Here is a 55,962-nt window from a genome sequence, read left to right as displayed (position 1 = left end):
GAGCGCACCCACCGTGCCGCTCGCACCGCGCGCAACCCGCAGACCGGCGACCCCATCCAGATCCCGGCCGGCTACAGCGTGAAGGTCTCCGCGGGCTCCAAGCTCAAGGAAGCCGCCAAGGGCAAGTAGTACCGCCCTTGTGCCGAGGGCCGCACAGGCCCTCGGGACGGCAGTGGTACGTAGAACGGCCGAGGGCGGCCACCCCCGATGGGGGTGGCCGCCCTCAGGCCTTTCCCGGGCCTTCCAGGCCCTCCCAGGGGCCTTGTGGGCCCCGGGAGGGGGAAGTCCCGGACGGCTGTGCTCCGGATCGCCGGGACGACGACCGTCAGACCAGGTCGCCGTTGGGCAGTTCGACCTTCGCGCCGAGCTCCTGGAGCTTCTCCATGAAGTTCTCGTAGCCGCGGTTGATCAGGTCGATGCCGTGGACGCGCGAGGTGCCCTCGGCCGCCAGCGCCGCGATCAGGTACGAGAACCCGCCGCGCAGGTCGGGGATGACCAGGTCGGCACCCTGCAGCTTGGTCGGGCCGGAGACGACCGCCGAGTGCAGGAAGTTGCGCTGGCCGAAGCGGCAGGCGCTGCCGCCCAGGCACTCGCGGTACAGCTGGATGTGGGCACCCATCTGGTTGAGCGCCGAGGTGAAGCCCAGGCGGGACTCGTAGACCGTCTCGTGGACGATCGACAGGCCCGAGGCCTGCGTCAGGGCCACGACCAGCGGCTGCTGCCAGTCGGTCTGGAAGCCGGGGTGGACGTCCGTCTCCAGCGCGATGGCCTTGAGCGGGCCGCCCGGGTGCCAGAAGCGGATGCCCTCGTCGTCGATCTCGAAGGCGCCGCCGACCTTCCGGAAGGTGTTCAGGAAGGTCATCATCGAGCGCTGCTGCGCCCCGCGGACGTAGATGTTGCCGCCGGTCGCCAGGGCCGCGGAGGCCCAGGACGCCGCCTCCAGGCGGTCCGGGAGCGCCTTGTGGTTGTAGCCGCTCAGGCGGTCGACACCGGTGATCCGGATGGTCCGGTCGGTGTCCATGGAGATGATCGCGCCCATCTTCTGCAGCACGCAGATGAGGTCCTCGATCTCCGGCTCGACGGCGGCGTTGCTGAGCTCGGTCACGCCCTCGGCCAGGACGGCCGTCAGCAGGACCTGCTCGGTCGAGCCGACCGACGGGTAGGGCAGGCGGATCTTGCAGCCGCGCAGGCGCTGGGGGGCCTCCAGGTACTGGCCGCCCTCGCGCTTCTCGATGGTCGCGCCGAACTGGCGGAGCACGTCGAAGTGGAAGTCGATCGGACGGCCGCCGATGTCGCAGCCGCCCAGACCCGGGATGAAGGCGTGGCCCAGGCGGTGCAGCAGCGGGCCGCAGAAGAGGATCGGGATGCGGGAGGAGCCCGCGTGCGCGTCGATGTCGGCGACGTTCGCGCTCTCGACGTACGTGGGGTCGAGGACCAGCTCGCCCGGCTCCTCGCCGGGACGCACGGTCACGCCGTGCAGCTGGAGCAGACCGCGCACGACCCGCACGTCACGGATGTCGGGAACATTGCGCAGCCGGCTGGGCTCGCTGCCGAGCAGGGCGGCCACCATGGCCTTCGGCACGAGGTTCTTCGCACCGCGGACACGGATCTCGCCCTCGAGCGGGGTTCCGCCGTGGACAAGCAGGACATCGTTGCCGGTCATGGATCTCGCGTTCCGGAGTGGATGGGCAGGGGACCAGACGTAAGGGTAAGGGCCACAACCCCCATGTTCGTATGGGTGACGGGGCCGTAGGACTGTCATGAATTCGGCACACCACGTACGGTGTCCGCCAAGTAGCGGAGTGTTGTGTTCCGGCGTGTGGGGCGGCGCGCGCTCCCGTCTGCAGCCGTGCGCCCTGAGCTGCGCGTGATCGGATCCCGCCGCCCGCTCCCCCCGGAGGGCGAATGTGCGAGATCATGTGCCCATGACCGAGGTGTCCTCCCTCACAGGGCGGCTGCTCGTGGCCACCCCCGCCCTCGCGGATCCGAACTTCGACCGCGCGGTGGTGCTGCTGCTCGACCACGACGAGCAGGGCTCCCTGGGCGTGGTCCTCAACCGGCCCACCCCCGTGGACGTCCGCGACATCCTGCTGCCGTGGGCCCCGCTGGCCGGTGACCCGGGCGTGGTGTTCCAGGGCGGCCCCGTCGCCCTCGACTCGGCCCTGGGGGTCGCGGTGATACCGGGCGAGGAGGGCCCCCTCGGCTGGCGCCGGGTGCACGGGGCCATCGGCCTCGTCGACCTGGAGGCCCCGCCGGAACTGCTCGCCGCCGCCCTCGGGGGCCTGCGCATCTTCGCCGGGTACTCCGGCTGGGGGCCCGGCCAGCTGGAGGACGAGCTGGGCGACGGCGCCTGGTACGTGGTGGACTCCGAACCCGGTGACGTGTCCTTCCCCGACCCCGAACGGCTGTGGCGGGCGGTGCTGCGCCGCCAGCGCAGCGAGCTCGCGATGGTCGCCACCTATCTGGACGACCCGTCGCTCAACTGACCCGGGCGGGGTTCAGTACCCTGGATTTCATGAGCACTCTCGAGCCCGATCGCGGGACTGGTACGGGGACCCTCGTAGAGCCGACGCCCGTGGTGTCCCACGGCGACGGCGACCACGAGCGCTTCGCCCACTACGTCCAGAAGGACAAGATCATGGCGAGCGCCCTCGACGGGACCCCCGTCGTCGCGCTCTGCGGCAAGGTCTGGGTGCCGGGCCGCGACCCGAAGAAGTACCCCGTCTGCCCCATGTGCAAGGAGATCTACGACTCCATGGGCGCCGGCGGCGACAAGGACAAGGGCGGCAAGGACAAGTAAGGACCGCTGACGGGTCCGGGCTTCCGCCGACGAGGCCCCCGGGGCGTGCGCCCGCGCGCACCCCGGGGGCCTTTCGCGTACCCGGAGGGCCTTTCGCGCACCCGGAGCCATTTGTCCGGACCTTTCGTCCCGGAGGCCTGTGCCGGGGGCGGGTGCGCGGCTAGGGTCGGCGCGAGGAGCGCTCTGTCGTCGTGAGGGGCTGACGCATGGACCTGATTCCCGTACCCCGGGTGGCCGTTCCCGACGAGGAGGGGCGCCGCTACGCGTTCGGCCCCGAGCCCGTGCTCGACGCCGGGCCCGGCTGCGAGGGCGTCGCGCGCTGGCTGCGCCGGGAGGTCGGCGGCGCCACCGGATGGGCCCTGCCGGCGGGGACGCCGGGCGAGCTGCGGCTGCGGCTGGACCCCGGCGGGCCGGAGTCCGGCGGGCTGGGGCCCGAGGGGTACCGGCTGGAGGTCGGCGCCGACGGCGTCGAGCTGACCGGTGCCGACGCGGCCGGGCTGTTCTGGGGCGCCCAGACGCTGCGTCAGCTGCTCGGCCCCGACGCCTTCCGGCGGGCCCCGCTGCGGCCCGGGCGGAGCTGGGACCTGCCGTACGCGCGGATCGCCGACCGTCCCCGCTTCGGCTGGCGCGGGCTGATGCTGGACGTGGCCCGGCACTTCATGCCCAAGGACGGGGTGCTGCGCTACATCGACCTGCTGGCCGCGCACAAGCTCAACGTGCTGCACCTGCACCTGACGGACGACCAGGGCTGGCGCATCGAGATCCTGCGCCACCCCCGGCTCACGGAGACCGGCTCCTGGCGGCCGCGCACCCGCTGGGGGCACCGGGCGTCCCCGCTGTGGAACGAGACCCCGCACGGCGGCTTCTACACCCACGACGACATCCGCGAGATCGTCGCCTACGCGGCCGAGCGGCACGTACGGATCGTCCCCGAGATCGACATCCCCGGGCACTCCCAGGCCGCGATCGCCGCCTACCCCTGGCTGGGCAACGCCGACGTCGTGGACACCGCCGCGCTCGGGGTGTGGGACGACTGGGGCGTCAACCAGAACGTGCTCGCGCCGACCGAGGAGGTCCTGCGCTTCTACGAGGGCGTCTTCGAGGAGGTGCTGGAGCTGTTCCCGCCCGAGGTCTCGCCGTTCGTGCACGTGGGCGGCGACGAGTGCCCCAAGGACCAGTGGCGGGCCTCGGCGACGGCGCAGGCGCGCATCGGGGAGCTGGGCGTGGACGGGGAGGACGGCCTCCAGGCCTGGTTCATCCGGCACTTCGACCGCTGGCTCGCCGACCGGGGCCGCCGGCTCATCGGCTGGGACGAGATCCTGGAGGGCGGCCTCGCGGACGGCGCGGCCGTCTCCTCCTGGCGCGGCTACGCGGGCGGGATCGCCGCCGCCGAGGCCGGGCACGACGTGGTGATGTGCCCCGAGCAGCAGGTGTACCTGGACCACCGTCAGGCGGACGGCCCCGACGAGCCGATGCCCATCGGGTACGTGCGTTCGCTGGAGGACGTCTACCGGTTCGAGCCCGTGCCGCCGAAGCTGTCGCCGGAGGCCGCCGCGCACGTGCTGGGCGCGCAGGCGAACGTGTGGACCGAGGTGATGGAGCACCAGGGGCGGGTCGACTACCAGGTGTTCCCGCGGCTGGCCGCCTTCGCGGAGGTGGTGTGGTCGTGGATGCCGGAACCGGAATCCCGCGACTGGGTCGGCTTCGAGGGGCGCGTGGCGGCGCATCTGGCCCGGCTGGACGCCCTCGGGGTCGCTTACCGGCCACCGGGCGGGCCGCTGCCGTGGCAGCGGCGGCCGGGGGTGCTGGGGCGCCCGCGGGAGGGCGCGCCCCCGATCGTGTGACCCGGGCGCACGGGCGGCCGTGCGGACCGGGCCGGCGCCCTCCGCGACCGAAGCGGAACTCTTCGGAAACCTTTGGAACTGTCGCTCGAACAAGGCTTATCCGGGGGAAAACGGACGTTCGGGTCGGTGTCGTACGAAGGCGGTACGGGCGGGGCGGGCGGCGTCCCGAGGCGGTCCGGCCGCGGGGCGCCGCCGGGGCCCGGACGGCGTGAAAAGTGCGTGGCGGGCGGGTGTGCGGAAGGTGTCCCGGCCCCCCGCCGCCCCGCCCCGGACGGCCGGGGCGGTTGGTACCCGGGAGACCCTCGCGCCGGGCGGTCCCGAAGATGTGCCAGAGTTGCCACGTCCCGGCGGTGAGCACGTACCGTACGGCGGACAGGCGTGAGCGCCAGGACCGGGACATCGGGAAGGGGCAGCTGGGTTGACCACGCACGCACCGCGCACACCGCATTCGGCTCAGGGGCCGCACACCCCGCACGGGTCGCCGGGGCAGGCGGCGCAGTCCGTGATGCTGCCGGCCTCGCTCGACGAGGCCGTCGCGGCGCTCGCCGCCATGCCCGCGGCCGTCCCGGTGGCCGGCGGTACCGACCTCATGGCAGCCGTCAACGCCGGACTGCTGCGGCCGGCCGCGCTGGTGGGCCTCGGGCGGATCAGCGAGATCCGCGGCTGGCAGTACCAGGACGGGCACGCACTGCTCGGCGCCGGCCTGACGCACGCCCGGATGGGGCGGCCGGATTTCGCCGCTCTGATCCCGGCGCTGGCCGCGGCCGCGCGGGCGGCCGGCCCGCCGCAGATCCGCAACGCCGGCACCCTGGGCGGCAACATCGCGACGGCCGCCCCGACCGGTGACGCGCTGCCCGTGCTGGCCGCGCTGGAGGCGGTGCTGGTCATCGTCGGCCCCGGCGGCTCGCAGCGCGAGATCCCCGTCTCCCACCTGCTCGCCGGACGGGAGATGCTGCGCCCGGGCGAACTGATCGGTTTCGTGCGGGTGCCGCTGCTGCACGCCCCGCAGGTGTTCCTGAAGGCCACGGGGCGGACGGGACCGGGGCGTGCGGTGGCCTCCGTGGGGCTCGTGCTGGATCCCGCGCGCCGGGGCGTGCGGTGCGCGATCGGCGCGGTGGCCCCGATGCCGCTGCGGCCGCTGGAGGCCGAGCAGTGGGTGGCCTCGCTGATCGACTGGGACGGGGACCGCAGTCTGGCCCCGGAGGCCCTGGAGGCCTTCGGCGAGTACGTCGCGGCGGCGTGCGTGCCCGACCAGGGGCAGCAGGTCTCCGCCGGAGTACTGCATCTGCGGCGCACCGTCGCCGTGCTGGCGCGCAGGGCCCTGGGGAGGGCGCTGACCTCATGAGTGAGAACGAGAACGTGAGCGGAACGACCGGGGACACGGGGAACACTGGCCACGCGGGGAACACGGGCCACACGGGGAACGGCGGCGTCGCGGACGCGGGCGGGGGCGCCGGCTGGGGCTGGGAGCCGGTGCCGCACGGGAGCGACTACGACTCCGACGCCACCGCCTTCGTGCAGCTGCCGCAGGACATGCTGGACGCGCTCGACACCGGCGAGCCCCTCGCGGCGCCCGGGCACGGCTTCGTGCCGCCCCCGATGATCATGCCGCTGGGCTCGTCCGGCAGTACGGACCCCAGCGCCACCGGCACCTGGACGATGTCGGCCCAGTGGCCCGACGCGGGCGGCTCGGCCGGACAGGCCCCGGCCGCCGACGCGGCGGCCCCGGCCCGGGCGCCGATCCCGGCGTCGATCCCGCTCCCGGCGTCGGTGGCGGCCGCCTTCGCGGCGGCCGAGCCGGAGGCGCACGCGGAGTTCCACGGCGGCGCGCGGCCGGACACCGCGCACGCGGGGACGCAGCCGGGCTCCCGCCTGGCCTCCCACGCGGGGGCCCACGGGACGGCGCAGCACGCGGAGTCCGGCGGGGATCTGGGGCACGCGGGGCATGTGGGGCACGCGGAGTTCGTGGGGCATGGGGGTCACGCGGGGCAGGTAGGACACGCGGGGCAGGTGGGTCACGCGGGGCACGGGGAGTCCGTGCGGTTCGCGGAGCCGGGGGAGTTCGCGGGGCAGGCGGAGTTCGAGGGGCACGCGGAGTTCGTCGAGCGCGCCGAGTTCGTGGAGCGCGCGGAACCCGTGGGGTTCGCTGAGCAGCGGCACGTGCAGCACTACCCCGACCCGCACGCCGGGGCCGATTCCGGGGCGACGGCCGAGTGGCAGTTCCCCGAGGCGCTGCACCGGGACGAGGAGTCCTCGGCCACCGGGCACTGGACGCTGCCGGCCGACCTCCGGGGCGGCGGCGCGGGTACCGACGCCGGTGGTGCGGGTTCGGGCGCCGGTGCGGGTGTGGATGCCCGTGGTGTGGATGTGGATGCCGGTGCGGGTGTGGGCCCGGACGGAGCTGGGGTCGGGTTCGGCCAGGGTGCCGGGAGTGGTGCCGGTGCCGGGCACGGTGGTGCCGGGCACGGTGGTGCCGGGCATGGCGGTGCCGGGCATGGCGGTGAGGTGTCCGGCGGGACCGGGGAGTTCCGGGTCGGCGGGGCGGACGGTGGCTGGGGCCAGGCCCCGGCGGCGCTGCCGGGCGGGGCCCAGGCCCCCTGGGCGGCGCCCGGGCTGCCGGGCGGGCCGGATGCGGAGGGCGTGGCGGCCGCGGCCGGGACGCCGATGAGCGCCGGGGTGCTGCCGGGCGGCGGTGCCCCGGGGCCGCAGGGTGCCGGAGCCCCGGTGCCGGGGCGCGGGCCGAGGGTGCTGGGCGGTCCCGGGGTCGGGACCCCGCTCCCCGAGGGCTACCCCCAGGCCGGGCCGGAGCCCGAGTCCGTGCTGGACGCCGCCCCGGACATCGAGGCCTCGCACGGCCACGGCCCGGCGCAGCCCCCGGCCGGGGACGAGCGGCCGCGGCCGGCGGAGGCCGAGGGCGCCGACGCCGCGCCGGGGGAGGGGTCCGCCCCCGCCCCGGTACCGGGCGGGACGGACGGGCACGGCTTCGCGGTGGGGGCCGGTGCCCCCGCCGGAGCGGAGGCCGCGCCCGCGCCGGGTGAGGACACCGCCGACAGCGCCCCGCCGGCCCCGGCCGGGCACGACACCGGGGAGTTCCCGCTCGGGGAGGCGTCGTACGAGGAGGAACGGCAGCCCGCCGTCGCCCATCACGAGCACCCCTCCGCTTCGTACGTCCTGCGCGTCAACGGCGCCGACCGGCCCGTCACCGGCGCCTGGATCGGCGAGTCCCTGCTCTACGTGCTGCGCGAGCGGCTCGGCCTGGCCGGCGCCAAGGACGGCTGCTCCCAGGGCGAGTGCGGGGCCTGCGCCGTGCAGGTCGACGGGCGGCTCGTCGCCTCCTGCCTGGTCCCGGCGGCGACCGCGGCCGGGTCCGAGGTGCGCACGGTCGAGGGTCTCGCGCAGGGCGGGGAACTCTCGGACGTGCAGCAGGCGTTGTGCAGGTCGGGCGGGGTGCAGTGCGGGTTCTGCGTGCCCGGCATGGCCATGACCATCCATGACCTGCTGGAGGGCAACCACGCTCCCAGCGAGCTGGAGACCCGCCAGGCGCTGTGCGGCAACCTCTGCCGCTGCTCCGGCTACAAGGGCGTCATCGAGGCGGTCCGCGAGGTCATCGCCGAGCGCGAGACCACCGCGGCACAGGCCTCGGAAGCCGCGGCCCAGGCCCCCGCGGAGGGGTTCATCCCGCACCAGGCGCAGCCCGGCGAGGGCGGCGTGCACGGCTTCGACGCCCCGGCCCCGGGCCCCGGCGGGACCTTCGGGGGCAACGGCTTCGACCCCTCGGGCGCGTTCGACGCGCCGGCCGCCTTCGACGCGGGCGTTCCCGGCCCGAACGGAACCCTCGGCGGCAACGGCTTCGACGCCTCGGGCGCGTTCGCGGCGGCCCCGGGCCCGGGCCCGGACGGCACGTTCGGCGGCAACGGGTTCGACACCTCCGCCATGACCGCGCACGCCGGAGGCTTCGACGCGTTCGACGCCCTCGACACGACGGGCGCCCTCGGCATCCCGGGCACCCCCGGCGCGACCGGCGGCCCGGCCCCCGCGCCGCACGGGTTCGACGGGGCCCCCGGAGCTCACGACCCCCACGGCAGCAACGGCACCAACGGCACCAACGGCAGCGGATTCGACGGGATCCACCACAACGGAGGCATGGCGTGAGCGGGCAGGACGCGGCCACGGCGACGACCACGACCATGACCACGGCGACGCTCAACGTCGGCGCCGGGACCGACGGCGACGGTGACGGCGGCGGCAACGGCGACCCGCAGCGCCCCGCGCGCGGCATCGGAGCCTCCGTCCCCTCGGCGGACACCCGTGCCAAGACCGAGGGCACCTTCCCCTACGCCGCCGACCTGTGGGCCGAGGGCCTGCTGTGGGCCGCCGTGCTGCGCTCCCCGCACGCCCACGCCCGCATCCGCTCCATCGACACCTCGGCCGCCGCCGAGATGCCGGGCGTGCGGGCCGTCATCACCCACGCCGACGTCCCCGGCGCCACCACCCACGGCCGCCGCATCGCCGACCGGCCGGTCTTCGCCCACGACGTCGTGCGCCACCACGGCGAGCCCATCGCCGCCGTGGCCGCCGACCACCCCGACACGGCCCGCCTCGCCGCCGCCGCCATCGCCGTCGAGTACGAGCTCCTCGACGCCGTCACCGACCCCGAGCAGTCCTTCGGCGCCGCCCCGCTCCACCCGGACGGCAACCTGATCCGGCACATCCCGCTGCGCTACGGCGACCCGGACGTGACGGGCGAGGTGGTCGTCGAGGGCCTCTACCGCATCGGCCGCCAGGACCCGGCCCCCATCGGCGCCGAGGCCGGCCTCGCCGTGCCCCGCCCCGACGGCGGCGTCGAGCTCTACACCGCCTCCACCGACCCGCACACCGACCGCGACCTCGCCGCCGCCTGCTTCGGCCTCGCCCCGGACCGCGTGCGCGTCGTCGTCACCGGCGTCCCCGGCGCCACCGCCGACCGCGAGGACCCCGCCTTCCAGCTCCCGCTGGGCCTCCTCGCCCTGCGCACCGGCTGCCCGGTCAAGCTGGCCGCCACCCGCGAGGAGTCGTTCCTCGGCCACGCCCACCGCCACCCGACCCTGCTGCGCTACCGCCACCACGCGGACGCCGGGGGCCGGCTGCTCAAGGTCGAGGCGCAGATCCTGATGGACGCCGGCGCCTACGCCGACGCCTCGGCCGAGTCCCTGGCGGCGGCGGTGGCCTTCGCGTGCGGCCCGTACGTCGTCCCGCACGCCTTCGTGGAGGGCTGGGCGGTCCGCACGAACAACCCGCCCTCCGGCCACGTGCGCGGCGAGGGCGCCATGCAGGTCTGCGCGGCCTACGAGGGCCAGATGGACAAACTCGCGGCCGCCCTCGGCATCGACGGCGCGGAGCTGCGCCTGCGCAACGTCCTGGCCACCGGCGACCTCCTGCCCACCGGCCAGACGGTGACCTGCCCGGCCCCGGTCGCCGAACTCCTGCGCTCCGTCCGCGACTTCCCCCTCCCCTCCCTCCCCAAGGACACCCCGGAGGAGGACTGGCTGCTGCCCGGCGGCCCCGAGGGCGCGGGCGAGCCCGGCGCGGTGCGGCGCGGGGTCGGCTACGGCGTGGGCATGGTCCACATGCTCGGCGCGGAGGGCGCCGACGAGGTGTCGACCGCGACCGTGAAGGTGGCCGACGGCACCGCCACCGTCATCTGCGCGGCCGTCGACACCGGCCAGGGCTTCGCGACCCTCGCCCGCCAGATCGTCCAGGAGGTGCTGGGCATCGACGAGGTGACCTGCGCCCCCGTCGACACCGACCAGCCGCCGGCGGGCCCCTCCGCCCACGGCCGCCACACCTGGGTCTCGGGCGGCGCCGTCGAGCGGGCCGCGAAGATGGTCCGTACGCAGCTCCTCCAGCCGATGGCCCACCAGCTCGGCATGTCCACCGAACTCCTCCAGATCCAGGACGGCCGGATCACGTCGTACGACGGCGCCTTCTCCCTCCCGGTGGCGGAGGCCATAGAGGGCAAGGAGCTCTGGGCCACGGCCCAGTGCCGCCCGCACCCCACGGAGCCGCTGGACGACCACGGCCAGGGCGACGCTTTCGTGGGCCTGGCCTTCTGCGCGATCCGCGCGGTGGTCGACGTGGACATCGAACTCGGCACGGTCCGGGTGGTGGAGCTGGCCGTCGCGCAGGACGTGGGCCGCGTCCTCAACCCCCGCCAGCTGGAGGCCCGCATCGAAGCGGGCGTCACCCAGGGCGTCGGCGCGGCCCTGACGGAGAACCTCCGCTCGGTCGCCGGCCTGGTCCGCCACCCCGACCTGACGGGCTACCCCCTGCCCACGTCCCTGGACGCCCCGGCGGTGCGGATCGTCCGCCTGGTGGAGGAACGGGACGTCGTCGCCCCCTTCGGGGCGAAGGCCGCGAGCGCGGTCCCGGTGGTGACGACCCCGGCGGCGGTGGCGTCGGCGGTGCGCGCGGCGACGGGGCGGCCGGTGAACAGGATCCCGATCCGGCCATCGGCGGCGGTGGCGGCGCCCAACTCGTAGCGGCCTGCCCCACCTTGCCGTCGGTGCCCTTCGTTAGAGTGGGATGACACGGGGGACGCGCGCGTGCGAACGGGTGCGGACGGGGACGGGAAGTGGGGGAGGCCATCGTGGCAACGGAGAACGCCCTGGGGCTGCTGGGCGGCGGCGACATCGCCGGGGGCGTGGCGGACGCGGTGATGCGCCAGGCGAAGGCGCTCGAGGTCGAGTACGAATCGCTGACGGGCGCCAAGAACCGGGTCGACGCCCTGCTGAAGACCCTGGACGGCTCGGCGGCGGACGCGGGCAGGCTCGCCCACAGCACCCTCCCGGCCGGCACCCTCGGCAAGGGCTTCGCCGAGGCGGAAGCCCTGTTCAAGGCGTACGACACGGTCCACAACGAGCTCCAGAAGCTGTCGAAGGGCCTGGCCGGACAGATCGAGGCCCTCGGCATCGCCATCCAGACGGCGGGCAAGGGCTACGCGGGTGTGGACGAGGACACGCAGGCGAGGATGCGGGCGCTGATCAGGCGCTCGAAGGAGGAGTACGTGGAGGACCGCGACCCCCTGGTCCAGCAGCGGAAGGAAGCCGAGAAGCGGCAGCAGGGCTCCTCCGCCCCGTCCACCCCGGCTCCGAGCACGTCGAAGGGCACGATCTGATGGCGACGACGAACTTCGAGGGCTACTCGCACGAGCAGTTGCTCGCGATGATCGACTCCCTGGACCCGGAGACGGTCAAGGCGCGCGCGACGCAGCTGGCGGACGCGGCGAAGGCGCTCAACGAGATTGGTGACAGCCTCAAGAACCACCAGGTCAAGGGCTGGGAGGGCGAGGCGGCGCACGCCTATCAGGACTGGGTGAGCCGCGCGGGCAGCGCGACGCTGACGCTGGGCAAGTACAGCGACGTAGGCAGCCAGTGGATGCAACATGCCGCCCAGACGATGGTGGAAGTCAAGGCCAACACCCCGAAGTACGACCAGGGCGCGGCCGACAACCTGGAGGCGTCGCGCAAGTACCACAACGATCCGGACGCCCAGCAGATCGGCCAGAAGGCCAACGCCAAACTGACGGCCGACCACGAACAGGCAGTCCAACAACTGACAAAACTGGCCCAGTCCTACGACTGGTCAGCAACCCAACTAACCACCGCCCAGCCGCCGACGTTCCCGGCTCCGCCGCCGGACTTTGACCCGCCAGCAAGGGCGGTGGGGCAGGATTCCGATATTGCACGAGGCGGAGATGCTTCTGCAGGCGCTGGGGTGGGTTCTTCGTACCGGGGCGCAGGGGCCTCGTTCAGTCCCACCTCGAACGGGCTCAGCCAGGGTTCCGTCCAGCCTCCTCTTCCGGACCACGCCCTGCCTACCGTGCCGGGGCCGCTCCTGTCGCCGGGGCTTTCTGTCGGTGGCGTGGACGTAGACCTTGACCATGTCACAACCCTTCCGGACAAGACGCTTCCTCCGACCCCCAGTCCGCCTATTGGACCCGGGCTGGGTATTCCTGGCGGGAACCCACCCAGCGGTCCCGTACCGCCTCTGGTGATGCCGCCAGTCGGTGGAATGCCATCGTTGGGTGGCGGCTCGCTGCCCATAACGCGGACTCCTGCTGGTGGTAAGGCTGGTGGCATCTCGGTTTCCACACCGCGCGATACCGGCATCATGGGTGGGAGGCAGATCACCACTGGTGGACCCGGTGCGGGAATTCCGCGAGGCACGGTCATCGGATCCGAGGGCCTGCACGCGGGTAGTGGCCGGGGGATGCCAGGCGTGATGGGTGGCGGCTTCGGTGGTGCGCACGGCGCTTCAGGCAGTCCGGCGACTGGCCGCAGGCTAGCCGTGGAGCCGGGAGGCGTAGTTGGAGGCCGTCAAGCAGCAGCTGGTGGGCAGCCGTTTACCCAGGGCGGATCGGGTCTTGTTCGCAATGGGTCGGGCGGCGGGGCGGTGGGCCATGGAGCTTCTTCCCAGGGTCCGAGCAGACGGCGTGGAGGTCAGAGCGATGCCCGTCCTGATTACCTGGCCGAGGATGAAGAGACCTGGCAGGACAGCCGTCGCGTTGTTCCACCGGTGATCGACTGAGCAGAACGGACATTGCACGGGATGCGCATGCGGAAGGCGATCGCGGCCCTGGTGGGTCTGCTGTTGGGTGGGGTCGCCGTGACCCCAGCCCACGCGGAGACGGTCCGATCCAAGCAGTGGCACCTCGATGCCATGAAAGCCGACGACATCTGGAAAATCAGCATAGGCAAGGGTGTCGCTGTTGCAGTGATCGACACTGGCGTCGCTCGCATCCCCGAACTTGACGGGCAGGTGCTGCCCGGCAAGGATTTTGCGCCGGACACGATCGAGGGTGACGAGCGAACGGACTACAAGGGCCACGGCACGACTATGGCGGCAATTATCGCGGGCACAGGGAAGGGGCCTGGCGGGGTGGAGAGCGCCTTCGGGCTGGCTCCTGGTGCGAAGATTATTCCGTTGCGTGTCGATCTCAACGGAAATGGAATTTCGCGGAACGCGACGCTGAAGGACGCCATTCGATACGCAGCTGACTCGGATGCCCGAATCCTCAATATCTCCATGATTGGTTGGCCTGATTCGGAAGAGTTGTCCGGCGCAGTTAAGTATGCACTGGAAAAGGGGAAGTTGATCTTCGCTGGCGTCGGTAATGATGCCGCGCGTGAGATCTACTTTCCGGCCGGGACGCCTGGAGTGGTGGGCGTTGCAGCCGTCGACGCGGATGGTGCGGCAACCAAGGAGTCGGAGCACAATGCCTCGGTCGACATGGCTGCCCCCGGGGCGGGCATCGTCACTGCATGCAGTGGTAGCACGGGGCTCTGCAACAGCCACGGCACCAGCGACGCCACAGCCCTGGCCTCCGCCTCCGCCGCCCTCCTCTGGTCCGCCCACCCCACCTGGACCAACAACCAGGTCCTCCGGGTCCTCCTCAACACCGCCGGCAAGCCCGTCGACGGTGTCGAGCGCAACGACTACATCGGCTACGGCGTCGTCCGCCCCCGCGTCGCCCTCCCCACCCCGGGCGACCCCGGTCCGCCGGACGTCTACCCCCTCCCCGATCTCGCGGCCGCCGGAGCGGCCGGTTCTCCCCATTCCGGAGCGAAGATCACGCCATCACCTGCGCCGAAGCCCCAGGCTGCGGTAAGCAAGGGCGACGGTGGCGGTCTGCCGTGGCTGGCCCTCGGACTCGGGGCCTGCGTCCTCATCGGTGGAGCCGTCACCGCGGTCGTCGTGCGCCGGGCCAAGGGCGGAGCGCACGGGACGTCCCAGCCCTGACGGCGGGCAAGGGCTACGCGGGAGTGGACGAGGACACGCAGGCGAGGATGTGGGCGCTGATCAGGCGCTCGAAGGAGGAGTACGTGGAGGACCGCGACCCCCTGGTCCAGCAGCGGAAGGAAGCCGAGAAGCGGCGGCAGGGTTCCTCCGCCCCGTCCACCCCGGCTCCGAGTACGTCGAAGGGCACGATCTGATGGCGACGACGAACTTCGAGGGTTACTCGCACGAGCAGTTGCTCGCGATGATCGACTCCCTCGACCCGGAGACGGTCAAGGCGCGGGCGACGCAGTTGGCGGACGCGGCGAAGGCGCTGAACGAGATTGGTGACAGCCTCAAGAACCACCAGGTCAAGGGCTGGGAGGGCGAGGCGGCGCACGCCTATCAGGACTGGGTGAGCCGCGCTGGCAGCGCGACGCTGACGCTGGGCAAGTACAGCGACGTGGGCAGCCAGTGGCTGACGCACGCGGCCCAGACGATGGTCGAGGTGAAGGCCAACACCCCGAAGTACGACCAGGGGGCGGCCGACAACCTGGAGGCGTCCCGCAAGTACCACAACGACCCGGACGCCCAGCAGATCGGCCAGAAGGCCAACGCCAAACTGACGGCCGACCACGAACGGGCGGTTCAGCAACTGACGAAGCTAGCCCAGTCGTACGAATGGTCGGCAACACAGCTGAGCAGCGCGCAGCCCCCGACGTTCCCTCCGCCGTCGCCGGAGTTCGATCCTGGCGAGGGGCGGCACGGCGCTTCCGACACGGCTCGCCCGGGCGAAGGTTCCTCCATCCCTCAGGACTACTCAGGCAGTCCTACGTATGCGGCGTCGGGATCTGGCGCGGGAGTATCGCACCAACTGGACGGAGTCGCTAGTGGTCCTTCCCGGAACAACAACTCTCTGTCCCCGACCATCGGGACAGCACCCATGAATCCCCCGGTCATCCCGGACCTGGGTGTGGGCGTAGACCTTGACCAAGTTGCCACCCTTCCGGGCAAGAGTTTGCCGCCGACCGCTGGCCTGCCCGTTGGGCAAGGACATAACCCCCCTGGTGCTGGGTGGAACCCTCCCGGTGTGCCGGTCCCGCCTCTAACGCTTCCGCCGACCAGTGGGTCACTGCCGGTCACACGACCTCCTGTTGGTATCGGGGGCAAGGTGGGCGGCATTCCGGTGCCGCCCCCGCGCGAGACTGGGATCGTAGGCGGTCGGCCGGTTGCCACCGGCGGACCCAGTGCGGGTATCCCGCGCGGCACGGTCATCGGTGCGGAAGGACCGCACGCGGGTGGCGGCCGTGGGATGCCCGGCATGATGGGTGGTGGCTTCGGCAGTCCGCATGGCGCGCCCGGCACTCCGGCTGCTGGCCGTCGACTGGCCATGGAGCCGGGTGGCGTTGTCGGTGGCCGTCAGGTCGCCGCTGGCGGCCAGTCGTTTACCCAGGGTGGTTCGGGCCTCGTGCGCAGTGGGGCGGGTGCTGGCACGGTGGGTCATGGCGGCGCCGCTCCCCAGGGTTCGAGCAGGCAGCGTGGAGGCCAGAGGGGCGATCGCCCCGACTATCTGGCTGAGGATGAAGAGACCTGGCAGGGCAACCGTCGCGTTGTGCCGCCGGTGATCGACTGAGCGGGACGGATATTGCACGGATGCGTATGCGCAAGGCGACCTCGCCCTTGGTGGGCCTGCTGCTCGCTGGGGTCGCCGCGACTCCAGCACACGCGCAGACCATTCGAGAGAAGCAATGGCACCTCGATGCCATGAAAGCCGACGACATCTGGAAGATCAGCACCGGCAGGGGCGTCACTGTCGCCGTGATCGATTCGGGTGTTGCACGGATCCCTGAGCTCGAGGGGCAGGTTCTACCTGGCAAGGACTTCGCGGCCGGCAGCGAGGGATACGAGGGGGACGAGCGGAACGACTACGGCAACCACGGCACTGGGATTGCTGCAATCATTGCTGGATCTGGCAAGCATCCGAGCGGTGACGGCGCATACGGACTGGCCCCCGGTGCCAAGATCCTCCCGATTCGGGTGCCGCGAGAGATGAGCAGGTCTACACCGTCATGGAGTCCTGCCATCCGGTATGCCGCAGATTCGGAGGCCAAGATCATCAATATCTCTTTGGGGAAAGCCGGATCGGCTGAGGATGATCGGGAGCGTTCCGAGGCCGTCAGGTATGCCCTTTCCAAAGGGAAGCTGATCTTCGCGGCCGTGGGTAATGATGGCGATACGGTCAACCAGATTGAGTACCCCGGCGCCACACCTGGGGTTGTGGGTGTGGGAGCCATCGGCTCCGACGGCGGCGCGACCAAGGAGTCGCAGCATGGGCCGCAAGTTGACATGTCTGCCCCTGGCGTCGACATTGTCGCGGCCTGCTCAGGCAAGACGGGTCTCTGCACGAGCCACGGCACCAGCGACGCCACAGCTCTGACTTCCGCCTCCGCCGCCCTCCTCTGGTCCGCCCACCCCACCTGGACCAACAACCAGGTCCTCCGCGTCCTCCTCAACACCGCCGGTAAGCCCGTCGACGGTGTCGAGCGCAACGACTACATCGGCTACGGCGTCGTCCGCCCCCGCGTCGCCCTGCCCACTCCCGGCGACCCCGGGCCGCCGGACGTCTACCCCCTGCCCGATCTCGCGGCGGCGGCAGCCAAGGACACGCCCGTTCCCTCGACCGGAGGAAAGATCACCCCGTCGCAGGCGCCGCAGGCCGCCCCTGCGGTAGACAAGAGCGACGGCCGCAGCTGGACCTGGATCGCCCTCGGGCTCGGGGCCTGCGTGCTCATCGGTGGTGCCGTGACGGCGGTCGTCGTACGCAGGGCGGCCCGCCGCTGACCTGAACCCGCACGGGAGTGGAGCGCACGGGATGTCCTTCGACGAGGAATGGGCCGCCGCGCGCGCCACGGCCACTGCCAACGCCTCCATGCGGCTCAACCAGGCCCCCGCCGCCTCCGGTGCCGACCTCGCGCTCAACCAGGACCACATCGGAGCCATCGGCAGCGAGGCGTACAAGCTCCACTCCCGCCTCCAGACCGCCGGTAAGCACGCCGCCACCGCCTCCGCCGAGGCGGCAGGCGCGCTCTCGAGGGAGGGCTTCGCCAGCGGGGCGGCCCTCGCCAAGGCGAACTCGCGCTGGGAGAGCCAGGTCAAGACCCTCGTCGCCGCCTGCGCCCAGATCTCCAACGGGCTCAACTACTCGCTCTCCTCCCACGCCAAGGAGGAGCAGCAGCTCTACGCCGAGTTCACTTCGTCCAAGATCGACGAGTACCTCAAGTAGGGGAGGGCGCGCGGTAGTGCTGACGTACGAGAATGTCCTGAACGCCCCGATCGACAAGCTCGCCACCGCCCTGCGCGACTGGCAGGCGATGGTGGCCAAGCTGGAGGAGCTGGCCGAGGCCGCCCGTAGCGGGATGAAGGTCAAGTCCGACCGGGCCGAATGGAGCGGGGTCACCGCAGGGGTGGCGCGGCCGTTCGTCGACAAGACGGCCAAGGAGTTCCAGGATGCGGCCAAAGAGGCCAAGGGCGTCCAGCAAGCGCTCAGCCAGAGCCACGACGCCTTCAAGTCCTCCCGCGACCAGCTGAAGAAGATCGCTGAGGAGGAGGCCCCCGCCGCCGGCTTCCGCGTCGACGCCAAGGGGAAGGTCACGCCGGTACCCCTCGACTCCGCTGCGGACCGCAACACGGCTCGGCACGACCTCGACTACCAGCAGTCCCTCCGAGCCAACCAGGGGCTGTGGCAGGCGAAGGTCGACGCCCTCGTCGACGCCTGCGACGACGTCGACCAGTCCCTTGCCCGCCTCCTCAACGCCAATGTCGCCGAGGACCACAACTTCAGCGGCCCGAAGTACTCCAGCCTCGCCGCCGAACAGGCCGGCCGTGCGACCGACCTCGCGAGGAAGGGGCGCGACCTCTCGCACGCCGAGCTGACGGAGCTCAACGAGCTGCTGGCCGACAACGCCAAGGTCCCGGAGTTCTCGACCGCCTTCTACGGGAACCTCGGCCCCAAGGGCGCGCTCCAGTTCTTCGGCACGATGGCGACCGACACCTACGAGTACGGCAAGCTCGACGAGCAGCGGCTCAAGGACGTCCAGGAGCTCCAGAAGAACCTGGGCTTCAACCTGGCCACCGCCACCCGATCGACCACCGAACCGCACCTTCCCGACAGCTACGCGGCGGAGCTCCGCAAGCTGGGGCCCCAGCAGATCCCCCTCGCCCGCTACGACCAGAACCCGCCGTACGGGTACCAGCTGCTCGGCGGGATCATGCGCTACGGGAACTACGACCCGAAGTTCCTCGTCCCGATCGCGGAGCACGCGACGCAGATCCACGCCAGGACCCCGGACTTCTTCACCGGAACCCGCCAGCTCAACGGCTACGGCAAGAACATGCTGAACCCATCCGGGATCAACGGAGCCGGCTACGACCCGGTGGTCAGCTTCCTGGAGGCGTTGGGCCACAGCCCGGAGGCATCGGCGCAGTTCTTCGACCCGAAACGAGCACACCTGCTCTCGTACAACGACGACGGGACGGTGCGCGCGGGCGACCCCAACCTGGGCAAGGACGCCACGGGAAAGCGAGTCGAGAGCTACCTCGACTTCTTCGCCGACAAGAAGTACCACTCCGCCATCGACATGGAGGGCATGAACCCCGACGACCTGAAAAAGGTCGCCAACTACATGCCCGACGCCCTGGGACATGCCCTTGAAGCGGCCACTCTCGGCCATGCGTGGGACGACCCCCATCCCCAGCTCCGCCGGACCGAGGCGGGGGCGCACGTCATGCAAGCCGTAGCGCTGAAGTACGGCGGCGATGCCGAGCTGCTCAAGAACCACGAGGTCCTCGTGGACAGCCTGGGGAACATGACCGCCGGCTACATCGACGACGTCAACTGGGGTCTGAACAAGAACGACGGACACAGCGTTTTCGCCCCGCAAGACGGTGGCGAGCAGGGACACGCGAAGTTCGGGCGCGACGGTGCCCGTGACCTGTTGGCCGCGCTCGGCCAGCACCCGGATGCCTACGCCACCGTGTCCACCGCCGAACGCGTCTACTCCGCAAGCGTCCTGGAGAGCCAGGGCGTGCACGACGGCGTGATCGACGAGGGCCGGGCCCGGGCGACGATCCGTACCAGCGCCGCGGTGCAGGGCATCCTCGACCAATCACGGGCGGACCAGGTCAAGGGAGAGGCCGACAAGAGGCAGGAGGCGTACGAGAAGGCACACGAGCAGAGCTCCTCCTGGATCGAGTTCGGCACCACGGCCGGCATCGCGGCCGGTGTCGCCCTGCTGCCCGCCACAGCGGCCGCGGCAGGTGTGGCGGCGGTCGTCGTCCCCCTGGCCATGGACACCGGCACCGGTCTTGTGGAGCAGGCCGCCGGCCAGGTCATCGGAGAGTGGTCGGACGAGGCCAAGGAGGAACACAAGGACCACGTCGACGGCCAGACGCACGAGGCGAACAAGGCGATGTTCAAGACCGGTGAGCACAGCGCCGAGGCGCCCATGTGGGGCTTCATGGACCGCCATGACATCGATCAGACGAGCGACTTCGGCAATGACCTCATGGAGTCGATGCGCGTCGGCTATACGACCGGCAACTCCACTGCCAGCCAGCAGGGCCACGAGGCTCAGACCAAGGGTGTCGGGTGAGTTGCGGTCGGATACTGCGCATACTCGGAGGGCTGGTCCTGTTCGCCTCGGCGGCGCTGGGCTGTTCCGAGGGAACGCCGGAGCAACCGGCTGCGGTGCGGACCGTGACGAAGGTACCGGCTGATCAGGCCTGTGCCGGCCTGTTCGCCGGAGACGGCGGGGAGGCGTTGGGGCGGGTCCTCGAATCCACGGAATTCCAGCTTCGGAACGAGAAGTGGAATCCAGACGCCCGCGCCGTCGCGCAGGTGATGGAGGACGCGTACAGGTCTGGCGAGAGGATCAACGAGATGCCTCAGGCGGTCTGCGAGGTCTCGGGGTCCGACAAGGGGCAATACGTGCCGACGTTGTCGGTGCAGTTCACCGCGTACAGCCGGTACGCCGGAGATCCGGCCGACTTCCCCGGCGTGAGCGACCGGGGCGTGCGGGTTGCCTTCCGCCGGCAGAAGTTCGTGTATGTCTCCTATGACTGCGTCAGCCCCCGGGTCGGCTCCACCCCGGAAGTTCCGCTCCGGATCAAGCTGCTGCTCCACGAGGAGTGGAGCGGAAGCAAAGGCGAGGACGTCCTCCGCCCCGACTACCTGACGGTCACCCTCTCCGCCGCCCTCGCCGTGGCCAAGGAGCTCCAGTGCGTGGACGACGGCGGCCTGCCCGCCCGGGCCGGGGACCTGCCGCCGCCGGAGTGAGAGCCGACGGCGCGCCCGGCCGGAAACGGGGGAAAGGCCGCCCAGGGGATCCCCTCCCCCCGGGCGGCCTTCGGTTGCTCCCCGAGGCCGTGACCGGAATCGAACCGGCGTAACTCGCTTTGCAGGTTTGTCCGTGCTGGCTGAAGGGCGGGTCGTCGTTGTTCAACCTCGTTCGTCTCCGTACCCCCGCCCGGCGCCTGAACCGCCGTGAACGGCTCCGGACGGGGGTGAATGAGACGGAAACTGAGACGGAGTACGTCCGGTTGACCTGCGCTTCTGCCCCCCTTCGGCCTCAGGCGGGAGGGTCGTCCAGAGCGGCGATCACAGATGCCGGATCGCCGTCGTACAGGATGTGCGGTTCGTCTGTGGCTGGGGGCACGAATCTCGCGCGGTACCGCTGTAGATCGCTTTCGGAGAAGTAGATCGCGTTGGGATCACTGGCGTGGAACTCGTTGCGCTTGCTGATCCGCGCCCACAGTTCGTCATGGCTGGCGGCAAGGTAAACGAGAACGGGCGTCGCGCCGGCATCCGCTGCGATCGCACGCCACTTCGCCCGGTCCTCCGGCGTCCAAAAGCCGTGGTCAACCACGACATCGTGTCCGGCTTTGAGCTGCTTCCGCACGTCGGCTGCCACGTCTTCGAGGACGGGGCGCTCAAGCGCGGGGAAGACGCCGCGCGGGAAGTCCACCCCGTAGACGCCGTGCCGGCGGAACATCTCTTCGTCCGGGCACATCCGCACGAAACCGCGAGCGGTGAGAGTGCGGGAGAGGGTTGTCTTGCCGGAGCCGGGAAGGCCGGCCATCAGGACGCAGACCGTCACGCGGTCACCTCTGATTCCGTGCGCCATGTCCGGCCCGGGCCCCCGAGGTCCACTCCGTACTCAACGATGTTGCCCTCGCTGTCCACGAACTTGGCCGTCATCACGACTACCGGGTCCGTCGGAGGGTTGTCGGGGTCCAGCTCCAAGAGCTCTGCGTACTCCGGCGTGAGGGGGCGGGCTGAAGCGGTGTCGATGCGGTGGCTGATCGGGTGGCCGGTCACCTGGGCGATGAGCTGAAGTGACGTGCCCCCCGTCAGTCGCGTGCTCTCTGCAAGCTGGGGGATTAGCTTCCCGTATCGGGCCGGGATCCACGACGTGCTGTGCGCGACGATGCCGTGTCGGTCTCGGTACACGCGGCTGCGGCGGACCACGTCTGAGCCAGGCTGGATGTCCAGGGCCTGCGCCACGTCTTCGGGCGCGGGTACCACGGCCGCCTGGTGCGAGTCGGACCGCTCGCCTGCACCCCAGCTGGACCCGGTACGGCGTCCCCGGTCCTGCCGCTGGGACCCGGACGACATGGGGGCCGGCTGGTCGAGCACTTCGGTCCCGATACCGTGGATGCCACGGACAAGCCCCTCGTTGCGCAGCTTGCGCAGAGCCTTTTCCGCTGTCGCCGTGCTCACCTTCCACTCTTCCGACAGGTTCTTGATGCTCGGCAAGAGGGTCCCCGGCTGTAGCTGACCGGACGTGATCAGCTCCGAGTAGTGGGCGGCAATCCTCGCGTAAGGCGCCCGATTGTCGGCCTGGCCTGCCATGTTGTCCGCTCCTCACGACGACTTCCCTGGGGTTCCCTAGCTTACCGCTTGACACCGCAGGGAACCCTAGGGAACCTTAGGGATGTGCCCGCCGAGCGGTTCGCCGGACGGCGGGGGCGGGACCTCAATGCGCCTTGACTCATGGGCCGTTCGAGGTCAAGGGGCCCGGGACAGAGCGGGCCGAGGGCGCACACCGGACCCTGGTCATTCCGGAGGGCTTAGACCGAAAGGTCACGTCTCCATACGCCTTCGCCAGGACATGGCGGCTCTACCTCATACGGGAGCCGCAGTCCTGAAGGAGACATTGCACCACCCACCCACCCACCCTCGCCGCTAGCTGCGGCCGGTTGCCTCCTTCGCCCGTCCGGCGCCTTTTGGCGTCGTACGGGCGGGGCTGAGGGGAGCCGGATACCTGCTCCACCCCTTCCGAACTGGGAGAACCCATGAGCATCCGTGACGGGGAAGACCTCCCCGACCCGACGACCGTGTCCGCCGGCGAGTTGGGCCGCATCCTGCGCGACCTGGCGGGCATCGCGGACGAGCTGATCGTGCCGGTGCTGACCGAAGAGCTGCGACTCGCGCAGTACCGGCGGGTGGCCAACCTCGGCGAGTGGATCACGAAGACCGCCGACAGCCTGCACTACGACCTGGACCGCCAGGTGAACCCCGACGACGGGTTCGCCGACGACTGATCAGCCCGACGCCCGGCTCCGCCTCGCCTCTTCGACCGTTCCCGTCTGGAGTCCTCGTGCACGCTTCCGTCTTCGCCGCTGTCTTCGTCGCCCTGTACGTCGCTCACAGCGTGGGTGACCACTGGGTGCAGACCTCCCGGCAGTCCGCCGATAAGGGCAAGCCCGGTTGGACCGGTCGCCTCGCCGACACCCGGCACGTCGCCAGCCTGACCGCCACGAAGCTGGTCGTCCTCCTGCCGGTCGCCCTGCTGCTGGACCTGCGCCTGTCGCTGGCCGGCCTGTCGGCCGGACTCGGCGTCGACGCGGTGACCCACTGGTGGGCGGACCGCCGCTCCACCCTGGCTCGCCTCGCCAAGGCCTGCGGGAACGGCGAGTTCTACGGCCTCGGCGCCGCGGCTCACCCCCTCCACCCGGTCACGGCCGAGGGCAAGCCCGCCGCCCACCTGGGAACCGGGGCCTACGCCCTGGACCAGGCCTTCCACCACCTGTGGCTGCTGGTCGCCGCGCTGATCATCGCCACCGTCTGAACCCGCTTTCCCGCCTCAACGGCGTGCGGCCCCGGTGCTGGAACACCGGGGCCGCTTCGAGCCGCCTACCTGCTAGGGAGAACACGACTCATGAAGCACATCGCCGCACGTCAGAAGCCCGTTACCAGCCTTCCGGCGGACCTGGAGCCCACGGACGCGGAGCTGAACGCGATCGAGACCGAGATGCCCCTGGTCCTGGCCGAGGTCGAGCTGCTGGACGCGCTGATCGCCCAGCTCGACCAGACGCCGAACGCGTTCGACGCCCGCCGGATCCGCCGGGCCCGCAACCGGGTCCTGGACGCCCGCCGGGACCTGGCCAACCGCGCCGCCGGCCTGACGGTTTCGGGGGACGCGGCATGAACAAGCAGATCTTCCGCGCGCAGCTGTCGCTGCGCTGCTGCGGCGCCGGTCTCCCGGAGGTGACGGTCGGCTCGTGCTGGCAGGTGTACGTGGCCAGGACGGGTCTGGTCTGCGAGTGGCCCGCCTTCACGTGGCCGGCGTCGGCCGAGATTCCGACGATCGCCGAGCGTAGCGCCGCCCTGGCCGACCTCGGGTTCGCGCTCGCCGAGGACGCCGAGTGGGAGTGGATGGAGATCACCAGCCCGGAGTACCACCGGCACCCGGTGCGGGTTCTCTTCCTGGGCTCGGTCAAGGTCCGGCAGCTGGACGGCGGTGCGGCATGAGGTACAGCGCGCGCCTGACTAACTCCTGCTTCTGGGAGTGGGAGATCTACGTCGTCACCGGCGGCCCGGCTGACGAGTGGCCGGCGTGCGACTTCCGCCGCAGCCGCCCGATTCCCACGCTCGCCGAGCGGACCGCCGCGCTGGCCGACCTCGGATACGAGGCCGCCAACGGCGCCGGGTGGGAGTGGATGGAGATCGACAACGGCGACACGGGCGCTGTGCTCCTGATCGCCTCGCTCGATGTCCGCCGGATCACCCCGGGGGAGGAGGAGTGACGGCGCGCCCGCCTCTGGAGCAGATCACGGCCCTTGAGGGGATGCTGTCGAAGCTGACGAAGGTCCTGGTGGCCGTCGCGGTGGTGGCGCTGGTCTTCACCGCGTCGAACGTGACGCTCTTCGCCATCGACCACCACGTCTCCCCGTGGATCGCCTGGCTCCTCGACCCGATGGTCGCGGTGGCGCTCGGGACGGTCCTCATCTTCGACGGGCGTCTGTCCGAGTACGGGCTCTCGCCGTCCGGGTGGGCCGCCGCGCTGCGGTGGTTCACCGGGCTGGGCACGTGGGTGATGAACTGCTGGACCTCGCTGTGGCCGGCGGGTTCCACCTTCGGGATCCCCCGCGAGGTGGACCCGGCCGGGCTCGTCCTCCACTCCGTCCCCCCGGTCCTCCTGATCGTCCTCGCCGAAGCAATCAACCACTACCGGCACCAGATCCTCGCCAAGACCGCCGCCCTCCGGGCCCTGGTGGACGGCACGGTGGACGAGGTGGAACCCACCCCTGTCTCTCCCTCTTCCACCCCTGCGTCCGCCCCGGCCGTGGAGGACGCTCCGACCGAGCCCGCAACGGGGCCGCAGCAGCGGACTCCGCTGGTCATCTGCGGTGACCGCCAGGTGTTCCACCCGCACATCCCCCGCGCGTCCACCCCCGTCCACCGGGCGGAGCTGGAGCCCGTACGGCTGTCGGCCGCAGAGGCCGCGAACGTGATCCGCGCCTGCTGGGTGCAAGGCAAATCCCTCCCTGAGGCGGCCCGGCTTTCCACCCGTTCCACCTCCTACGTCCACAAGATCTACCAGCGCCTCGCCGAGACCCATGAGGCCCTTCCCGCCGGGGTGGGTGGATGACCGCCCTGCCTGTCTACCGGTGGCGCCTTGCACCGGACGGGCTCGCCACCCGCCGTCAGCTCCGTGCCGCCGGGCTCCGGCCCGGGGGCCAGGACGTCGTCGCACAGGTCGAGCGGCCCCGCGGCAAGCGGGGGCCGCTGGTCGCTTTCCTCTACCGGCTCGACCTCGCCAAGCCCGTCCGCCCCATGACCCCGGCACGCCAGGCGGCGCTCACCAAGGCCAACGCCGCCCGCCGCCGGTGCCCGGCCTGCTACCGGGATGCCGGGTACGTGATCCCGGCCTCGCTCGGCACCTGCGTGCCCTGCCACGACACCCCGCCCAGTACGCCCTCTGACCTTCAGGAGTCCGCGTGACCAGCCCGATCAACGCTCCGCAGCAGGGATCGCACCACTGGATCCTCACCCTCGAAATGCCCGGCAAGCAGGTCCTTACGGACTCCGGAACGGTGAACCCGCCCGCCGGGGCGACCCGCTACGACATGTACCTGGCGATCCGGGAGCACACCGTGTCCGGGTACCCGGAGCTGTCCCGCGCCAATTGCGTCTTCTTCTCGCTGGAGCCCAACCAGCTCTGAGCCCTCCGCCAGCAGGGCCCGGCCGCCCACCTCCTACAGCGTCGGCCGGGCCCTCTCTCCTGAAGGAGCACGTTCAGCATGACCGAGACCGTCATCGAACCGCAGGCCCCTCCCGAAGAAACCACCCCCGCCCCGTCCCAGCAGGCCGAGAGCAACCCCTCTGCGGCGCGAAAGGAGGTGGAGCACACGCCGGGCGGGTTCCCGGTCGTGCCGCTCGCCTTCTCCGGGGTCAACTCGGCGGCCGGGCTGGTCGCGACGGCCGCTCTGGCCGGGGGACCGGCCGGCGCCGCCATCGCGATGACCGGCGCCGCCGCCCTCGCTGCCGTCGCCGCACGCCAGCACGCCAAGACCACCAAGCCCAGTAAGGACAAGCCCAGTTCCAAGGCCAGTCCCCGTGAACCCCGCAGCGCTGGTCAGACGGGGGCCGGGCGGCGTGGGGGTGGCCTCTTGGGCCGCGTCCCTTCTCAGCCCGGCGCCGCTTCCCGCACCGGCCGGGTCACCGGATCTAGCGCCCGCTCCGGGACCGCCCCGGCCGGCGGGCAGGCCCGCCACCGCGCCGGGGCTCCAGCTGCGGGAAAGGCCGGCGCCAGCCGCTCCGTCAACTCGAAGGCACCTGCGGGCAAGGGCACCTCGTCGGCCCAGGGCAGGACTGGGCGGGCTCTGGGTGGGCTGGCCGGGGGGCGTGCGGGGCAGGTCCGTGACCTGCGGGCGCAGGCCCGTACGGATTCGCCGACCCGGGCCGCGCAGCGTGCGGCCAGCACGCAGGCCCGCAGGCAGGTCGCGGACTCCCGCCGGGCGGCGAGGGCCGCAGACCGGGCCGCATCCACCCCCGCCAAGCCCAAGGGTGCGGCCGCGCGGACACTCGCCAAGGGCATGTCCAAGGCCGTCGCCGTCCGCGACAAAGCCGTCCAGGCCAGCCGGAAGGCACTGGACCGCAGTGCGGGCCGGACCATCGAGGCCGGTCGGGACGCGGTGCGGGAAGCAGCGGTTCGCAAGCGGGCCGCGCAGCTCAAGGCACCCGCCCAGAAAGCCGCCCGCAAGGCCCTGATGCGCTCAGCCGCCCGCTTCCACGCCCGCCGGGCTCTGGGCGCCGTCATCGGCGGTGCGGCCGGGCTGCTGGGGATGGTCACGACCCCGCTGGGCCGCAAGCTCGGCTGGTCCTGGCTGATGAACCCCGGACGGCGCCTCTACTCCTTCCTCGTCGGCCGCGCCCGCGCCGTGCGTGAGGCGCGGGACGAGGAGATCCGCGCCCAGCTCGAGGCAGATGAGGAAGCCGCCGACGAGCGGGCGGCGGCTGAGCAGGAAGCCGCCGAGCCGATCGGGGACCGCGTCGAGCGGCCCACCACGCACGTTCCCGCACCTCCCACCCCCGAAGGAGCACAGCAGATGTCGAACGTGTCCGGGTTCAGGTTCGAGGAGCTGGCGGCCGAGATGGAGCAGGCCGCGCAGTCCTACGAGCCGGAGAACTGCATGGAGATCCTGGCCATGCTGGAGGGCCTGCCGGAGGCGCTGCAGGCGATCGCGAACATCCTGCGGATCCTCGCCGAGCGCTCCGACTCGGAGTTCCCGTTCGAGAAGGTCGTCGCGGACATGCTCGGTGACCTCTTCCAGATGTTCACCAACACCGTGGACTACACCGAGCAGCTCGGTCCGGTCTTCCGGGAGGCGCACGAGGCGGACATCGCCCGTCACGAGGACCCCCGCAACGGCTATGACGCTGAGAAGGGCTGGAACGTCTGATGGCCACCAAGACCAAGACCAGCCCGGTCACGCACAACGGGCTGGCGCTGGACTGGGCCGCCGGCCATGGGCCCGTCACTGGCGCGCTGTCCGCGACCACCGGCGCGTACGCGCTGGCCACCGTCGGCACCCTCGCCCACATGCCGCCCAGCTGGGCGCTGGCCGTCGGCGCCGCCGGAGCCATCGGCCACACCGCCACCGGCCTGCGGCAGAAGCTCGCCGCCCGCACCATCTCCTCGCGCGCCGCCTCCTGGCTCCTCGGGTCGGGCTGGACCACGTGGGCGCTGGCCGCCGGCCCCCTGACCTGGACGTCTCTGGGCTCGTTGGCGGTGCTGGGGGTGGGGATCGGGGCGTCCGCCCGCGCCACCGGCCTCTACGAGGAGGCCCGCGAGCTGGAGGCCCTGGCCGCCGCCGAACGGCAGGTCGCCCGCGAACTGTCGGCGGAGCGGCGGGCGGTCGCCGCGGAGTGGGTGGACCGCATCCAGCGGGTCTGCGGCATCACCATCCGCGTCCTGGCGGTGGAGATGTGGCCGACCGGGACCGGCTTCACCATCGACGCCGAACTCCCCTCCGGCGGCACTACCTACGACCGGATCGCCAAGGAGAACTCCCGCCTGTCGGCGGACGCGCGGCTCCCGCACGGCTGCACCGCGGCTGCGTCCCCGGGGGTCGACCAGGGCCGGGTGCTGATCGACGTCACTACCAAGAACGTCCTCGCCGACACCGTCGCCTACCCCGACGACTACAGCCCCCTGTCGATCCACACCGGCATCCCGTGGGGCTACCGCACCAACGCCGAGGAGATCCTCACCTTCCTCCGCGAGCAGTGCGCCCTCGTCGTCGGCCCCACCGGCTCCGGCAAGACCAACCTGGTCCACGTCATCCTGGCCGGGTTCGCCCGCGCCGTTGACGTGCTGGTCTGGGTCATCGACCTCAACGCCGGATCCGCCGGCCTGCCGTGGGTGCGTCCCGCGATGGAGGACCCCGAGGTGCGGCCGGGGGTCGACTGGTTGGCTGCCTCCTACGAGGAGGCCAACCTGATGCTGGACGCGGCCCTGCGGGTCGGGCTCCACCGCAAGAAGGCCTACCAGGACCTCATGGCCAAGGCCAACACCGACCTCCTGCCGATCAGCGCACAGATCCCTCAGATCATGCTGGTTGTGGATGAGGGCGCGGAGATCCTGGTCAGCAACGAGCCGGAGAAGAAGAAGCTCGCCAAGAAGATCCTCGAAGTCATCCGGATGCTTCGCGCGATGGGCATCCGCACAGTCCTGACAGCGCTCGGCGCCACCGGCTCCGTGCTCGGGAACCTGATGATCCGCCGCGAGGCCAAGACCCGCGTCGCCCTGACCGGCGGTGAGACCGAGGGCATGGACCTGAGCAAGCTGTTCCCTGGCGCCCGGGGGCTGAAGGTGGAGCAGGCCCCGCACAAGGGCACCGGCTTCATGGGCACCCCCGAATCCCCGGTCGGCCTGTTCGGGACGTGGCGGATCCTGCCCAACCAGATCAGGGAGATCACCCTGGTCACCTCCGAACGGCACCCCGCCCTCGACGTCATCTCCGCCCAGGCCGCAGGCCCCGACTACGCCGCCCGGTGGGAGCACGCCCGAACCGCGTGGATGACCGACCACCAGCCCACCACCACCGACCCGGAGCCCGGGGCGGGCGTCCCGGCCGCGCCGGCTGGACGGGGCGGGGGACTGAACCTCTCCGCCCACCGCAACACCGCCCCGGCGTCGGCGGCCGGTCCGGATGAGGACGCGCTCGCGGCGGAGTTCCGGCGGCAGATCGACGCCGAGTTCGCCACCGCCCCCGAGCCCGGCCAGGGTCCGGCGGTGGAGCCGGAGCGGCCGGCGCGGCCGGGGCTGAACCTGTCCGCGCACCGCGCCGAGGACAACGCCGCCCAGCAGGCCGCCCTCACCATCCTGATCGCGGCCGGGCCCGAGGGCACCGGAGCATCCGCGATCGCCCGGGAGCTGGAGCGCTACGGCACCACCCGACAGACCGTCGCCGGATGGCTCAAGACCTGGGCCGAGGAGGGGGAGGCGGTCCGGATCGGGAGCGGCACCAAGACCCGCTACGTCCACCGCCAGCACGCCCCCCAGACGCCCCCCGAGGGCTGAACTTGTCGCTTGTCGCCCCCACCTGAAAGAGCCCCTCCCCGGGGCTCCAGGGGCTTGGAAACGCGCTCTGACCTGGGAGGCGGCAAGCGACAAGACAAGCGACAAGACAAGACAAGCGACAAGCCGGACGACAAGCAGCCCCGGGCCCGCCCCCACCGCCAAAGGGGCGGGCCCGCGTCCATTCGGGAGGCCCGTCGTGCATGAGCACACGCGCCCGCACACCGCCCACACCGCCCGCTACGGCGACCCCGTCTACTACCCCACCACCATCCAGCCGCCCACGATCCTCCCCGGCGAACTCCCCCCGGGCGTGGAGATGGTCACTCTCCCCGGCGGCTACCGCACCCTCGCCTACACCCAACCCACTCCTGTCCCGCCGCCCGTACCGGCCGCCCGGCCGATCCCCACGTGGGCCAAGACCACAGCCCTCCTCGCCCCGACCCTCGGCGCCGGGATCGCCGCCGCCGGGTACGGGATCTCCTGCGCCATCCCGGGACTGATCGCCGTGACCGACGCCCTCTGGGCCGCCGTCGCCCTCATCGCCACCGGAGCCCTCGCGCCCCTCGCCCTCAAAGTCACACGGCGGCCCAGCCGCAGGCAGGCAGGGCCGGTGCAGCACATCACGCAGAACATCACCGCCACCGGCCTGTTCGGAAAGGCCACCGGCACCATCCATCACCGCTGAAGGAGACCGTCAGAGCATGCTCGGCGACCGGATCGCCGACGAGGCGGAGCGGCTGACCGACTTCGCCACCGACCACACCGGCACTAGCCACAGCTTCCTGCTTTAGGGCTGGCGGTGCATGTTCCAGTGCTGCTGGAGCCACTTGCGCTGCTTGGGGATCAGGCCCGTAACGGTGATCGGCTGCTGGTGGAGGGCGGCGTACAGCGGGTAGGTCGCCATCTCGGGTGCGACGTCGAGCGTGAGGGTGGTCGGGTTGACCGCGATCACTCCGAGGTCGAACAGGCGGTGGAGGTCGCGGCGCAGGAGCAGGCCGCCGCCGTTGTGGTCGCCGGTCTTGGCGTAGCTGTAGAGGTGGGCGGCTTCGAGGACGGCTGCGGGGGTGGGTCCGGTGAAGGCGCAGTTTTCGCCGTAGGTGTCCAGGAGCTGCTTGCGGAAACTGGCCTGGCCCTTGCGGACGCGGACGGTGGCGGTGGTGTGGCCGCCGGCGATGGCCTTCTCGGTCGTCTCGACCACGCCCAGGGGGCCGCTCTGGCCCTTGTTCTTCATGGCTGCCTGGACGAGGTCCCACTTCAGGCGGCGAAAGCTGTTCTGGGCCTTGGGGTGGACGCACAGCTGCCGCAGCTCGTCGCCCGAGAGGACGCCTTCCATGCTGACCCAGCCGGCCGCGTAGGTGCCGCGGTAGGTGGTGACCTGCTTGGTCTCCTTGATCGGGACATCGAACATGTGCTTGCAGTCCGCGCAGCGGAACACCGGCAGCTTCGTCTTGCGCGGGTTGACCTCGGTGTCGTTGCAGTTCGGGCACCGGTGGATGGTCTTCACCGCCTGGCCCGTGGTGACCTCCTCGACCACGGACATGCCCAGCAGGGTCTGGCCGTTCCACATCACGATGATGTCGCCCTTGGCCACGGTTGCGTGGTGGTTGACCGTGCTGTCCCAGCTGTAGTGCTCGCCCAGCACGTCGTCGTAGAGCTCGCCTGACCGAGCCCGGTCCGCGCCGGTCAGCAACGCCAGCCACGCCGTCATCTGCACCCTCCCCGTTTCGCCGCCCCGCTCGGGGCGAGCAGGGCATGCCGCCTCCCAACGTATCGGGCCCCACTGACAAGCCCGTTCCTCATCCCTGCGTGATCACCTCTGTGAGGTTCATGTGAGTAGTCGCAGCACACGGCCGGCCGCGGACATGTTCCCCGGCATGGTCGACCGGCTGGAGAAGACCCCGCCGAAGTCCGACAGCTACGAGGCGCGGACGCTGGACGAAGCCATCGCCCACTCCCACGCCATCCTCGACCGGGTCCTGGCCGCCTTCCCCGTCGTCGCCACCATCGGCCTGTTCTCCGGCGGCAACGACTCCGTCATCGTCAACCACCTCTTTCGCACCCGCGTCAATGCCATCGCCCACGTCAACACCGGCACCGGCATCCGCCAGACCACCCAGCACGTCCGCGACGTCACCGCCGCATGGGGCCTGCCCCTGCACGAACTCCACCCCAAGCACACCTACCGCGACCTCGTCCTTGGGCAGGTGCTCTCCACCCGCGGCAACAACATCGGCCGCCCCGTTTGGAAGGGCTTCCCCGGCCCGGCCGGCCACAGCGTCATGTACCGCCGGCTCAAGGACGAACCCCTCCAGCGGCTACGCGCCCAACTCCTCGGTCCTCGAAGCCGGCGCCGCAACCTCGTCTACCTCTCCGGCATGCGCTGGGCTGAGACCAGCCGGCGCTTTCGCAACGCCGAGGAAGTTGACCGGGAAGGCTCCCTGATCTGGGTCTGCCCGATCGTGCACTGGACCGACGCCCACATGCGCGAATACCGGGCCCGGCACCGCTGCGAGCTCCCGCACCAGCATAAGGAGCACCGTCTGTGCACCCCGGGCGCCCTCCCGCTCAACGAGGTCACCGCCCACCTGCACATGTCCGGCGAGTGCCTGTGCGGCGCCTTCGCCAAGCCCGGCGAGCTCGATGAAGTCGGCTTCTTCTACCCCGACGCTGCCCAAGCCCTGCGGGAGCTGGAACGCGAAGCCGAAGCTGCGGGGCTGTCCGCCTGCGCCTGGGGTCAACGTCCGCCCACTGCCCGCGGCACGACTGCTTCCCCCGGCCGGCTGTGCTCCAAGTGCACCGTGTCTGACGGTCAGACCGACCTCCTCGAGCAGTGGCGCGAAGCCGGCCTCATCAGCACCAGCCAGTACGACACCTTCACCCGCACCGCCGCCGCCTGAACAGCACGAAAGAGCGGCCCCGTCTCGCCAAAGTCCGGGGCCGCCCTCATCCAGCTCCACTCACAGATCTGGAGGCATCCAGCATGACCCAACCCACCACCGTCCCGCGAGAGGCCCAGCCGCATCTGTTGAAGGCGGCCCTCGCCGCCGTCGACCGAGGCTGGCCGGTGATCCCTCTGCGGCCCGGCTCCAAGGTGTCCGCCCTGCACGGCGAGACCCGCTGCCCCGGCACTGGTGACTGCGCGGGCGGACACGCCAAGCCTGAGCAGCGGGCCACCACCGACCCCGTCCGGATCCGCGCCGCCTGGGCCAGCACCCCGTTCAACATTGGGCTGACCACCGGCCCGGCCGGGCTGGTGGTCATCGACCTCGACCCGCCCAAGCCCGCAGACCCGCCCGGAACCCTCAGCGGCTCCGACATCTTCGCCGCCCTGGCCCGGGTGACCGGCGAGCAGGTGCCGCACACCTACACGGTGACGACCCCGTCTGGCGGGCTGCACCTCTACTTCGCCGCCCCGGCCGGGGTCGTGATGCGGTCCACGCAGGACATCCTGGGGCGGCACATCGACACCCGGGCCTGGGGTGGATACGTCGTCGCCCCCGGCAGCATCACCCCCACCGGCACCTACACCGTCACCGACGACCGCCCCGTAGCTCCGCTCCCGGGCTGGGTGCACGCCAAGCTCACCGAACCGCCCCGCATCAAGGCCAGCCCGATCTACCCCCTCGTCGGCAGGCCTGCCGGGCGCCGCGCCGCCTACGCCTCCGCCGCCCTGCGCAACGAAGAGGCGAACGTCGCGGGCGCCCCCGACGGAACCCGGAACAAGGTGCTCGTTCGAGCCGCGCGGGCTCTGGGTCGGCTGGTCGCGTCCGGCGACCTTGACCGGATGGTGGTGGAGGAGGCTCTTAGCCGGGGGGCGGAAGCGGCCGGCTTGAAGCCCTACGAGTACCGCTCCGCCCTCACCAGCGCTCTCAACTGGTCCATCCGCAACAACCCCGCCGCCCGGCGGACGGCATGAGCGCCCGCGAACACCCTCCGGCTAACAGCCCTCCCTCCACACCTGCCGGGACCCGCCCCGCCGAACCGGCCTTGGCCATGGACAACATTGGGGCGTCGAAGGTCGTCGCCGAAGGCGTCCTTTCATCCCTTAGGCGCTCTGACCAGTTCGACCGTGCTGCCGGGCCCCGAGATCTGGATGACCCGACGCCGGAGCAGCCGGGGATCCGGATCTACGCCGCGCCCGTGTACCGCCACCACTACGACGGCGCCCGCTGGTCCAAGCGCTACGCCGACACCCCCACCGCCACCTACGCCTGCCGCTGCGGCCACACCGGCACCGCCACCGGCCAGCACGCCGTGGCCGCCCTGGTCGCCGAGTACGACCAGCACCGAGACCTCTGCCCCCTGCACAACTCCCAGGAAGGGAAAGCCGCTGATGAGCGACTCGACCACGACCGCCATGCCCATCGACGGGGCCGCGCTGCTTGACGAGGTCGAGCGCTTCCACCGCCGCTTCAACATCTTCCCGCTCGAATCCGCCTACGTGGCCGTCGTCCTCTGGGACGCACACGCGCACCTGCTCGACTCCTTCGACGCCACCCCGCGGATCGCGTTCCTCTCTCCGGAGCCCGGGTCTGGCAAGAGCCGCGCGTTGGACGTGATCGAGACCCTGGTCCCGAACTCCATGGCGGCGGTGGACGCCTCGCAGTCCGCCCTGTTCCGGTCCGTCGCAGGCATCGAGGGGGAACGGCCCACGATCCTCTTCGACGAGATCGACACGATCTTCGGCCCCAAGGCCGCAGGCGACGAGAACCTGCGCAAGTTCCTCAACGCCGGGCACACCCGGGGCCGGAAGATGTACCGGTGCGTGGGGGACGGCGCCAACCAGACCGTGGAGGGCTTCCCCGCCTACTGCGCGATCGCCCTCGCCGGTCTCGGCTCCCTCCCCGACACCGTCTTCACCCGCTCCGTCATCATCCGCATGCGCAAGAAGGCCCCCAACGAGTCCTGCGAGCCCTGGCGCGAGCGCATCCACAAGAAGCAGGGCAACGCCCTGCGCGACCGTCTCGCCGCCTGGGCCAACTCCGTCCGCAAGCAGGTCACCGACTCCTGGCCGACCATGCCCGACAGGATCACCGACCGGCCCGCCGACGTCTGGGAGCCCCTCCTCGCGGTCGCCGAAGCCGCGGGCGGCACCTGGCCGGAGCGGGCCCGCGCCGCCTGCCTCGAACTGGTCAACGCCGCGAAGGAGAACGACGCCTCCTCGCTAGGCATCCGACTCCTCACCGACCTGCGCGACCAGGTCTTCCGCGGCGAGGAGCGGATGCCGACCGCAGCCATCCTCGAATGCCTCCTGCGCATGGACGACGCCCCCTGGGCCGACATGGATGGCAAGCCGATCAACTCGCGGATGCTCTCCCAGATGCTCGGCCAGTACGTCACCGCCGCCAACAAGCCCATCAAGCCCCGAGGGATCCGCGTCGGCTCGGCCACCCCCAAGGGCTACTACGCCGAGGACCTCGCGGACGCCTGGGCCAGGTACTGCCCCCTCCACCCCCAGAAGTCCGCAACATCCGCCACAGCCGCCACACCGCAGGTCAGCGGGGGTGAATCTGTGGCGGAACCCCTCCCCGGCATCCGCCACATGTCCCACCAGGCCGCCACACGCCAGCCCGTCGGCACCCACTGAACCACCCCTGGATCGGTGCCGCTGCACCCCGCGTGTGGCGGCGCTGATCCGCCACAAAACCCGGATCCGCCACAAACGCGCGCCGCTGACCTGCGCTGTTGCGGTGTGGCGGCTGTTGCGGATCCCAGGAAGGCCAAGGCCCCCAAACCACCACGCAAAGGAGCCCTGCATGGATGCCGCCCCTTCCACAGCGACCTACGACCCCACGCTCGTTCTGCTGAAGGTCGAAGAAGCCGCACGGCGACTTCAAATCGGGCGGACCACCTGTTTCGCCCTCATCCGCAACGGAGAGCTGGAGTCGCTTTTGGTCGGCGGCCTGAGGCGGGTCCCCGCCGATGCGCCGGCCGCGTACCTCGCTCGTCGCCGTGCTGAGCGACAGGCTGCCTGACCTCTTTTTCACCGGAGCGCTGCCCCAACACGGGCAGCGCTCCGGCCGTTTCCACCCCTCCCCAACATGAAGGAGCCCGTCTGTGGCGGAAGACAAGAAGCGCACTCGGCAGCCCAACGGCCGCAGCTCTATCTATCAGGGCAGTGACGGGAAGTGGCACGGCCGCGTGACGGTCGGCATCCGTGACGACGGCACGCCGGACCGGCGCCACGTCGAACGGAAGACCCGTGCCGATGTGACCGCCGCTGTCCGTGAGCTGGAGAAGCAGCGCGACGCGAAGACGGTGCGGAAGCCGGGCAAGGCGTGGACGGTCAAGACGTGGCTGACGCACTGGGTGGAGAACGTGGCGCCCCTGGCGGTCAACGACAACACCATGGTCGGGTACCGCGTCGCTGTTCGAAAGCACCTGATCCCCGGCCTGGGGGCGCACCGGCTCGACCGGCTCAAGCCCGAACACATCGAGATCTTCTACGCCAAGATGCAGGCCAACGGGAGCAAGGCAGCCACCGCGCACCAGGTACATCGGACCTTCCGCACCGCCCTCAACGAGGCCGTACGGCGCGGCCATCTCGGACAGAACCCGGTCCAGTTGGCCAAGGCTCCGAAGACGGGGGACTACGAGGTGGAGCCCTACAGCGTGCAGGAGGTGAAGCGGCTCCTGAGCGCCGCCGAGAAGCACCGCAACTCGGCGCGGTGGGCTGTCGCTCTCGCCCTCGGCCTGCGGCAGGGGGAGGTGCTGGGTCTGGAGTGGGACGACGTCGACCTTGAGGGCGGGTTTCTCATGGTCCGACGCAGCCGTCACCGGCCGCAGTACGCCCACGGGTGTGCGGAGCCGTGCGGGCGCAAGGCGGCCGGCTACTGCCCGCAGCGGCGCCGCACGAACCCCGAGCTGTCCACCACGAAGTCCCGGGCGGGCCGCCGCGCTGTCGGCCTGCCTGACCAGCTCGTGGACCTGCTCCGCAACCACCTGAAGGCGCAGGAGAAGGAGCGGGCGGCGGCCAGGCGGTGGCAGGAGAACCGCTTGGTGTTCCCGGACGAGCAGGGCCGCAGTCCCTCCCACCGCCGGGACTGGGCTGAGTGGAAGGCTCTGCTGGCCGAGGCGAAGGTCCGAGACGGGCGCCTGCACGACGCCCGGCACACGGCCGCGACGGTGCTGCTGATCCTTGGAGTTCCCGAGCGCGCCGTCATGGGGCTCATGGGGTGGTCGACCACCGCCATGGCCGCTCGGTACCAGCACATGGTGGACGCGGTACGGACGGATATTGCGAGGCAGGTGGACGGTCTGATCTGGAAGGCCGAGACGGATCGGCCTGATGGCGACGATGACGATGGAGCCGCGGGGAAGCTCGTGCCGGCCGGTTAGGACGGCTGCGGGCCCGCAGTGTTGCGGCGTGAGTGGTGCGGCCGATCCTGCCGAAACTCGTTCCGTCCGGTCTCCAGCCGCGCCATCCTGCCCTCATGGACGAAGGACTTGTGGCGATAGTGACGGCGGGAGTTGGGCTTGTCGGGGCGCTTAGCGGCGCGGCCATGGGCGGACTGGCAGCGGTCCGTGGGGCGCGTATAGGGGCGGAGACCACAGCGCACGCGACGATCGAACAGGCCCGGACCCAGGGGCGCACTCAACACGACCACTGGTTGCGGGACGAGAGGAAACGTGCGGCGGTCCTCATGCTTGAGGCGTACGACAGGTTCGCCATTGCCGCATCCAGCCTTACGCGCATGTTCGACCTGGAGATCGAGGCATCCCCTGATGTCTGGAACGCCTATCGCGCGAGCATGAACGAGATTCGGAAGGTTTACTTCCCCCTCCGGCTCCTTGGACCTGCTCGGGTGCACCAGGCAGCACGTGGGCTCTGGCAGTCGATCGAGCAGCATCACGAAGGCATTGAGGAGTGGGCCGACGGCATCGTGACCGCCACAGACGAAACCAGGGCGGGGTGGCGGGTTCGCGTGGAGCAGCAGCGGCACACCATCGGAGAGGCGCACAGCGACCTGATCGATGCTGTGAGCGAATCATTGCAGGGCAATGATTCCGTCCCAAGCCGCAACTGAGACGGCAACTGAGACGGAGGACCAAAAGGGCGGCACCCCTCACGGGGTGCCGCCCTGTCGTCCTGGCTGGTCAGACCAGCTAGAGGCCGTGACCGGAATCGAACCGGTGTAACTCGCTTTGCAGGCGAGTCCCTCAACCACTCGGGCACACGGCCTTGTTGTGTTGCGACGGGTACGACGCTACGGGCCCCGCCCCTGGGCCGGAAGAGGGGTGCCGGGGGTGCAATGTGACTGCCATACGGCGTTTACACGGGTCCTGCGGCCTAGGTCCCGCGGACCATGCGGGATCCGACCAATTGACAGGGGCGAGAGCGGGCCGCGGACCTTACTCTGGGGCGATGAGCGCCCTTGAACCCCGGATATCAGAGAACAGCGACGCCGCCCCGCCCACACCGCCGGGCGGCGGCATTCTGGGAGCGGCGTACCGGACGCTGAGCGTCGGGATCATCTCCGTGATCTTCCTGATCGCCTTCGAGGCCACCGCCGTCGGGACCGCCATGCCCGTCGCCGCGCGTGACCTCGACGGGATCGGGCTCTACGCCTTCGGGTTCTCCGCCTACTTCACCACCAGCCTCTTCGGCATGGTCCTGTCCGGCCAGTGGGCCGACCGGCAGGGGCCGCTGCGGCCGCTGAGCGTGGGGATCGGGGCCTTCGCCGCCGGGCTGGTGTGTTCCGGGACCGCCACCGTCATGGGGGTGTTCGTGCTGGGGCGGGCCGTGCAGGGGCTCGGGGGCGGGCTGGTCATCGTCGCGCTGTACGTCGTCGTCAGCCGCGCCTACGAGGAGCGGCTGCGGCCCGCGATCATGGCCGCCTTCGCCGCGAGCTGGGTGGTCCCGTCCATCGTCGGGCCGCTGGCCGCCGGGACGGTCACCGAGCGGCTCGGCTGGCGGTGGGTGTTCCTGGGGATCCCCGTGCTGGTCGTCGTGCCGCTGATCGTGGCGCTGCCGGCGATCCGGCGGACCGCCTCCGGGCCGGTGGACACCGGCGGGGCGGCGCCCGCCGCCTTCGACCGGCGGCGGATCCGGCTGGCCCTCGGGATCTCGGTGGGCGCCGGGCTGCTCCAGTACGCCGCCCAGGACCTGCGGTGGCTGTCGCTGCTGCCCGCAGCCGTCGGCGCCGCGCTGCTGGTGCCGGCCGTGCTGGGGCTGCTGCCGCGCGGGACCTACCGGGCGCGGCGCGGGCTGCCGTCCGTGGTGCTGCTGCGCGGGCTGGCGGGCGGGGCCTTCATCGGGGCGGAGAGCTTCGTGCCGCTGATGCTGGTCACCCAGCGCGGGCTCAGCCCGACCCTGGCCGGGTTCTCGCTGGCGCTGGGCGGGGTGACCTGGGCGCTGGGCTCGTGGGTGCAGTCCCAGGGGCGCACCGCGCCCTACCGGGAGCGGCTGATGGTGGCCGGGATGGTGCTGGTGGCACTCGCGATCCTCACGGCCCCGGCGGTGATGGCCGAGTCGGTGCCGGTGTGGACGCTCGCCCTGGGCTGGGCCGTGGGCTCGCTCGGCATGGGGCTGGTGGTCGGCTCGGCGAGCGTGCTGCTGATGCGGCTGTCGGCGCCCGAGGAGGCGGGGGCGAACTCCGCCGCGCTCCAGATCTCCGACGCGCTGGCCAACGTGGTGCTGCTCGCGGTCGGCGGGGCGGCGTTCGCCGCGCTGGGCGGTGGAGCGGTCGGCGCGGGGCACGTGGTCGAGGCCGCGGCGGGGGGCGCCTCGCACCCGGCGGCGTTCCTCGTGGTCTTCCTGCCGATGGGCTGCGTGGCCCTGGTGGGGGCCTGGGTGGCGACCCGGCTGCACGAGCGGACGGCCCCGGCCGCGGGAAAAACCCCGTGATCGGACGGCGGGCCGTCGTTACCGTGTGTGCATGAACGACACGGACGACGACCTGGTCCTCCGGCTCTCCGCGGCCGAAGCCGCGGAGCTCGCCGATCTCGCCGACGCCTCCGGCTCCACCCCCGCCGAGCACGCCCTCGCGGCCGTACGGGAGCACCTGCGCCGGGAGCGCGAGCGGATCGGCGGCGCCGCGGAGCGGCTGGCGCGGCTGCACGCGCCCCTGTTGAAAAGGCTCGGCGAGTGAGGCCGGCGCGCGGCGTGCGCCACCTCACCCTCGCCGAGGTCCTCGACCTGGCCCGGCACGCCTGCCTGGCCCGGGACCAGCCGGTCGAGCTGCGCGCCCCCGGCCTGCTGGAGTCCGCCGTGCACCGGCCGCGTGCCCGCATGCTGGGGACGCCGGCCTACTCCGACCTCCACGAGCAGGCCGCCGCGCTGCTCCACGGCATCGCCGTGAACCATCCCCTGGTCGACGGGAACAAGCGCACCGCCTGGCTCGCCGCCGCCACCTTCCTCGCCGTGAACGGGGCCGATCCGGCGGCCGTGGACCAGGACGCGGCGTACGCGCTGGTGATCGAGGTGGCCTCCTGCGCCGAGGCGCGGGTGCCGGTGATCGCCGACAGGCTGCGGGAGTTGCTCGGGGTGTGACGCTCGCCGCACTGCCCGAGGTCACGGGCCTGTCCCTCCGCGGGGGGTGCGGCGGCGCGGGTAAGGTGGCCCGGTTGTCCGCCCGGTTGTCCTGAGTTCAGTACGACCGCCACCGAGAGACCGAACCGGAGACCGTGACTACTACCGCCTCCCACCACCTCTCACCCGCCTTCCCCGGCCGCGCGCCGTGGGGTACCGCCAGCAAGCTGCGTGCCTGGCAGCAGGGGGCGCTGGACAAGTACATCCAGACCCAGCCCCGGGATTTCCTCGCCGTCGCCACCCCCGGCGCCGGCAAGACCACCTTCGCGCTGACCCTGGCCTCCTGGCTGCTGCACCACCACGTGGTGCAGCAGGTGACCGTGGTCGCGCCGACCGAGCACCTGAAGAAGCAGTGGGCGGAAGCCGCCGCCCGCATAGGCATCCGGCTCGACCCCGAGTACTCGGCCGGGCCGCTCAGCAAGGACTACCACGGGGTCGCCGTCACCTATGCCGGCGTCGGCGTGCGCCCCATGCTGCACCGCAACCGCTGCGAGCAGCGCAAGACCCTGGTGATCCTGGACGAGATCCACCACGCGGGCGACTCCAAGTCCTGGGGCGAGGCCTGCCTGGAGGCCTTCGACCCGGCGACCCGCCGCCTGGCCCTGACCGGAACGCCCTTCCGCTCCGACACCAACCCGATCCCGTTCGTCACGTACGAGGAGGGCAACGACGGCATCCGCCGCTCCTCCGCCGACTACACGTACGGCTACGGCAACGCGCTCGGCGACGGCGTCGTGCGGCCCGTGATCTTCCTGTCCTACAGCGGCAACATGCGCTGGCGCACCAAGGCCGGCGACGAGATCGAGGCCCGCCTCGGCGAGCCGATGACCAAGGACGCCATCTCGCAGGCCTGGCGCACGGCGCTGGACCCGCGCGGCGACTGGATGCCGAACGTACTGCGCGCCGCCGACCAGCGCCTGACGGAGGTCAGGAAGGCCATCCCGGACGCCGGCGGGCTCGTCATCGCCGCCGACCAGGACGCGGCGCGCGCGTACGCCAAGCTGATCCGGGAGATCACCGGCACCAAGCCGACCGTCGTCCTCTCCGACGACACCGGCGCGTCGAAGAACATCGACACCTTCAGCGCGAACGACGACCGGTGGATGGTCGCGGTCCGCATGGTGTCCGAGGGCGTCGACGTCCCCCGCCTCGCGGTGGGCGTGTACGCGACGACGATCTCGACCCCGCTGTTCTTCGCGCAGGCCGTCGGCCGCTTCGTGCGATCGCGCAGGCGCGGCGAGACCGCGTCCGTGTTCCTTCCGACCATCCCCTACCTCCTCGGCTTCGCCAACGAGATGGAGGTCGAGCGCGACCACGTCCTGGACCGCCCGAAGAAGGCGGGCGAGGACGAGGACCCGTACGCCGAGTCCGAGAAGGAGATGGAGGAGGCGAACCGGCAGGAGGACGAGGACACCGGCGAGGACGAGCAGATGTCCTTCGAGGCCCTCGAATCCGACGCCGTCTTCGACCGGGTGCTCTACGACGGCGCCGAGTTCGGCATGCAGGCGCACCCGGGCAGCGAGGAGGAGCAGGACTACCTCGGCATCCCGGGCCTGCTGGAGCCGGACCAGGTGCAGCTGCTGCTGCAGAAGCGGCAGTCCCGGCAGATCGCGCACAGCCGCCGCAAGCCGGACTCGGAGGCCGACCTGCTGGAGCTGCCGGCCGAGCGGCGTCCGGTGGTTTCGCACAAGGAGCTGCTGGAGCTGCGCAAGTCGCTGAACACGATGGTGGGCGCCTACGTCCACCAGAGCGGCAAGCCGCACGGGGTGATCCACACCGAGCTGCGCCGCGTGTGCGGCGGGCCGCCGAGCGCGGAGGCGACGGCGGGGCAGCTGAAGGAGCGGATCAAGAAGGTCCAGGAGTGGGCCACCCGGATGCGGTGAGCCTTCCGGCCCGGAGGTGAATGCGGGAACGGGGTCCGTGCGCGGTGCGCACGGACCCCGTCGCCGTCAGGCGTGGAGCTGCGTCAGTTGGTGACGCGGCGACGACGGCCGGTGCCGGCGACCAGCGCGGCGCCCATGGCCAGGGCCACACCGCCGGCGCCGAGCGCCCAGCTGGTGGCGGCGTCCGCACCGGTCTCGGCGAGCTCGCCGCCGGTGTTGGTGCCGGTGCCCGTGCCGGTGCCGGTGTTGTGGTCGACGATCGGCGTGGTGGTGCCGCCGCCGTTCGGCTTGGTGTCGTTGCCGCCACCGGTGTTGCCGCCACCGTTGTGGTTGCCGCCGGTGTTGCCACCCGTGTTGCCGCCGGTGTTGCCACCGCCGTTGGTGCTGCCGGAGACGATCTTCGACTCGGCCCAGGCGGTGTCGGAGTAGACGTTCTCGTCCACGTTGCTGCCGCCGGCCACCGCGATCGCGATGTTGCCCTTGGGGGCGTTCGCGTTGAACTTGACGCGGACCTGGAGGCTCAGCGACTTGGCCGGGATCTCGACGTCGTCCGTCAGCAGGGCGACCGGGGTGCCCTCGTCGCTGATGACCTGGACGTCGTGCCAGGCGCCCTGGTACCAGAGCTGGACGTGGACGTCCTTGGCGCTGAGCTTGTTGGCCTCGTCGGCGACGGCCAGGACGAGCACGTAGCTCTCCTGCGCCTTGCCCTTGGAGTTGTCGACCTTGACGGTGATGTTCGTCCAGTCGCCGCCGGCCTTGAAGGAGGCCGGGACGCCGCCCAGGCCCAGGACCGGGCCGGTGGCCTTGAAGTTCTCGTCCTCGTCGACCGGAGCCGGGGCCGGCTTGGCCGGAGCCGGAGCGGGCTTCTCGGCGGCGGGCTTGGCGTCCTTCGCCGGGGCGGGGGTCTCGACGGCCGGCTTCGCCGTGTCCGCGGCCGGGGCGGCCGGGGTCTCGGCGGCGGCGGAGTCACCCTTGGGGGTGGAGTCCGGGGTGGTAACGGCGGTGTTCTTCGCCTCGTCCGCCATCGCGGGCGTGGCCATGAGAACCGTCGGACCCACCACTGCTGCGGCGGCCACGACGGCCATGCGCTTGAGGTTCACTGCTGCTTCTCTCCCCTGGTATGCGTTCGGGACGCGTGTCGCCCCGACCCCCCCAACATCTTTTTGAACACGATCAGAGTAATGGCCATGTAAACCGATTTTTGGTCGGGGGACATTACGAATCGATACAGGCCCGTGGCGAAAAGGGCCGAAACCGGCAGGAGGCGACCGGATTCTGGACGAGGCCTTCCGCTGAGCGGACCCGCTCGCTACTGTCCCCGCATCGAACGCCCCGTGGCAGCGCCGCCGCGGGAGCGCAGCCGGTGCCATGGCCGCTACCGGCGGCCTCTCCGTGCGTCGCCGAGGGACCGGCAGCGCTGAACTCATGAGAGTCACCGCCGTCCACCGACGACACAGAGGGAGAGGCAGCGACGTGACCGCGGAAACCTCCCAGACTCTCGACCGAGGGCTCAGAGTCCTCAAGCTGCTCGCCGACACCGACCACGGGCTGACAGTGACCGAGCTCTCCAACCGGCTCGGCGTCAACCGCACGGTGGTCTACCGTCTGCTCGCCACGCTGGAGCAGCACGCCCTGGTCCGCCGTGACCTCGGCGGCCGCGCCCGAGTCGGGCTCGGCGTGCTGCGGCTGGGCCGGCAGGTCCACCCCCTGGTGCGCGAGGCGGCCCTGCCCGCCCTGCGCTCCCTCGCCGAGGACATCGGGGCCACCGCGCACCTGACCCTCGTCGACGGCACGGAGGCGCTCGCCGTGGCCGTCGTCGAACCCACCTGGACGGACTACCACGTCGCCTACCGGGCCGGCTTCCGCCACCCGCTGGACCGCGGCGCGGCCGGCCGGGCCATCCTGGCGGCCCGTCAGGGCTCGCTCATCGAGCCCGGCTACACGCTCACCCACGGCGAACTCGAGGCGGGCGCGAGCGGTGCCGCGGCCCCGCTGGTCGGCATCACCGGCCTGGAGGGCAGCGTCGGGGTGGTCATGCTCGCCGACGCCGTGCCGGAGCGGGTCGGCCCGCGCGTGGTCGACGCGGCCCGCGAGGTCGCCGACGCCCTGCGCTGAGGCCGTGCGCCGACGGCTGCGCTGACGCCCTGCGCCGGGGCCGGCCCGTGTCCGCGCCGGGGCGCCGCCCCGCCGGGTGCGGCGGTGTGCGGCGCGGGGCGCGGGGCGGGCGGGCCGGGTCGGTAGATTGGCCGGGTGCTCTCTCGCCTCACACGTCTGCCGCGTCCCACCGCCCTGGCCGTCTGCGCCGCGCCCGTCCTCGCGCTGTTCGCCGTCGCGGCCCTCGCACCGCTGCCCTTCGTGGTGGCCGTCCCGGGGCCCACGGCCGACGTGCTGGGCTCCGACCAGGGCAAGCCGGTCATCACCGTCACCGGCCTCCCGGTCCGCGAGACCAAGGGCCAGCTGCGCATGACCACCATCCGCGCCACCGGCCCCTCGTCCTCGATGAGGCTGCACGAGCTGGTCGACCACTGGTTCCGCGGCGACCAGGCGGTCATGCCCCGGGAGGCGGTCTATCCCACGGGCGGCAGCGACAAGCAGATCGAGCAGCACAACCTGGAGGAGATGACGCAGTCGCAGTCGGCGGCCGAGGCCGCCGCCCTCGGCTACCTCCACAAGGACCCCAAGTCCGTGAAGGTCGACCTCAACCTCGCCGACGTCGGCGGCCCGAGCGCCGGCCTGCTGTTCACCCTCGGCATCATCGACAAGATCGACGGCGACGGCAGCGGCGCCGACCTCACCGGCGGCCGGAGCATCGCCGGTACGGGAACCATCAGCGCCGACGGGACGGTCGGCGCGGTCGGCGGGGTCGGGCTGAAGACCCAGGCCGCCCGGCGGGACGGGGCGACGGTCTTCCTCGTGCCGAAGGCCGAGTGCTCCGACGCGAAGTCCGAACTGCCGCAGGGGCTCCAGCTGATCCCCGTCACTTCGCTGACGGATGCGGTGAACGCCCTGCGGTCGCTGAACCGGGGAGAGGGCGTTCCGTCCTGCTGACGGCGGACGGCGCCTTCGCGTCCAGGGCGCGCCAGGCCGGGAAGGCCGGGGACAGGGTGGCCAGGAAGTAGACCGCGCCGAAGGCGAGCAGGGCCGTGCGGATGCCGAAGCCGTCCACCAGGAGGCCCGCCGCGAGCCCGCCCAGCGGCATGACCAGTTCGCAGCCGGCCGTGGTCACGCCGGAGACCCGGCTGCGCAGTTCCTCGGGCACCGTCGCGAAGACCATCGTCGACAGGATCGGGTTGAGCACGCCCGCGCACAGGCCCGCCAGGGCCATGGTCACCGCGAGGGGGAGCGGGGTGCCGGTGACGGCGGCGACCACGTAGCGGGTGGCGCCGGAGACGAGGAAGGCGCCCGCGAACAGCGCCCGGCGCGGCAGGCGCTCGCCCCACGCCCCGTAGAGGAGGGCGCCGAGCAGGGCGAAGCCGCCGAAGAGGGAGATCATCAGGCCGATGGAGGCGGCGCCTCCGAGGTCCTCGCGGCCGTGGACCGGAAGGAGCACGGCCGACCAGCCCTGGTCCAGCCCGTTGGTCATCATGACCATGAGGGTGACGCCCATCAGCAGGCGCGAGCGGGTCAGGAACCGCCAGCCTTCGGCGAGTTCACCCCGGTAGGTGGCGAACGAGGCCTTCTGCGCGGCTCGTTGGGGTTCGGCGGCGGGGATCCCGCGCAGGAAGGCGGAGACCAGCAGCGCCGAGGCGGCGTAGGTGGCCGCGTCCATCAGCAGGACGGCCTCCGCGCCGAGGACGGCGATCAGCAGGCCGGCGACCGCGGCCCCGATCATGCGGGCGCCGCGCGAGACGGCGTCGTAGAGGCTCGCGGCCCGCGCGACGGTGGTGCCCGCGTGCTCGGCGAGGCTGGGCAGCAGGACGGAACGGGCGGTCAGGCCCGGGGTGTGCACGAGGCCGCCGAGGGCCATCAGCGCGCACAGCATCCAGAACTCCAGCAGCCCCGCGTAGTGCAGCAGCGGGATCGCGCCGACCGAGACGGCGCAGACCAGGTCGGAGGCGGTGGAGACCCGGCGGCGGCCGATCCGGTCGATGACCGGGCCGCCGACGAGGGCCGCGACGACGACGGGCAGGGTGGCGCAGAAGGCGACGATCCCGGCCCGTCCGGCGCTGCCCGTGGTCTGGAGCACGAACCACGGGACGCCGATGAGGGTGAGTGAACTGCCTGCGATGGAGATGGTGTTGGCGGCCAGGACGGCTGCGAACGGGCGCCGGCTCATACGGCGTGCCGCTGGACGCGGGCGGACAGCTGCTCGGGGCGCATCAGGCGGGTCCCGGCGGCGACCAGGGCCTCGCCGAGCCGGTTGCGCAGGGTGGCGGGGGCGGGCGCGGCGGTGGGGGCGGCGTCACGGGTGAGGCGCCAGGCGGCGGCTTCGGCGGCGAGTTCGGCGGTGCGGGCGGCGTGTATCCGGGTGTGCGTGAAGGCGTGCATGGCAGGACTCCTTCGGAGCGGGTGGGTGGGAGGGAGGGAGGGAGCGTGGCGCGGGCTAGGCGGCGCCGCCGCGGCGCGGGAAGGCGTGCGTGTGGACGCGGACCGTCTCGGTGCCCTCGCCCTGCGGCAGGTCGCGGTAGCTGTTCACCACGTCGTGCATCTTGTGGATCAGTTCGGTGGCCTGGGCGGGCGTCAGGCGGAGCGTGAAGTCGCTCATGTCCGTGGAGGACCGCCACTCCCGCGGCCAGTTGTGCGAGTCGCCGAGCCAGGTGCTGAGCTCCTGGGTGTGGATGGTGGCGATCTCGTGGAGGAAGGCGTCGGCGGCGCCGCGCGTCTCCGGGTCGCTCTCGTCGTACATCAGCGTCTCGTCGAAGGCCGTGCCCTGGTGGACCGCCTGCCACCAGCGCTCGCGGCCCTTGCCGTGCCCGGGCGCGTCCTCGACGAAGCCGTGGGCGGCGAGCTGGCGCAGGTGGTAGCTGGTGGCGCCGCTGGACTCGCCCAGCCGCTCGGCGAGTTGGGAGGCGGTGGCCGGTCCCTCGTGCCGCAGGGCGGCCAGCATGCGCATGCGCAGGGGGTGGGCGAGGCCGCGCAGGGACCGGGCGTCCAGGGTGCGGACCGCGGGCTGCTTGGGCTCGTTCGGCTGTTGCGGCCGGGGGGTTTCGGCGTTCTTCTCGGGCATGGCTCAACCGTAGGCTTGCAAAGAGTTCTATGCAAGGGTTTCTTTGCAAGCTTTTCTTTGGAAGTCGGTGGACCCCGGCCGGCCGCGGTCAGTGGTCCTCGGCCGCCTGTTCTACCAACGGGATGATCCGCAGCGGTACCGGGTTTTCCATGACGATCGCCGTGGACGCCCGCACGATCCCCTCGAAGCCCACCACCCGGTCGATCACCCGCTGGAGGTCCGCGTTGGACCGCGCCACCAGCCGGCACAGCATGTCCCCCTGCCCGGTGGTCGTGTGCAGCTCCAGCACCTCCGGCACCCCGGCCAGGTGGGCCCGTACGTCCGCGCCCTGACCCTGCTTGATCTCCAGCGTGGCGAAGGCCGTCACCGGATAGCCCAGGGCCGTCGGGTCCACCTGCGGCCCGAAGCCGCGGATGACCCCGTTCGCCTGGAGCCGGTCCAGCCGCGCCTGCACCGTCCCGCGCGCCACCCCCAGCCGCCGCGAGGCCTCCAGGACGCCGATCCGGGGTTCGCGGGCCAGCAGCACGATCAACCGTCCGTCGAGCTCGTCGATAGCCATGGAAACCTTCCCTCGATCGGCTGGTCATACTGCACAGATCTCTCAGTCATCCTCGGGTTTTACTGGGCATTCTGTACAGCGGAAATGGAAACTATTGCGCAGCTTGTGGAACGGCGGGACGCTGCGGACATGACTGAGACCCTGGACACCACCCCGCAGACCGCGCGTGAGGCAGACCCCTTCCCGGTGAAGGGCATGGACGCGGTCGTCTTCGCCGTGGGCAACGCCAAGCAGGCGGCGCACTACTACTCGACCGCCTTCGGCATGAAGCTCGTCGCCTACTCCGGACCGGAGAACGGCAGCCGGGAGACCGCCAGCTACGTCCTGACCAACGGCTCCGCGCGCTTCGTCCTGACCTCGGTCATCAAGGCGACGACGGACCACGGCCGCTTCATCGCCGAGCACGTCGCCGAGCACGGTGACGGCGTCATCGACCTCGCCATCGAGGTCCCGGACGTCCGCGCCGCCTACGCGTACGCCGTCGAGCAGGGCGCCCGCGGGCTGGACGAGCCGCACGAGGTCAAGGACGAGCACGGCACGGTCGTCCTCGCCGCGATCGCCACGTACGGCCAGACCCGCCACACCCTCGTCGAGCGCGTCGACTACACCGGCCCCTACCTGCCGGGCTACGTGGCGCGCGAGCCGCTGGTCGCGGCGCCGGCCAAGCGGACCTTCCAGGCGATCGACCACTGTGTCGGCAACGTCGAGCTGGGCCGGATGAACGAGTGGGTCTCGTTCTACAACAAGGTCATGGGCTTCACGAACATGAAGGAGTTCGTGGGCGACGACATCGCCACCGAGTACTCGGCGCTGATGTCGAAGGTCGTCGCGGACGGCACCAAGAAGGTCAAGTTCCCGATCAACGAGCCGGCGATCGCGAAGAAGAAGTCGCAGATCGACGAGTACCTCGAGTTCTACAACGGCCCCGGCGTGCAGCACATCGCGCTGGCCTCGAACGACATCGTCGCCACCGTGCGCACGATGCGGGCGGCGGGCGTGGAGTTCCTGTCCGTGCCGGACACGTACTACGACACCCTGGGCGAGTGGGTCGGCGACACGCGCGTGCCGATCGACGAGCTGCGCGAACTGAAGATCCTCGCGGACCGCGACGAGGACGGCTACCTGCTGCAGATCTTCACCAAGCCGGTGCAGGACCGGCCGACGGTGTTCTTCGAGATCATCGAGCGGCACGGGTCGATGGGCTTCGGCAAGGGCAACTTCAAGGCGCTGTTCGAGGCGATCGAGCGGGAGCAGGAGAAGCGGGGCAACCTGTAGGTCGCGGGTCCCGGGCCGCCGGGCGGGGCCACCCTGGGGGCTCCGCCCCCAGGCCCCAGCGCCTCAATCTCCCCCAGCTACCGCTGGGAGGGGCCCCAGGCGGGGCTGGAACTTCGCTGCGCGAAATCCAGCCCGCCGGGCGCGGAGCGCGCGCAACGGGTCCGGGCGGAGCCCGGGGAACGGGCGAAGGGCGGGTGGGGGAGCTCTCCCCGCCTCACCTCGCCGACGGGCTCGGCTTCGGTTTCGGCGGGGGCGGTTTCTGCGCCGCGGGCTTCGGCTTCGGGTGGGGCTTCGGCATCTCCGGGGCCACCCACGGCGTGCGCGGCTGCATGTTCTCCGGGCCGCCCGGCGCCGGCTGGCCGACCGTCGCCAGGGCCTCCTTCGCCAGCGGCCCCCGTACCGGCGAGAACTCCGGGTTGGTGCGCGCCACCTCCTGCAGGTGGCGCCGCGCGGCCGCCTCGTCCCCGAGGCCCTGCTCGATCACCGCCCGGTGGTACGCGAACTCCGCGCTGCGCAGCCCCGGTTCCGTGGCCTTCTTCGCGTACTCCAGTGCCTGCGCGTCGTCCCCGCTCCGGTGCAGCGCCCACCCCAGCGCGTCGGCCACCTGCACGCTCTTGTGCCGCTCCCACTCCGCCGACAGCCGCCGCACCGCCACCGCCGGATCCCCGTGGTCCGCCTCGAACAGGCCCAGCACCACCTCCTGGTCCACCCCGTCCGCCGCGCTCCGCGCCGCCAGCACCGACACCGCCTCGTACTGCGCCCGCGCCTCCTGCGGCCGCCCCAGCGCGTCCAGCAGCTCCCCCAGCTCCAGAGCCAGCCGCGGCAGCGGGGTACGCCCCAGCGCCAGCCGGTAGTCCCGCACCGCCTCCCCGCCGCGCCCCAGCGACGCCAGCGCCCGCGCCCGGCCGCCCAGGGCCTCCGCCTGCGCCGGATCCGTGCGCTGAGCGGCCTCGTACTGGCGCAGCGCCTCGGCCGCGTCGCCCCGTTCCCAGGCCAGCTCCCCGAGCCGGAACAGCACGTACGCCTTCTCCGCCGGGGACTTCGCCGCACCCCCCGCCGACTCCAGCGCCACCACCGCGTCCTCGCGCCAGCCCCGGTCCCGGTACACCTGGGCCGCCCTCAGGTCCGCGGCCAGGCCCGGACGCAGCTCCTGCAGCTGCTCCATCGTCTTCTGGGCGCCCTTGTAGTCGCCCAGGCCCGTGTACGCGTCCACCAGCACCGGGTACGCCGTCCAGCGCCGCGGCGCCTGCGCCCGTACCAGCTCGCCCCACTTGCGGGCCGTCACGAAGTCACCCCGGGCGCCCGCCAGCGCGCCCATGCCCGTCATCGCGTCGAAGTTGCCCTTCTCCACGGGCCGGACCTCCAGGGACCGCTTCAGGGACCGTTCCGCCTTCGGGAACCAGCCGGAATCGGCCGTCCGCCGGGCCTGTTCCAGGTAGGCCGAACCGAGCACCGCCCACGAAGCGTCGTCGTCCGGATGCCCGGCGAGCCACTTCTCCCGGTCCGCCACCAGCGCCGTCAGGTCCACCGCCGCCGCCGGGGCGCCCCGGCCCACCGCCGACGCGGCCCGTTCGCTCGGCCCCGGCGGACGCGCGTCGTCGCCCGAGCGGGCGGGGCGGATCAGCAGGGTCGCGGCGATCAGGACCACCGTCACCGCGGCCGCCACCACCGTCTTGCGGCCGGTGAAGGTCACGGGCGGCGCGGGCTGCGCGGAATGCTCGTCGAAACCGTCCATGCGCTTACTGTGCGTCAATATGAAGAGCCCGCCCGGGTGTCCGAAGCCCACCGCAGCCGTGTTCACACCGATGGCCCCGAATGCCACTCTGACCCCATGGACGACGATCTCGCCTCCTCGGCCCCCGCTCTCCTCGCGCGGCTGCGCGAAGGGCTGCCGCCCGAGGCGCTCCTGACGGACCCGCAGGTGACCGCCTCGTACGCCAGCGACATGGCGAGCTTCTGCCCCGCCGGCACGCCCGCCGCCGTCGTCCTCCCGAGGACCGTGGAGCACGTGCGGCACGTGATGCGCACCGCGACCGCCCTACGCGTCCCCGTGGTCCCCCAGGGCGCCCGGACGGGCCTGTCCGGGGCCGCCAACGCCTCCGACGGCTGCATCGTGCTCTCCCTGGTGAAGATGGACCGGATCCTGGAGGTCTCCGCCGTCGACCGGATCGCCGTCGTCGAGCCGGGCGTGGTCAACGCGGTGCTCTCCCGGGCCGTCGCCGAACAGGGCCTGTACTACCCGCCCGACCCCTCCAGCTGGGAGCAGTGCACGATCGGCGGCAACATCGGCACCGCCTCGGGCGGCCTGTGCTGCGTCAAGTACGGGGTCACCGCCGAGTACGTGCTCGGGCTGGACGTGGTGCTCGCGGACGGCCGGCTGCTGCGCACCGGGCGGCGTACCGCCAAGGGCGTCGCCGGATACGACCTGACCCGGCTCTTCGTGGGCTCCGAAGGCACCCTGGGCGTGGTCGTGGGCGCCGTCCTGGCGCTGCGGCCGGCGCCGCCGCGGCAACTGGCGCTCGCCGCCGAGTTCCCGTCCGTCAAGGCCGCCTGCGAGGCCGTCTGCGCCGTCATGGAGGCGGGGCTGGCGCCCTCGCTGCTGGAGCTGATGGACCGCACGACCGTCCGGGCCGTCAACGCCCTCGGCAGGATGGGGCTGCCCGAGAGTACGGAGGCGCTGCTGCTGGCCGCGTTCGACACCCCGGACGCGCCCGCCGCCCTCGCCGCCGTCGGCGCGCTGTGCGAGGCCGCCGGCGCGACCGCCGTCGTCCCCGCCGAGGACGAGGCGGAGTCGGAACTGCTGCTCCAGGCCCGCCGGATGTCCCTGACCGCCCTGGAGGCGCTGCGGCCCGCGACGATGATCGACGACGTCTGCGTGCCCCGGTCGCGGCTCGCCGAGATGCTGGACGGCACGGCCGCCATCGCCCGGGCGTACGGCCTGCTCATCGGCGTCTGCGCGCACGCGGGCGACGGCAACACGCACCCCGTCGTCTGCTTCGATCCCGCGGACGAGGACGAGGCGCGGCGGGCCCGCGAGTCGTTCGACGAGATCATGGCGCTCGGGCTGGCCCTGGGCGGCACCATCACCGGGGAGCACGGGGTCGGGGTGCTGAAGAAGGAGTGGCTCTCCCGCGAACTCGGGCCGGTCGGACTGGAGATGCAGCGCGCCGTCAAGCAGGCCTTCGACCCGCTCGGACTGCTCAACCCCGGCAAGCTGTTCTGAGGAGGACGACCGGGGGTCCCGGCGGCCGCCGTCGCTCACAGGTCACCGTCCGCGGACTCGTCGGAGGGCCACGGGTCGCGCAGCCACAGCTCGTCGGCCGGGGTCGGGGTGAGCAGCTCGGCCAGCGCCTCGTCGAGGCGGAGCCGCTCCGTCTCGGTCCCGGGCGGGACCACCCGCAGGGTGTGCTCCAGCCAGGCCGACAACGCGCCGGCCGGGGCCTCCAGGAGGGCGTCGCCGTCGGGGGAGCTGAGCGCCATGCACAGCACCGCCTCGCTGTCGATCTTCGTGGGCCAGATCCGGACGTCCCCGTGGCCGCACGGGCGGAACACCCCCTCGACGAGCAGCTCGCGGGCGAAGGTCCAGTTCACCGGGGCGCTGGTGCCCGTGTGGAAGGTGATGTGCACGGCGTAGGGGTCGTCGGTCAGGTAGAGCAGCTTCGCGGGGACGCGGATGCTGCGCTCGGGGGACAGGATCAGCCTGAGCTCCAGCTCGCGCTCGATGACGGGGTGGTGGTGCACGGCGGCCTCACTTCGGTGCGTCGGTGGCGGACGTGGGGCGCGGACCGCCCCACGTACGGAGAGAGCGCCGATGTGCCCGGGTATGACGCGACTTCCGGCACCGGTTTCGAGGTTGGCCGGAATCTGTCGGGTGACCGGAATCGACGGGTTGGGGTGAGGGCCGGACCGGGGGCGGGGCGAGGTTCGCTCAAAGGCTTGGAATCTGCCGTTACCGGACCTGTCGGGAAGGGGTTCTTGGCTATGGTCCTCCCCTTGGGTCCTCCCCTGCACAAGCCTTGAGCCACGATCGGAGTTGGGGACATTGACGGCCTCCCCTGGTGACGGCGAGCACGCGGCCCGAGAGGGCTACTACCCCGATCCGTCCATCCCCGGGTACGTCCGGTACTGGAACGGGGCCGCCTGGGTCCCGGGTACGAGCCGTCCTGCCCCCGACCCCGCCCCGGTGGAGGAGACGGGCCCGGTGTTCCTCGACGAGACCTCCGCCACCGAGGCCCTCCCGGACCCCGGCCCCGGCGCCGGCTCCCGCGCGGCGGTACGGGACCACGCGGCGGCGACGGCCTGGCGGGGGGAACCGGAACGCGAACGCGAACGGGAACGGGAACGGGAGGGCGGGGGTTGGCAGGCGGACCCCGCCCACCAGGCGGGGTTCGGCGGGCCGCGCGACGTCCGGGTCTCCTGGGGCGGCCCGGAGCCCGAGGACGCCCGGCCCGGCGGGATCTCCCTGGCCCGCCCCGCCGCCGCCCCCGCCGCCCCGGCCGCACGGCGGCTGCCCGCGCAGGCCGCCGCCGAGAGCGTGGGCATCCTCTCGGCCCGCCCGCCGGCCTGGCCGGACGCCCCGGCGACGGGCGTCTCGGGCCTCACCTCCACCTGGCCGGAGGCCACGGCCCCCGCTCCCGCCCCGGCGGCAGGGCCGGAGGGGGAGCCCGGCCGGGGCTGGGCCGGCACCCCGGGGACGGGCGGCTCCGCCCGGGCGGCGGGGTTCCCCGGGGAGGACTGCCCGGAGCCGGCGCGCTGGGCCGCCGGGGCGCCGTCCGCGCCGGCTGCGGCTGCGTCGGCTCCGGTTGCGGGGGATGCCGCCCGGGCGGCGGGGGGTCCGGCGTCGGCTTCGCTTCCGGCTTCGGCTGCGGCGTGGGCCGGGACCGGGGCTCCGGCTTCGGTGGGCGGCGTGCGGGGGGCCGGTGTGCCTGCGGGGGATTCTCGGGCGGCTTCGGCTTCGGCTTCGGCTCCGGTGTGGGACGGGGCTCCGGGGGCCGGTGTGCCGGTGGGGGGTCCCGCCCGGGCGGGGTCCCGGTACCCGGGGCCGGAGGGGGAGCCCGCGCAGGCATGGGCCGGGGCCGCGGGGCAGGCTCCGGCGGATGCCGTCCGGGCCGCAGGCGCCGGCACCGGAGCGGCGGGTCCGGTCCGGGCGTGGGCCGGCGGGGCGGGGGAGCCCGGCGAGCGGCGGTCCCCCGCCCCGGCGCACCCCGACCCGGAGGAAGGGGTGGCGCACGGGCGGAGGCGGGCCGACGCCGCGGCGAACGCCCGCCCCGGTGCGTACCCCGGCCCCGCCCCGGCCGGGCGGGCGGAGGCTCCCGCCGCGCACGCCCCTTCGTCCGCCCCCGCCCCCGCTCCGGTGGCGGGCGAGGACGCGCGGGCCGTCTTCGAGCGGATGGCCGAGCGGGCCGTGCGGCCCGCCGGGCTGGTGCGCCGGGGGCTGGCGAGGCTGCTGGACTCGCTCGTGCTCGCCGGGGTGGCCGTCGCCGTCGCCGCGCCCCTCGTACCCGGGGTGACGGCCCATGTCCAGGCCAAGGTCGACGCCGCCCGGGCCAGCGGCCGCACCACCACCGTGTGGCTGCTCGACGCCACCACGGCCGGCCGGCTTGGCCTCGTACTCGGCGCCCTCCTGCTGTTCGGACTGCTCTACGAGGTCCTGCCCACCGCCCGTTGGGGCCGTACGCCGGGCAAGAAACTGTGCGGGGTGCGGGTGCTGGGCACCGCCACCCTGCGCCCGCCCGGCTTCGGCAAGGCCCTGCTCCGCTGGCTCGTGTACGCGCTGCTGGGGCTGCCGGGGAGCTTGTGGTGCCTGGTCGACCGGCCGCGCCGACGGGCCTGGCACGACAAGGCGGCCCGTACGTTCGTGACCCGCTGACCTTCCCGGCGCCCGCCCGGAGTACGGGGCGGCGGCCCGTCCCCCGGACGGACACCGTCGCGTTGCGGGTCGGGTGGGGGCGGGTTCGACTCGGGCCATGAGCACCGACCAGCCGCCGCCGGGCCAGCCGCCCGAGGACGACCCGTTCCTCAAGAAGCCGCAGGAACCGACGCCTCCGCCGGGCGGCCCGCCCTACGGCTCACCGCCCCCGGGCGGTGGCGGCGGCTATCCGCCTCCGCCCGGCGGTCCGGTGGGCGGGGGATACCCGCCGCCCCCGCCGCCGCCCCCGTACGGCCACGGCATGCCCGACCCGCTCGCGGGCATGCCCCCGCTGGCGGACACCGGCAAGCGGCTGGTCGCCCGTCTCATCGACCTGGCGGTCGTGTTCGTCCCGCTCTGGCTGATCCTCTTCGCGATCGGCTTCGCCCTCCCGGTGGACACCGACCAGAACGGGGAACTGACCGACTCCGCCTCCCGGTGGGTCAGCGGTGCGGCCCTGCTGTGGTGGCTGGTGTACGTCGCCGTCTGGATCGTCTACGACTGGTTCTTCACCCAGAAGAGCGGCCAGACCCTCGGCAAGAAGGCGATGCGGCTGCGGGTCGCCATGCTCAACGACGGCAGCGTGCCCTCGTCCGGCGCCGCCGTCGGCCGGGCGGCCACCCTGTGGATCCCCGCGTTCCTGTGCTGCGGGCTGTGGTGGGTCGTCGTGGGCATCTCGATCCTCGTCGACCAGCCCTACAAGCAGGGCCTGCACGACAAGGCGGCCAAGACCGTGGTGGTCTCGGTGCCCTGACACCGCCACGGGCGCGGGGGGGCGGGGGGGGCGGGGGGGGGGGCGGGGGCCCCCCCCCCCGGCGGGGGCCGGGGGGCGGGGGGGGGGGGCGGGGGGGGGGCGCCCGGGGGCGGGGGGGCG

Annotated in this window: 55 protein-coding genes and 1 tRNA gene (1 of these 56 only partly in view); 44 read left to right on the top strand and 12 right to left on the bottom strand. The window is 72.1% G+C overall.

The genetic code is table 11. The features are described 5' to 3' along the window. Nucleotides 1–129 carry the 3' end of an HU family DNA-binding protein gene (locus ACFY0O_RS30875; protein WP_007264399.1) on the top strand. The gene continues 153 nt to the left of window position 1, outside the view, so 129 of the gene's 282 nt are visible here — the last part of the coding sequence; the start codon falls outside the window, past its left edge; its stop codon occupies nucleotides 127–129. Between the two features lie 196 nt (nucleotides 130–325). Here the strand turns inward: ACFY0O_RS30875 and murA are convergent, their stop codons facing one another. Next, complete coding sequence (gene murA, locus ACFY0O_RS30870; RefSeq protein WP_358898317.1) at nucleotides 326–1,663, bottom strand: UDP-N-acetylglucosamine 1-carboxyvinyltransferase; 1,338 nt, start codon at nucleotides 1,661–1,663, stop codon at nucleotides 326–328. A gap of 262 nt (nucleotides 1,664–1,925) precedes the next feature. On the opposite strand from murA, the gene ACFY0O_RS30865 reads away from it, so the two are divergent. The 15 genes from ACFY0O_RS30865 to ACFY0O_RS30795 all read left to right on the top strand — a co-directional run bounded on the left by ACFY0O_RS30865 (nucleotide 1,926) and on the right by ACFY0O_RS30795 (nucleotide 20,731). Continuing rightward, a complete protein-coding gene (locus ACFY0O_RS30865) occupies nucleotides 1,926–2,486 on the top strand; it encodes a YqgE/AlgH family protein (protein WP_045947037.1) in 561 nt (186 codons plus the stop codon). Between the two features lie 29 nt (nucleotides 2,487–2,515). Next, the gene (locus tag ACFY0O_RS30860) at nucleotides 2,516–2,800 is read left to right on the top strand and encodes a DUF3039 domain-containing protein (RefSeq protein ID WP_045947038.1); all 285 of its coding nucleotides are present in this window, start codon (nucleotides 2,516–2,518) and stop codon (nucleotides 2,798–2,800) included. A 206-nt stretch (nucleotides 2,801–3,006) separates the two neighbouring features. Next, nucleotides 3,007–4,644, top strand: coding sequence for a beta-N-acetylhexosaminidase (locus tag ACFY0O_RS30855; RefSeq protein ID WP_388952713.1), 1,638 nt, complete (start codon nucleotides 3,007–3,009; stop codon nucleotides 4,642–4,644). A gap of 418 nt (nucleotides 4,645–5,062) precedes the next feature. Beyond that, on the top strand, nucleotides 5,063–5,989 hold the full coding sequence (locus tag ACFY0O_RS30850) for an FAD binding domain-containing protein (RefSeq protein WP_388952710.1): 927 nt from the start codon (nucleotides 5,063–5,065) through the stop codon (nucleotides 5,987–5,989). Next, nucleotides 5,986–8,796, top strand: a complete 2,811-nt coding sequence (locus ACFY0O_RS30845) for a 2Fe-2S iron-sulfur cluster-binding protein (RefSeq protein WP_388952708.1) — start codon at nucleotides 5,986–5,988, stop codon at nucleotides 8,794–8,796. Before ACFY0O_RS30850 ends, ACFY0O_RS30845 begins: the two co-directional genes overlap by 4 nt. A 35-nt stretch (nucleotides 8,797–8,831) precedes the next feature. Further along, nucleotides 8,832–11,162 (top strand): xanthine dehydrogenase family protein molybdopterin-binding subunit, encoded by a 2,331-nt coding sequence (locus tag ACFY0O_RS30840; RefSeq protein ID WP_388952830.1) that lies wholly within the window; start codon nucleotides 8,832–8,834, stop codon nucleotides 11,160–11,162. 107 nt (nucleotides 11,163–11,269) lie between these two features. Further along, nucleotides 11,270–11,797 (top strand): hypothetical protein, encoded by a 528-nt coding sequence (locus ACFY0O_RS30835; RefSeq protein WP_388952705.1) that lies wholly within the window; start codon nucleotides 11,270–11,272, stop codon nucleotides 11,795–11,797. Continuing rightward, on the top strand, nucleotides 11,797–13,209 hold the full coding sequence (locus ACFY0O_RS30830) for a WXG100 family type VII secretion target (RefSeq protein ID WP_388952703.1): 1,413 nt from the start codon (nucleotides 11,797–11,799) through the stop codon (nucleotides 13,207–13,209). The genes ACFY0O_RS30835 and ACFY0O_RS30830 overlap by 1 nt, the downstream gene beginning before the upstream one ends. Nucleotides 13,210–13,230: 21 nt before the next feature. Continuing rightward, the gene (gene mycP, locus ACFY0O_RS30825; RefSeq protein WP_388952700.1) at nucleotides 13,231–14,421 is read left to right on the top strand and encodes a type VII secretion-associated serine protease mycosin; all 1,191 of its coding nucleotides are present in this window, start codon (nucleotides 13,231–13,233) and stop codon (nucleotides 14,419–14,421) included. A gap of 23 nt (nucleotides 14,422–14,444) precedes the next feature. Then, nucleotides 14,445–14,615 carry a hypothetical protein gene (locus tag ACFY0O_RS30820; RefSeq protein WP_388952697.1) on the top strand — a complete coding sequence of 57 codons (171 nt, stop codon included), beginning with the start codon at nucleotides 14,445–14,447 and terminating at the stop codon, nucleotides 14,613–14,615. Beyond that, nucleotides 14,615–16,030, top strand: a complete 1,416-nt coding sequence (locus ACFY0O_RS30815; RefSeq protein WP_388952693.1) for a WXG100 family type VII secretion target — start codon at nucleotides 14,615–14,617, stop codon at nucleotides 16,028–16,030. Before ACFY0O_RS30820 ends, ACFY0O_RS30815 begins: the two co-directional genes overlap by 1 nt. A 20-nt stretch (nucleotides 16,031–16,050) precedes the next feature. Continuing rightward, nucleotides 16,051–17,238, top strand: a complete 1,188-nt coding sequence (mycP, locus tag ACFY0O_RS30810; protein WP_388952690.1) for a type VII secretion-associated serine protease mycosin — start codon at nucleotides 16,051–16,053, stop codon at nucleotides 17,236–17,238. Nucleotides 17,239–17,269: 31 nt separating this feature from the next. Then, entirely contained in the window at nucleotides 17,270–17,680 is a 411-nt protein-coding gene (locus tag ACFY0O_RS30805) for a hypothetical protein (RefSeq protein ID WP_388952687.1), read from the top strand. A 16-nt stretch (nucleotides 17,681–17,696) separates the two neighbouring features. After that, nucleotides 17,697–20,048: a hypothetical protein gene (locus ACFY0O_RS30800; protein ID WP_388952685.1), complete on the top strand. Its 2,352-nt coding sequence runs from the start codon at nucleotides 17,697–17,699 to the stop codon at nucleotides 20,046–20,048. A gap of 104 nt (nucleotides 20,049–20,152) precedes the next feature. After that, nucleotides 20,153–20,731 carry a hypothetical protein gene (locus ACFY0O_RS30795; RefSeq protein WP_388952683.1) on the top strand — a complete coding sequence of 193 codons (579 nt, stop codon included), beginning with the start codon at nucleotides 20,153–20,155 and terminating at the stop codon, nucleotides 20,729–20,731. 292 nt (nucleotides 20,732–21,023) lie between these two features. Here the strand turns inward: ACFY0O_RS30795 and ACFY0O_RS30790 are convergent, their stop codons facing one another. Together ACFY0O_RS30790 and ACFY0O_RS30785 are read right to left on the bottom strand one after the other, a co-directional pair. After that, on the bottom strand, nucleotides 21,024–21,551 hold the full coding sequence (locus ACFY0O_RS30790; protein ID WP_388952680.1) for an AAA family ATPase: 528 nt from the start codon (nucleotides 21,549–21,551) through the stop codon (nucleotides 21,024–21,026). Further along, entirely contained in the window at nucleotides 21,548–22,306 is a 759-nt protein-coding gene (locus ACFY0O_RS30785; RefSeq protein ID WP_388952677.1) for a GntR family transcriptional regulator, read from the bottom strand. The genes ACFY0O_RS30790 and ACFY0O_RS30785 overlap by 4 nt, the downstream gene beginning before the upstream one ends. A 443-nt stretch (nucleotides 22,307–22,749) precedes the next feature. Between ACFY0O_RS30785 and ACFY0O_RS30780 the strand changes: the two genes are divergently transcribed. The 11 genes from ACFY0O_RS30780 to ACFY0O_RS30730 all read left to right on the top strand — a co-directional run bounded on the left by ACFY0O_RS30780 (nucleotide 22,750) and on the right by ACFY0O_RS30730 (nucleotide 30,450). Beyond that, the gene (locus ACFY0O_RS30780; RefSeq protein ID WP_388952674.1) at nucleotides 22,750–22,998 is read left to right on the top strand and encodes a hypothetical protein; all 249 of its coding nucleotides are present in this window, start codon (nucleotides 22,750–22,752) and stop codon (nucleotides 22,996–22,998) included. 56 nt (nucleotides 22,999–23,054) lie between these two features. Continuing rightward, nucleotides 23,055–23,525: a transcriptional regulator gene (locus tag ACFY0O_RS30775; RefSeq protein ID WP_388952671.1), complete on the top strand. Its 471-nt coding sequence runs from the start codon at nucleotides 23,055–23,057 to the stop codon at nucleotides 23,523–23,525. A 90-nt stretch (nucleotides 23,526–23,615) separates the two neighbouring features. Further along, on the top strand, nucleotides 23,616–23,885 hold the full coding sequence (locus ACFY0O_RS30770) for a DUF6284 family protein (protein ID WP_388952668.1): 270 nt from the start codon (nucleotides 23,616–23,618) through the stop codon (nucleotides 23,883–23,885). Beyond that, nucleotides 23,882–24,208, top strand: a complete 327-nt coding sequence (locus ACFY0O_RS30765; protein ID WP_388952665.1) for a DUF6303 family protein — start codon at nucleotides 23,882–23,884, stop codon at nucleotides 24,206–24,208. Before ACFY0O_RS30770 ends, ACFY0O_RS30765 begins: the two co-directional genes overlap by 4 nt. Then, complete coding sequence (locus ACFY0O_RS30760; RefSeq protein ID WP_388952662.1) at nucleotides 24,205–24,483, top strand: DUF6303 family protein; 279 nt, start codon at nucleotides 24,205–24,207, stop codon at nucleotides 24,481–24,483. Before ACFY0O_RS30765 ends, ACFY0O_RS30760 begins: the two co-directional genes overlap by 4 nt. Further along, nucleotides 24,480–25,328 (top strand): hypothetical protein, encoded by an 849-nt coding sequence (locus ACFY0O_RS30755; RefSeq protein WP_388952659.1) that lies wholly within the window; start codon nucleotides 24,480–24,482, stop codon nucleotides 25,326–25,328. The genes ACFY0O_RS30760 and ACFY0O_RS30755 overlap by 4 nt, the downstream gene beginning before the upstream one ends. Beyond that, nucleotides 25,325–25,681, top strand: coding sequence for an RRQRL motif-containing zinc-binding protein (locus tag ACFY0O_RS30750; RefSeq protein ID WP_388952656.1), 357 nt, complete (start codon nucleotides 25,325–25,327; stop codon nucleotides 25,679–25,681). The genes ACFY0O_RS30755 and ACFY0O_RS30750 overlap by 4 nt, the downstream gene beginning before the upstream one ends. Next, nucleotides 25,678–25,902: a hypothetical protein gene (locus ACFY0O_RS30745; protein WP_385875787.1), complete on the top strand. Its 225-nt coding sequence runs from the start codon at nucleotides 25,678–25,680 to the stop codon at nucleotides 25,900–25,902. Before ACFY0O_RS30750 ends, ACFY0O_RS30745 begins: the two co-directional genes overlap by 4 nt. Nucleotides 25,903–25,980: 78 nt before the next feature. After that, entirely contained in the window at nucleotides 25,981–27,642 is a 1,662-nt protein-coding gene (locus ACFY0O_RS30740) for a hypothetical protein (RefSeq protein WP_388952653.1), read from the top strand. Next, nucleotides 27,642–29,765: a hypothetical protein gene (locus ACFY0O_RS30735; RefSeq protein WP_388952650.1), complete on the top strand. Its 2,124-nt coding sequence runs from the start codon at nucleotides 27,642–27,644 to the stop codon at nucleotides 29,763–29,765. The genes ACFY0O_RS30740 and ACFY0O_RS30735 overlap by 1 nt, the downstream gene beginning before the upstream one ends. A gap of 268 nt (nucleotides 29,766–30,033) precedes the next feature. Next, nucleotides 30,034–30,450, top strand: a complete 417-nt coding sequence (locus ACFY0O_RS30730) for a hypothetical protein (protein WP_388952829.1) — start codon at nucleotides 30,034–30,036, stop codon at nucleotides 30,448–30,450. Between the two features lie 102 nt (nucleotides 30,451–30,552). Here the strand turns inward: ACFY0O_RS30730 and ACFY0O_RS30725 are convergent, their stop codons facing one another. Next, entirely contained in the window at nucleotides 30,553–31,473 is a 921-nt protein-coding gene (locus ACFY0O_RS30725) for an HNH endonuclease (protein WP_388952647.1), read from the bottom strand. A gap of 121 nt (nucleotides 31,474–31,594) precedes the next feature. Between ACFY0O_RS30725 and ACFY0O_RS30720 the strand changes: the two genes are divergently transcribed. From ACFY0O_RS30720 to ACFY0O_RS30690, 7 genes are all read left to right on the top strand, one after another. Further along, entirely contained in the window at nucleotides 31,595–32,662 is a 1,068-nt protein-coding gene (locus tag ACFY0O_RS30720; RefSeq protein WP_388952645.1) for a phosphoadenosine phosphosulfate reductase family protein, read from the top strand. Between the two features lie 83 nt (nucleotides 32,663–32,745). Beyond that, nucleotides 32,746–33,681 (top strand): bifunctional DNA primase/polymerase, encoded by a 936-nt coding sequence (locus ACFY0O_RS30715; protein ID WP_388952642.1) that lies wholly within the window; start codon nucleotides 32,746–32,748, stop codon nucleotides 33,679–33,681. A gap of 224 nt (nucleotides 33,682–33,905) precedes the next feature. Further along, entirely contained in the window at nucleotides 33,906–34,151 is a 246-nt protein-coding gene (locus ACFY0O_RS30710; protein ID WP_388952639.1) for a hypothetical protein, read from the top strand. Further along, on the top strand, nucleotides 34,099–35,352 hold the full coding sequence (locus ACFY0O_RS30705) for a DUF3631 domain-containing protein (RefSeq protein ID WP_388952636.1): 1,254 nt from the start codon (nucleotides 34,099–34,101) through the stop codon (nucleotides 35,350–35,352). Before ACFY0O_RS30710 ends, ACFY0O_RS30705 begins: the two co-directional genes overlap by 53 nt. A 169-nt stretch (nucleotides 35,353–35,521) precedes the next feature. Further along, a complete protein-coding gene (locus tag ACFY0O_RS30700) occupies nucleotides 35,522–35,740 on the top strand; it encodes an excisionase family DNA-binding protein (protein ID WP_388952633.1) in 219 nt (72 codons plus the stop codon). Nucleotides 35,741–35,822: 82 nt separating this feature from the next. Next, nucleotides 35,823–37,103: a tyrosine-type recombinase/integrase gene (locus ACFY0O_RS30695; RefSeq protein ID WP_388952631.1), complete on the top strand. Its 1,281-nt coding sequence runs from the start codon at nucleotides 35,823–35,825 to the stop codon at nucleotides 37,101–37,103. 95 nt (nucleotides 37,104–37,198) lie between these two features. Then, nucleotides 37,199–37,792, top strand: a complete 594-nt coding sequence (locus ACFY0O_RS30690; RefSeq protein ID WP_388952628.1) for a hypothetical protein — start codon at nucleotides 37,199–37,201, stop codon at nucleotides 37,790–37,792. An 83-nt stretch (nucleotides 37,793–37,875) separates the two neighbouring features. On the opposite strand, the gene ACFY0O_RS30685 is transcribed toward ACFY0O_RS30690, so the two are convergent. Next, nucleotides 37,876–37,947 (bottom strand) — tRNA-Cys (locus tag ACFY0O_RS30685). Nucleotides 37,948–38,130: 183 nt separating this feature from the next. Here ACFY0O_RS30685 and ACFY0O_RS30680 point away from each other — a divergent pair. The 4 genes from ACFY0O_RS30680 to ACFY0O_RS30665 all read left to right on the top strand — a co-directional run bounded on the left by ACFY0O_RS30680 (nucleotide 38,131) and on the right by ACFY0O_RS30665 (nucleotide 42,179). Continuing rightward, nucleotides 38,131–39,612, top strand: coding sequence for an MFS transporter (locus tag ACFY0O_RS30680; protein ID WP_388952625.1), 1,482 nt, complete (start codon nucleotides 38,131–38,133; stop codon nucleotides 39,610–39,612). 31 nt (nucleotides 39,613–39,643) lie between these two features. Further along, on the top strand, nucleotides 39,644–39,856 hold the full coding sequence (locus ACFY0O_RS30675; RefSeq protein ID WP_388952623.1) for a hypothetical protein: 213 nt from the start codon (nucleotides 39,644–39,646) through the stop codon (nucleotides 39,854–39,856). After that, nucleotides 39,853–40,257 (top strand): type II toxin-antitoxin system death-on-curing family toxin, encoded by a 405-nt coding sequence (locus ACFY0O_RS30670; protein ID WP_388952620.1) that lies wholly within the window; start codon nucleotides 39,853–39,855, stop codon nucleotides 40,255–40,257. Before ACFY0O_RS30675 ends, ACFY0O_RS30670 begins: the two co-directional genes overlap by 4 nt. Before the next feature lie 134 nt (nucleotides 40,258–40,391). Further along, a complete protein-coding gene (locus ACFY0O_RS30665; protein ID WP_358895487.1) occupies nucleotides 40,392–42,179 on the top strand; it encodes a DEAD/DEAH box helicase in 1,788 nt (595 codons plus the stop codon). 83 nt (nucleotides 42,180–42,262) lie between these two features. On the opposite strand, the gene ACFY0O_RS30660 is transcribed toward ACFY0O_RS30665, so the two are convergent. Next, nucleotides 42,263–43,279: a hypothetical protein gene (locus ACFY0O_RS30660; RefSeq protein WP_388952617.1), complete on the bottom strand. Its 1,017-nt coding sequence runs from the start codon at nucleotides 43,277–43,279 to the stop codon at nucleotides 42,263–42,265. Nucleotides 43,280–43,652: 373 nt separating this feature from the next. Between ACFY0O_RS30660 and ACFY0O_RS30655 the strand changes: the two genes are divergently transcribed. Beyond that, nucleotides 43,653–44,294: an IclR family transcriptional regulator gene (locus ACFY0O_RS30655; RefSeq protein ID WP_007264382.1), complete on the top strand. Its 642-nt coding sequence runs from the start codon at nucleotides 43,653–43,655 to the stop codon at nucleotides 44,292–44,294. Between the two features lie 135 nt (nucleotides 44,295–44,429). Beyond that, a complete protein-coding gene (locus ACFY0O_RS30650; RefSeq protein WP_388952614.1) occupies nucleotides 44,430–45,227 on the top strand; it encodes a S16 family serine protease in 798 nt (265 codons plus the stop codon). On the opposite strand, the gene ACFY0O_RS30645 is transcribed toward ACFY0O_RS30650, so the two are convergent. The 4 genes from ACFY0O_RS30645 to ACFY0O_RS30630 form a co-directional block, all read right to left on the bottom strand. After that, nucleotides 45,157–46,455 (bottom strand): MFS transporter, encoded by a 1,299-nt coding sequence (locus ACFY0O_RS30645; protein ID WP_388952611.1) that lies wholly within the window; start codon nucleotides 46,453–46,455, stop codon nucleotides 45,157–45,159. The genes ACFY0O_RS30650 and ACFY0O_RS30645 overlap by 71 nt on opposite strands. Then, nucleotides 46,452–46,667, bottom strand: coding sequence for a hypothetical protein (locus ACFY0O_RS30640; RefSeq protein WP_388952609.1), 216 nt, complete (start codon nucleotides 46,665–46,667; stop codon nucleotides 46,452–46,454). Before ACFY0O_RS30640 ends, ACFY0O_RS30645 begins: the two co-directional genes overlap by 4 nt. A 55-nt stretch (nucleotides 46,668–46,722) precedes the next feature. Beyond that, a complete protein-coding gene (locus ACFY0O_RS30635) occupies nucleotides 46,723–47,346 on the bottom strand; it encodes an ArsR/SmtB family transcription factor (protein ID WP_388952606.1) in 624 nt (207 codons plus the stop codon). 88 nt (nucleotides 47,347–47,434) lie between these two features. Continuing rightward, nucleotides 47,435–47,905, bottom strand: coding sequence for an Lrp/AsnC family transcriptional regulator (locus tag ACFY0O_RS30630; protein WP_388952603.1), 471 nt, complete (start codon nucleotides 47,903–47,905; stop codon nucleotides 47,435–47,437). Between the two features lie 129 nt (nucleotides 47,906–48,034). Between ACFY0O_RS30630 and hppD the strand changes: the two genes are divergently transcribed. Then, nucleotides 48,035–49,180, top strand: coding sequence for a 4-hydroxyphenylpyruvate dioxygenase (gene hppD, locus ACFY0O_RS30625; protein WP_358895494.1), 1,146 nt, complete (start codon nucleotides 48,035–48,037; stop codon nucleotides 49,178–49,180). 214 nt (nucleotides 49,181–49,394) lie between these two features. On the opposite strand, the gene ACFY0O_RS30620 is transcribed toward hppD, so the two are convergent. After that, on the bottom strand, nucleotides 49,395–50,915 hold the full coding sequence (locus ACFY0O_RS30620) for a tetratricopeptide repeat protein (RefSeq protein ID WP_388952601.1): 1,521 nt from the start codon (nucleotides 50,913–50,915) through the stop codon (nucleotides 49,395–49,397). Between the two features lie 96 nt (nucleotides 50,916–51,011). Between ACFY0O_RS30620 and ACFY0O_RS30615 the strand changes: the two genes are divergently transcribed. Next, nucleotides 51,012–52,403, top strand: a complete 1,392-nt coding sequence (locus ACFY0O_RS30615; RefSeq protein ID WP_388952598.1) for an FAD-binding oxidoreductase — start codon at nucleotides 51,012–51,014, stop codon at nucleotides 52,401–52,403. A gap of 35 nt (nucleotides 52,404–52,438) precedes the next feature. Here ACFY0O_RS30615 and ACFY0O_RS30610 read toward each other — a convergent pair whose 3' ends face one another. Continuing rightward, entirely contained in the window at nucleotides 52,439–52,921 is a 483-nt protein-coding gene (locus tag ACFY0O_RS30610; RefSeq protein ID WP_388952596.1) for an SsgA family sporulation/cell division regulator, read from the bottom strand. Nucleotides 52,922–53,222: 301 nt separating this feature from the next. Between ACFY0O_RS30610 and ACFY0O_RS30605 the strand changes: the two genes are divergently transcribed. After that, nucleotides 53,223–55,049, top strand: coding sequence for an RDD family protein (locus ACFY0O_RS30605; protein WP_388952593.1), 1,827 nt, complete (start codon nucleotides 53,223–53,225; stop codon nucleotides 55,047–55,049). Between the two features lie 97 nt (nucleotides 55,050–55,146). Beyond that, a complete protein-coding gene (locus ACFY0O_RS30600) occupies nucleotides 55,147–55,842 on the top strand; it encodes an RDD family protein (protein ID WP_388952590.1) in 696 nt (231 codons plus the stop codon). Nucleotides 55,843–55,962 lie beyond the last annotated feature (120 nt).

It is taken from the genome of Streptomyces sp. NPDC001594 (assembly GCF_042893675.1).
Taxonomy (GTDB): Bacteria; Actinomycetota; Actinomycetes; order Streptomycetales; family Streptomycetaceae; genus Streptomyces.
Note: the sequence above shows the minus strand (reverse complement) of the source record. Positions and strands in the feature narration are given on the sequence as shown.

Coding starts and splice junctions, on each gene's coding strand:
- ACFY0O_RS30635 (WP_388952606.1), bottom strand. CDS start 47,346: ATGCCCGAGAAGAACGCCGAAACCCCCCGGCCGCAACAGCCGAACGAG.
- ACFY0O_RS30760 (WP_388952662.1), top strand. CDS start 24,205: ATGAGGTACAGCGCGCGCCTGACTAACTCCTGCTTCTGGGAGTGGGAG.
- ACFY0O_RS30615 (WP_388952598.1), top strand. CDS start 51,012: ATGGACGACGATCTCGCCTCCTCGGCCCCCGCTCTCCTCGCGCGGCTG.
- ACFY0O_RS30725 (WP_388952647.1), bottom strand. CDS start 31,473: ATGACGGCGTGGCTGGCGTTGCTGACCGGCGCGGACCGGGCTCGGTCA.
- ACFY0O_RS30865 (WP_045947037.1), top strand. CDS start 1,926: ATGACCGAGGTGTCCTCCCTCACAGGGCGGCTGCTCGTGGCCACCCCC.
- ACFY0O_RS30640 (WP_388952609.1), bottom strand. CDS start 46,667: ATGCACGCCTTCACGCACACCCGGATACACGCCGCCCGCACCGCCGAA.
- ACFY0O_RS30855 (WP_388952713.1), top strand. CDS start 3,007: ATGGACCTGATTCCCGTACCCCGGGTGGCCGTTCCCGACGAGGAGGGG.
- ACFY0O_RS30815 (WP_388952693.1), top strand. CDS start 14,615: ATGGCGACGACGAACTTCGAGGGTTACTCGCACGAGCAGTTGCTCGCG.
- ACFY0O_RS30780 (WP_388952674.1), top strand. CDS start 22,750: ATGAGCATCCGTGACGGGGAAGACCTCCCCGACCCGACGACCGTGTCC.
- ACFY0O_RS30750 (WP_388952656.1), top strand. CDS start 25,325: ATGACCGCCCTGCCTGTCTACCGGTGGCGCCTTGCACCGGACGGGCTC.
- ACFY0O_RS30600 (WP_388952590.1), top strand. CDS start 55,147: ATGAGCACCGACCAGCCGCCGCCGGGCCAGCCGCCCGAGGACGACCCG.
- ACFY0O_RS30620 (WP_388952601.1), bottom strand. CDS start 50,915: ATGGACGGTTTCGACGAGCATTCCGCGCAGCCCGCGCCGCCCGTGACC.
- murA (WP_358898317.1), bottom strand. CDS start 1,663: ATGACCGGCAACGATGTCCTGCTTGTCCACGGCGGAACCCCGCTCGAG.
- ACFY0O_RS30740 (WP_388952653.1), top strand. CDS start 25,981: ATGACCGAGACCGTCATCGAACCGCAGGCCCCTCCCGAAGAAACCACC.
- ACFY0O_RS30700 (WP_388952633.1), top strand. CDS start 35,522: ATGGATGCCGCCCCTTCCACAGCGACCTACGACCCCACGCTCGTTCTG.
- mycP (WP_388952690.1), top strand. CDS start 16,051: ATGCGTATGCGCAAGGCGACCTCGCCCTTGGTGGGCCTGCTGCTCGCT.
- ACFY0O_RS30785 (WP_388952677.1), bottom strand. CDS start 22,306: ATGGCAGGCCAGGCCGACAATCGGGCGCCTTACGCGAGGATTGCCGCC.
- ACFY0O_RS30690 (WP_388952628.1), top strand. CDS start 37,199: ATGGACGAAGGACTTGTGGCGATAGTGACGGCGGGAGTTGGGCTTGTC.
- ACFY0O_RS30765 (WP_388952665.1), top strand. CDS start 23,882: ATGAACAAGCAGATCTTCCGCGCGCAGCTGTCGCTGCGCTGCTGCGGC.
- ACFY0O_RS30770 (WP_388952668.1), top strand. CDS start 23,616: ATGAAGCACATCGCCGCACGTCAGAAGCCCGTTACCAGCCTTCCGGCG.
- ACFY0O_RS30675 (WP_388952623.1), top strand. CDS start 39,644: ATGAACGACACGGACGACGACCTGGTCCTCCGGCTCTCCGCGGCCGAA.
- ACFY0O_RS30860 (WP_045947038.1), top strand. CDS start 2,516: ATGAGCACTCTCGAGCCCGATCGCGGGACTGGTACGGGGACCCTCGTA.
- ACFY0O_RS30645 (WP_388952611.1), bottom strand. CDS start 46,455: ATGAGCCGGCGCCCGTTCGCAGCCGTCCTGGCCGCCAACACCATCTCC.
- ACFY0O_RS30830 (WP_388952703.1), top strand. CDS start 11,797: ATGGCGACGACGAACTTCGAGGGCTACTCGCACGAGCAGTTGCTCGCG.
- ACFY0O_RS30705 (WP_388952636.1), top strand. CDS start 34,099: ATGAGCGACTCGACCACGACCGCCATGCCCATCGACGGGGCCGCGCTG.
- ACFY0O_RS30840 (WP_388952830.1), top strand. CDS start 8,832: ATGACCACGGCGACGCTCAACGTCGGCGCCGGGACCGACGGCGACGGT.
- ACFY0O_RS30735 (WP_388952650.1), top strand. CDS start 27,642: ATGGCCACCAAGACCAAGACCAGCCCGGTCACGCACAACGGGCTGGCG.
- ACFY0O_RS30715 (WP_388952642.1), top strand. CDS start 32,746: ATGACCCAACCCACCACCGTCCCGCGAGAGGCCCAGCCGCATCTGTTG.
- ACFY0O_RS30805 (WP_388952687.1), top strand. CDS start 17,270: ATGTCCTTCGACGAGGAATGGGCCGCCGCGCGCGCCACGGCCACTGCC.
- ACFY0O_RS30680 (WP_388952625.1), top strand. CDS start 38,131: ATGAGCGCCCTTGAACCCCGGATATCAGAGAACAGCGACGCCGCCCCG.
- ACFY0O_RS30845 (WP_388952708.1), top strand. CDS start 5,986: ATGAGTGAGAACGAGAACGTGAGCGGAACGACCGGGGACACGGGGAAC.
- hppD (WP_358895494.1), top strand. CDS start 48,035: ATGACTGAGACCCTGGACACCACCCCGCAGACCGCGCGTGAGGCAGAC.
- ACFY0O_RS30630 (WP_388952603.1), bottom strand. CDS start 47,905: ATGGCTATCGACGAGCTCGACGGACGGTTGATCGTGCTGCTGGCCCGC.
- mycP (WP_388952700.1), top strand. CDS start 13,231: ATGCGCATGCGGAAGGCGATCGCGGCCCTGGTGGGTCTGCTGTTGGGT.